44 protein-coding genes and 3 tRNA genes are annotated in these 49095 nt (G+C 70.3%); 20 read left to right on the top strand and 27 right to left on the bottom strand.

Annotated elements, in window-relative coordinates; all coding sequences use genetic code 11:
- Positions 1 to 86 precede the first annotated feature (86 nt).
- Together ACIF9R_RS34215 and ACIF9R_RS34210 are read right to left on the bottom strand one after the other, a co-directional pair.
- A complete protein-coding gene (locus ACIF9R_RS34215; RefSeq protein ID WP_399986341.1) occupies positions 87 to 557 on the bottom strand; it encodes an NUDIX domain-containing protein in 471 nt (156 codons plus the stop codon).
- A 2-nt stretch (positions 558 to 559) separates the two neighbouring features.
- Entirely contained in the window at positions 560 to 1303 is a 744-nt protein-coding gene (locus tag ACIF9R_RS34210) for an XRE family transcriptional regulator (RefSeq protein ID WP_399986339.1), read from the bottom strand.
- A 95-nt stretch (positions 1304 to 1398) separates the two neighbouring features.
- Between ACIF9R_RS34210 and ACIF9R_RS34205 the strand changes: the two genes are divergently transcribed.
- The 3 genes from ACIF9R_RS34205 (at position 1399) to ACIF9R_RS34195 (ending at position 3260) form a co-directional block, all read left to right on the top strand.
- A complete protein-coding gene (locus ACIF9R_RS34205; RefSeq protein WP_114934151.1) occupies positions 1399 to 1653 on the top strand; it encodes a hypothetical protein in 255 nt (84 codons plus the stop codon).
- Positions 1654 to 1904: 251 nt separating this feature from the next.
- The gene (locus ACIF9R_RS34200; protein WP_399986337.1) at positions 1905 to 2348 is read left to right on the top strand and encodes a glycine-rich domain-containing protein; all 444 of its coding nucleotides are present in this window, start codon (positions 1905 to 1907) and stop codon (positions 2346 to 2348) included.
- Between the two features lie 75 nt (positions 2349 to 2423).
- Positions 2424 to 3260 carry a protein kinase gene (locus tag ACIF9R_RS34195; RefSeq protein ID WP_399986335.1) on the top strand — a complete coding sequence of 279 codons (837 nt, stop codon included), beginning with the start codon at positions 2424 to 2426 and terminating at the stop codon, positions 3258 to 3260.
- Between the two features lie 112 nt (positions 3261 to 3372).
- Here the strand turns inward: ACIF9R_RS34195 and ACIF9R_RS34190 are convergent, their stop codons facing one another.
- A complete protein-coding gene (locus ACIF9R_RS34190; RefSeq protein WP_399986333.1) occupies positions 3373 to 6528 on the bottom strand; it encodes a DUF3427 domain-containing protein in 3156 nt (1051 codons plus the stop codon).
- A gap of 161 nt (positions 6529 to 6689) precedes the next feature.
- On the opposite strand from ACIF9R_RS34190, the gene ACIF9R_RS34185 reads away from it, so the two are divergent.
- The 3 genes from ACIF9R_RS34185 (at position 6690) to ACIF9R_RS34175 (ending at position 9588) form a co-directional block, all read left to right on the top strand.
- Positions 6690 to 7685 carry a YDG/SRA domain-containing protein gene (locus ACIF9R_RS34185; RefSeq protein WP_399986331.1) on the top strand — a complete coding sequence of 332 codons (996 nt, stop codon included), beginning with the start codon at positions 6690 to 6692 and terminating at the stop codon, positions 7683 to 7685.
- A gap of 417 nt (positions 7686 to 8102) precedes the next feature.
- Complete coding sequence (locus tag ACIF9R_RS34180; RefSeq protein ID WP_399986330.1) at positions 8103 to 8411, top strand: hypothetical protein; 309 nt, start codon at positions 8103 to 8105, stop codon at positions 8409 to 8411.
- Between the two features lie 343 nt (positions 8412 to 8754).
- A complete protein-coding gene (locus tag ACIF9R_RS34175; protein ID WP_399986345.1) occupies positions 8755 to 9588 on the top strand; it encodes an alpha/beta fold hydrolase in 834 nt (277 codons plus the stop codon).
- Positions 9589 to 9690: 102 nt separating this feature from the next.
- Here the strand turns inward: ACIF9R_RS34175 and ACIF9R_RS34170 are convergent, their stop codons facing one another.
- Both ACIF9R_RS34170 and ACIF9R_RS34165 read right to left on the bottom strand, forming a co-directional pair.
- Entirely contained in the window at positions 9691 to 10431 is a 741-nt protein-coding gene (locus ACIF9R_RS34170; protein ID WP_399986328.1) for a 3-oxoacyl-ACP reductase family protein, read from the bottom strand.
- A gap of 175 nt (positions 10432 to 10606) precedes the next feature.
- Entirely contained in the window at positions 10607 to 11656 is a 1050-nt protein-coding gene (locus tag ACIF9R_RS34165; protein WP_399986326.1) for an SEC-C metal-binding domain-containing protein, read from the bottom strand.
- Positions 11657 to 11860: 204 nt separating this feature from the next.
- On the opposite strand from ACIF9R_RS34165, the gene ACIF9R_RS34160 reads away from it, so the two are divergent.
- The 3 genes from ACIF9R_RS34160 to ACIF9R_RS34150 all read left to right on the top strand — a co-directional run bounded on the left by ACIF9R_RS34160 (position 11861) and on the right by ACIF9R_RS34150 (position 14030).
- A complete protein-coding gene (locus ACIF9R_RS34160; RefSeq protein ID WP_399986324.1) occupies positions 11861 to 12184 on the top strand; it encodes a DUF6412 domain-containing protein in 324 nt (107 codons plus the stop codon).
- A gap of 98 nt (positions 12185 to 12282) precedes the next feature.
- Positions 12283 to 12999: a YidC/Oxa1 family membrane protein insertase gene (locus tag ACIF9R_RS34155; RefSeq protein WP_399986322.1), complete on the top strand. Its 717-nt coding sequence runs from the start codon at positions 12283 to 12285 to the stop codon at positions 12997 to 12999.
- A gap of 173 nt (positions 13000 to 13172) precedes the next feature.
- Positions 13173 to 14030: a fumarylacetoacetate hydrolase family protein gene (locus ACIF9R_RS34150; RefSeq protein WP_399986320.1), complete on the top strand. Its 858-nt coding sequence runs from the start codon at positions 13173 to 13175 to the stop codon at positions 14028 to 14030.
- A 46-nt stretch (positions 14031 to 14076) separates the two neighbouring features.
- On the opposite strand, the gene ACIF9R_RS34145 is transcribed toward ACIF9R_RS34150, so the two are convergent.
- The 3 genes from ACIF9R_RS34145 to ACIF9R_RS34135 form a co-directional block, all read right to left on the bottom strand.
- A complete protein-coding gene (locus ACIF9R_RS34145) occupies positions 14077 to 16764 on the bottom strand; it encodes an erythromycin esterase family protein (RefSeq protein ID WP_399986318.1) in 2688 nt (895 codons plus the stop codon).
- Positions 16765 to 16938: 174 nt separating this feature from the next.
- Positions 16939 to 17430, bottom strand: a complete 492-nt coding sequence (locus ACIF9R_RS34140; RefSeq protein ID WP_399986316.1) for a heme-degrading domain-containing protein — start codon at positions 17428 to 17430, stop codon at positions 16939 to 16941.
- Positions 17427 to 18494, bottom strand: coding sequence for a Gfo/Idh/MocA family oxidoreductase (locus ACIF9R_RS34135; RefSeq protein ID WP_399986314.1), 1068 nt, complete (start codon positions 18492 to 18494; stop codon positions 17427 to 17429). Before ACIF9R_RS34135 ends, ACIF9R_RS34140 begins: the two co-directional genes overlap by 4 nt.
- 56 nt (positions 18495 to 18550) lie before the next feature.
- On the opposite strand from ACIF9R_RS34135, the gene ACIF9R_RS34130 reads away from it, so the two are divergent.
- From ACIF9R_RS34130 to ACIF9R_RS34120, 3 genes are all read left to right on the top strand, one after another.
- Complete coding sequence (locus ACIF9R_RS34130; protein WP_399986312.1) at positions 18551 to 19666, top strand: ROK family protein; 1116 nt, start codon at positions 18551 to 18553, stop codon at positions 19664 to 19666.
- A gap of 216 nt (positions 19667 to 19882) precedes the next feature.
- A complete protein-coding gene (locus ACIF9R_RS34125; protein WP_399986311.1) occupies positions 19883 to 20662 on the top strand; it encodes an HAD-IIA family hydrolase in 780 nt (259 codons plus the stop codon).
- A 90-nt stretch (positions 20663 to 20752) separates the two neighbouring features.
- Positions 20753 to 21496 (top strand): class F sortase, encoded by a 744-nt coding sequence (locus tag ACIF9R_RS34120; RefSeq protein ID WP_399986309.1) that lies wholly within the window; start codon positions 20753 to 20755, stop codon positions 21494 to 21496.
- On the opposite strand, the gene ACIF9R_RS34115 is transcribed toward ACIF9R_RS34120, so the two are convergent.
- Positions 21478 to 21633, bottom strand: coding sequence for a hypothetical protein (locus ACIF9R_RS34115; RefSeq protein WP_399986307.1), 156 nt, complete (start codon positions 21631 to 21633; stop codon positions 21478 to 21480). The genes ACIF9R_RS34120 and ACIF9R_RS34115 overlap by 19 nt on opposite strands.
- Positions 21634 to 21875: 242 nt before the next feature.
- On the opposite strand from ACIF9R_RS34115, the gene ACIF9R_RS34110 reads away from it, so the two are divergent.
- Complete coding sequence (locus ACIF9R_RS34110; RefSeq protein ID WP_399986305.1) at positions 21876 to 22916, top strand: glycoside hydrolase family 6 protein; 1041 nt, start codon at positions 21876 to 21878, stop codon at positions 22914 to 22916.
- 417 nt (positions 22917 to 23333) lie between these two features.
- Here the strand turns inward: ACIF9R_RS34110 and ACIF9R_RS34105 are convergent, their stop codons facing one another.
- From ACIF9R_RS34105 to ACIF9R_RS34095, 3 genes are all read right to left on the bottom strand, one after another.
- Entirely contained in the window at positions 23334 to 25274 is a 1941-nt protein-coding gene (locus tag ACIF9R_RS34105) for a galactose oxidase-like domain-containing protein (protein ID WP_399986303.1), read from the bottom strand.
- Positions 25271 to 27313 carry a glycosyltransferase family 2 protein gene (locus tag ACIF9R_RS34100; RefSeq protein WP_399986301.1) on the bottom strand — a complete coding sequence of 681 codons (2043 nt, stop codon included), beginning with the start codon at positions 27311 to 27313 and terminating at the stop codon, positions 25271 to 25273. Before ACIF9R_RS34100 ends, ACIF9R_RS34105 begins: the two co-directional genes overlap by 4 nt.
- Before the next feature lie 459 nt (positions 27314 to 27772).
- Positions 27773 to 27846, bottom strand: a tRNA-Lys gene (locus ACIF9R_RS34095).
- Positions 27847 to 28920: 1074 nt separating this feature from the next.
- On the opposite strand from ACIF9R_RS34095, the gene ACIF9R_RS34090 reads away from it, so the two are divergent.
- Complete coding sequence (locus ACIF9R_RS34090; protein ID WP_399986299.1) at positions 28921 to 30195, top strand: SPFH domain-containing protein; 1275 nt, start codon at positions 28921 to 28923, stop codon at positions 30193 to 30195.
- Between the two features lie 173 nt (positions 30196 to 30368).
- Positions 30369 to 30977, top strand: coding sequence for a lytic polysaccharide monooxygenase (locus ACIF9R_RS34085; RefSeq protein WP_399986297.1), 609 nt, complete (start codon positions 30369 to 30371; stop codon positions 30975 to 30977).
- 62 nt (positions 30978 to 31039) lie between these two features.
- On the opposite strand, the gene ACIF9R_RS34080 is transcribed toward ACIF9R_RS34085, so the two are convergent.
- The 6 genes from ACIF9R_RS34080 to ehuB all read right to left on the bottom strand — a co-directional run bounded on the left by ACIF9R_RS34080 (position 31040) and on the right by ehuB (position 35329).
- A tRNA-Lys gene (locus ACIF9R_RS34080) sits at positions 31040 to 31113 on the bottom strand.
- A gap of 109 nt (positions 31114 to 31222) precedes the next feature.
- Positions 31223 to 31981, bottom strand: coding sequence for an IclR family transcriptional regulator (locus tag ACIF9R_RS34075; RefSeq protein WP_399986295.1), 759 nt, complete (start codon positions 31979 to 31981; stop codon positions 31223 to 31225).
- A 295-nt stretch (positions 31982 to 32276) separates the two neighbouring features.
- Positions 32277 to 33062 carry an ectoine/hydroxyectoine ABC transporter ATP-binding protein EhuA gene (gene ehuA, locus ACIF9R_RS34070; protein ID WP_399986293.1) on the bottom strand — a complete coding sequence of 262 codons (786 nt, stop codon included), beginning with the start codon at positions 33060 to 33062 and terminating at the stop codon, positions 32277 to 32279.
- On the bottom strand, positions 33052 to 33702 hold the full coding sequence (gene ehuD, locus ACIF9R_RS34065; RefSeq protein ID WP_399986292.1) for an ectoine/hydroxyectoine ABC transporter permease subunit EhuD: 651 nt from the start codon (positions 33700 to 33702) through the stop codon (positions 33052 to 33054). The genes ehuA and ehuD overlap by 11 nt, the downstream gene beginning before the upstream one ends.
- Positions 33699 to 34403, bottom strand: a complete 705-nt coding sequence (gene ehuC, locus ACIF9R_RS34060) for an ectoine/hydroxyectoine ABC transporter permease subunit EhuC (RefSeq protein WP_399986291.1) — start codon at positions 34401 to 34403, stop codon at positions 33699 to 33701. Before ehuC ends, ehuD begins: the two co-directional genes overlap by 4 nt.
- Complete coding sequence (gene ehuB / locus ACIF9R_RS34055; protein WP_399986290.1) at positions 34400 to 35329, bottom strand: ectoine/hydroxyectoine ABC transporter substrate-binding protein EhuB; 930 nt, start codon at positions 35327 to 35329, stop codon at positions 34400 to 34402. The genes ehuC and ehuB overlap by 4 nt, the downstream gene beginning before the upstream one ends.
- 107 nt (positions 35330 to 35436) lie before the next feature.
- Here ehuB and ACIF9R_RS34050 point away from each other — a divergent pair, with 107 nt between their 5' ends.
- Complete coding sequence (locus ACIF9R_RS34050) at positions 35437 to 35931, top strand: DUF3830 family protein (RefSeq protein ID WP_399986289.1); 495 nt, start codon at positions 35437 to 35439, stop codon at positions 35929 to 35931.
- A 138-nt stretch (positions 35932 to 36069) separates the two neighbouring features.
- Here the strand turns inward: ACIF9R_RS34050 and ACIF9R_RS34045 are convergent, their stop codons facing one another.
- Complete coding sequence (locus tag ACIF9R_RS34045; protein WP_399986288.1) at positions 36070 to 37491, bottom strand: amidase; 1422 nt, start codon at positions 37489 to 37491, stop codon at positions 36070 to 36072.
- 17 nt (positions 37492 to 37508) lie between these two features.
- Entirely contained in the window at positions 37509 to 38492 is a 984-nt protein-coding gene (locus ACIF9R_RS34040) for a D-2-hydroxyacid dehydrogenase (protein ID WP_399986287.1), read from the bottom strand.
- Between the two features lie 189 nt (positions 38493 to 38681).
- Here ACIF9R_RS34040 and ACIF9R_RS34035 point away from each other — a divergent pair, with 189 nt between their 5' ends.
- The 3 genes from ACIF9R_RS34035 to ACIF9R_RS34025 all read left to right on the top strand — a co-directional run bounded on the left by ACIF9R_RS34035 (position 38682) and on the right by ACIF9R_RS34025 (position 41866).
- Positions 38682 to 39470, top strand: a complete 789-nt coding sequence (locus ACIF9R_RS34035; protein WP_399986343.1) for a decarboxylase — start codon at positions 38682 to 38684, stop codon at positions 39468 to 39470.
- A complete protein-coding gene (locus ACIF9R_RS34030; RefSeq protein WP_399986286.1) occupies positions 39467 to 40198 on the top strand; it encodes an aspartate/glutamate racemase family protein in 732 nt (243 codons plus the stop codon). The genes ACIF9R_RS34035 and ACIF9R_RS34030 overlap by 4 nt, the downstream gene beginning before the upstream one ends.
- Before the next feature lie 567 nt (positions 40199 to 40765).
- Positions 40766 to 41866: an LLM class flavin-dependent oxidoreductase gene (locus ACIF9R_RS34025; RefSeq protein WP_399986285.1), complete on the top strand. Its 1101-nt coding sequence runs from the start codon at positions 40766 to 40768 to the stop codon at positions 41864 to 41866.
- On the opposite strand, the gene ACIF9R_RS34020 is transcribed toward ACIF9R_RS34025, so the two are convergent.
- Positions 41842 to 43743, bottom strand: coding sequence for a putative bifunctional diguanylate cyclase/phosphodiesterase (locus tag ACIF9R_RS34020; protein WP_399986284.1), 1902 nt, complete (start codon positions 43741 to 43743; stop codon positions 41842 to 41844). The genes ACIF9R_RS34025 and ACIF9R_RS34020 overlap by 25 nt on opposite strands.
- Positions 43744 to 44348: 605 nt before the next feature.
- On the opposite strand from ACIF9R_RS34020, the gene ACIF9R_RS34015 reads away from it, so the two are divergent.
- Positions 44349 to 45572: a M6 family metalloprotease domain-containing protein gene (locus ACIF9R_RS34015; protein ID WP_399986283.1), complete on the top strand. Its 1224-nt coding sequence runs from the start codon at positions 44349 to 44351 to the stop codon at positions 45570 to 45572.
- 53 nt (positions 45573 to 45625) lie between these two features.
- Here ACIF9R_RS34015 and ACIF9R_RS34010 read toward each other — a convergent pair.
- The 6 genes from ACIF9R_RS34010 to ACIF9R_RS33985 form a co-directional block, all read right to left on the bottom strand.
- A tRNA-Lys gene (locus ACIF9R_RS34010) sits at positions 45626 to 45699 on the bottom strand.
- Complete coding sequence (locus tag ACIF9R_RS34005) at positions 45690 to 46262, bottom strand: hypothetical protein (RefSeq protein ID WP_399986282.1); 573 nt, start codon at positions 46260 to 46262, stop codon at positions 45690 to 45692. Before ACIF9R_RS34005 ends, ACIF9R_RS34010 begins: the two co-directional genes overlap by 10 nt.
- 132 nt (positions 46263 to 46394) lie before the next feature.
- Positions 46395 to 46796, bottom strand: coding sequence for a hypothetical protein (locus ACIF9R_RS34000; RefSeq protein ID WP_399986281.1), 402 nt, complete (start codon positions 46794 to 46796; stop codon positions 46395 to 46397).
- 257 nt (positions 46797 to 47053) lie between these two features.
- Positions 47054 to 47242 carry a hypothetical protein gene (locus ACIF9R_RS33995; RefSeq protein ID WP_399986280.1) on the bottom strand — a complete coding sequence of 63 codons (189 nt, stop codon included), beginning with the start codon at positions 47240 to 47242 and terminating at the stop codon, positions 47054 to 47056.
- 178 nt (positions 47243 to 47420) lie between these two features.
- On the bottom strand, positions 47421 to 48101 hold the full coding sequence (locus ACIF9R_RS33990; protein WP_399986279.1) for a DUF2238 domain-containing protein: 681 nt from the start codon (positions 48099 to 48101) through the stop codon (positions 47421 to 47423).
- 186 nt (positions 48102 to 48287) lie between these two features.
- The gene (locus tag ACIF9R_RS33985; protein ID WP_399986278.1) at positions 48288 to 48482 is read right to left on the bottom strand and encodes a hypothetical protein; all 195 of its coding nucleotides are present in this window, start codon (positions 48480 to 48482) and stop codon (positions 48288 to 48290) included.
- Positions 48483 to 49095: the final 613 nt, after the last annotated feature.

Here is a 49095-nt window from a genome sequence, read left to right as displayed (position 1 = left end):
CGACAAATCCCAAACAGGACAGTCGAGACGTCAGTCAGCCGAGGGGTCAGACCCGCCAGCAGCGTCACCACGTCACATCCTCACTGTCAGCCGAGGTAGGGCCGATCACGGTGCTCTAGGAAGTGACGGATCCGAAGCCGCTGCGTGTGGTGCATCGGCAGTTGATCGATTTCCTCCGGTTGAACGAACCGCAGTTCCGTGGACTCGTCCGAGATTGCGAGCTGGCCCCCGACCACACGGGTGGTGAAGCAGACGTTGAACTGTCTGCGCACCTCACCGTCCGAGTAGGCGATGATGTGGCGGGGGTCGGTGTACGTGCCCAGGAGCCCGGTGATCTCTACGTCCAGGCCTGTTTCTTCCTTCACTTCGCGGACGGCGGTTCCCGGGAGTGAGTCGGTCATCTCCATGCCGCCGCCAGGGAGAGCCCAAAGATCGTTATCTCGTCGGCGCTGAAGGAGCACGCGTCCTTCGTCGTCGGTGACCACGGCGGACGCGGCGACCACCAGACTGTTTGGCTCAGGTGCCGCCGGGTCGTCGTAGTACTCGGTCCGTGCCATGATCACCCTTCGGTTACCGGTGTCGCGGTCTCCCAGACCGCATCGAAGCTGCTGGCGTAGGTGTCGAACATGCCGCCCTTTCCGCTGCGCCGCAGATGCCATACGGGAGCGCCGTAGGCGTTCACGCCCCAAACATGGGCATTGACCATCGCCTGGTCATCCGCACGGTAGATCGAGTTGTAGAGCGTGGTGGCATGGGTCCGCACCTCGATGCCAGGTACCCCAGCAAGGGGGCGGTAGTGCATGAGGGCGAGTCGACAACGGGACTCGATCCCGTGGCCGAACCTCTCCTCGTCGCCGCGCTGTTGCACATTTGCACTGTCCGGGTCGCCGATCGCGATACGGACCGCACACCCGTCGGCAGCTCGCTCTTGCAGCAAGTCGTTGAGCCGTGGGTACGCCTCGTGCAGGAAGACGGCCGCGTACACCAACACGTCGATGCGCTTGCGGGCTTGGGTCAGCATGTCCACAAAGGTGGACACGGGGATGTCCGCCCGCTGGTCGTAGAGAGCCACAAGTTCCGGACTGACAGCGCGGGCAGGGCGTGCCTGCCGGAGTGCGGGCCATAGAGCGTGCACGTCTTCTCCTAGTGTTTCCGCTGCCAGCATGGCCGTGGCACGGCGCGGTGTACGCCCCAGATTGACCCATCTTTCAACGGACTTGGGATCGACTTCGACCTTGTCCGCAAGGGCGGCATACGTCCAGCCGCCGGCCGCCATGGCAGCACGTAACCTCTCGTTCGGCATCTCAATCTCTCCTAACATCCGGGGACGGCACTAGGGACGTTCTACCCGACGCGGGACGTCCCGAAGTGGGGTTTGTCGGAGGTTCCGACGTCCTGATGAGCGGCAGGATCCTCGTCCGCATGGCGAGCAATCAGCAGACCAGACCAGGCATCGGTGAATTGGCGAAGGACACCGCCAGGGGACGTATCGGCGTCGTCATGGGCGAGGTCGGCGGCCGTGTGCAGATACGGCCGATCCGCGGCGGCACGGAGTGGGATGCCATGCCGGACAACGTCGTGACGCCGAGTGCGCGGGAGGAACTGAGCGCACGTCTGGCCATCCGGAACGCCAACACCCGGGACGGGCTGTGATGCGCGCCATCGGCCGGTATGCGGGAGTCCTGTTCATCGTCGTGATCAGCGGGTCGTGCGGCCTGGTGATCGGCATCGCTCTCGCCGTCGGCCAGTAGACCGGCCGCCCCGAACGGGTGCCAGTTCCCCGGCTCCCCGTCCCCGTCCGGGGCCGCCCTTCCAAGCCCGCCTTCTGGTCGTCCTTGAGCCGTGGCTCAGCGACCGATGCGGGAGGTAAGTGCCACACACCGCCACACACAAGGAGTAGTCGCATGACGGCAACGGCGAACGATCAGAGGACCGGTCGCGCGGTGGCTGGTGAGGAGTTGTTCGAAAGCCTCGCCCACTTCGTGGTCGTCCACAACGGGCAGTCGCCCGAGCGTGCCCAGCGGATCGCGGACCAGGCCGTGGCCTTCTTGGTCACCGCCGCCACCGCCACCGTTCCCATGGTTCCGTCGGACGACGTGGACCTCGGGCTGCACGCGCTCATCCTGCACACGAAGGAGTACGCGGCCCTGTGCGAGCAGTACGCGGGCCGCTTTCTGCACCACAACCCGGCGCCGGGCGGCGGGGCCCGTGACCCGGAGAAGGTCGCCTCCTCCGCGCATGCCATGAAGGCGGCCGGGTTCATGGTCTTCGACGACCTGTGGACCATGGACGGAACCAACCTCGCGCAGTGCGACTCGGACTGCGGCCGGCCGTACGGTCAGGCGTAGCACACGACAGCAGCGACGCGGCCGACCACGAGTCGTGGCCGGCCGCGTTCGCCGGAACCGGAAGGAGAAGAGACGTTGTCCGGGTCGTCCCCTGAACTGCCGATCGTGGTGCTCGACGCCCTTATGCCTACGGCTCAGCGTCTGGTGGTGGACCGCCGGGGCTCCAGGGTCTGGGACGTGGAGAGCCATCGGGGTCACTACGCCGTGAAGCTCGGTCATCCAATCGAGGCCACGGCCGACTGGCCCGCCCAGCCCTGGACCGCGCTCGCACCCGCGCGCGAGGGGGCCGTGCTGCACCGCCTCGGCTTGGATGACTTGGCGTACGGTGAGTGGGAGCGTGGAACGTGGAACCTCCAGCCGTGGCACGAGGGGCCGGACCTCTACCGACTGTGGGAGCCCTGCCGCGAGAAGGACTCACCCGTCGAACCACACACAAGCGTCGCCCTGGGCTGTGTCGAGGCGCTGGCCGAACTTCACGCTAAGGGCTGGGCACACGGTGACGTACAGCCCGCCCACTTCATCATCGGGCCGGAGCGGACGCACCTCATCGACCTCGCTCTTGCCCGGGGCGGGCACATACCTGAGACGTACGACTTCCCGTTCCGCGGCTGCCTCGTCCACTACGAGGCTCCGGAGATCGCGCGCAGCGTGCTCGCGACCGGAGAGGCCGAACCCACACAGGAAGCCGACGTCTACGGACTCGGCGCGTCTCTCCTCATCTCCGCCACCGGGTGGCGGGCCATGGACTATCCGGATGACGCTCCGCGCCCCGTCCAGAGAGAGGCAGTGGCGAACGGCAAGCGCCGGCCTGTGAAGGCTCCCGGTCCGCTGGGCGAGCTGATCGACGCGATGCTCAGCCACGCTCCGGAGGGCCGGCCAACCATCTACGAGGTGGGCAAAGCCCTGAGCTGACTCCCTACAGCCAGAGACCGGGCCGCCCTCAACCTGAACAGCATGCTGGGCGGCCTGGTTCCGGCATCTTGATCGAACACACTGTTCGGTCTGCTGTGGCCCCTGCGGATGATCACCCCACCGCGACCGCCTTGGCGTACGACAGGACATCCGCCGGGAGTTCGTGCTTCAGCTTCCAGGTGATGGCCATCGGTCGACTGCCCTTGTGGCTCTGGTACTCAGCGGGCCCCAGCAGCATCCACGGCTGAGGACCGCCGATGTCGGTGGTCTTGTAGCGGCGGACGAACAACAACACCTGGCTGCCCCGAATGGCGTGATGTTGGTACCTCAACCCAGTTGGGGATGTCTCCGAGGTCTGGTTCTGAGACTCCCAGTGAAACTGGGTCTCGCTCAGCGCGAAGTCGTGGTAGCGAGTCTGAGGTGAGAAGTCCTTCTCATCCTTCTCCCGGGTGATGAAGAGCGCGTCCGTTGCGATGGACTCACACCACTTCACACCCTCGCGGAAATCCCCGGGCATGAAGCCTCCGATGTCCGCCTGTCCGAGCGCAGGAAGGATCTCTTCGCGACTGTAGGAGGCATGGACGGTTAGCGGGATGCCCCGGTCGCCGGCCACGCCGAGGAGAGGAATGGGTACGTGCTCGGTATGGGCGAGGTTGTACGCCAGCACTTGGCGTAGTTCGCTACGGAACGCCTGGTGCTTTCGGAGAGAGGAGAACCCTGCGTCGTAGCTCGCAAAGCCCTTCCTCGTGACGCCACCCAGCGGCCAGATCTGGAAGAACAGCATGCGGGCGTACGCCTTGCCCTGTTCATCAAGGGTGCTGTAGGGCGCAGCGTCGTCTTCGAGCATGCGTGTGTACGCGGCCACGCGCAGTGGGTCATCGACATGGAGGAAGGCAGGCACTCGTCTGAGGAGGGCGGCCTCCCCTTCAAGTGCTTCGCGGTCACGCAAGCCGGAGCGGCGGAGCAGGCCCGTCCAGGAGTTCCCACTCCCTCGGTACACCTCCTTGATGTCTCGGCCGCTTTCCTCCAGGTATCGGCGGAGGGAAAGCTCCCCATAGTCGGCCACTTCACGCGACAGCGTGGTGACATTGACGCTGAGTTGGTCCTTGATGTTGGAGATGATGGTGTGCTTTGCCTTCTCCTCTAGAACGATCTCGCAGCCGGACGGGAGCTTCGGGAAGTCATGCTCGATGTGGTCCAGCAACCGCTTACGCGTCAGGTTCGTGAGGGCACGGAACTGGTTCTCAAATCGGAACTCTTTACGGTGCTGGCCGATGAAGTCCAACACGGTCAAGACAGCCTTGTTGTCGGAGCGCCGTAGCCCGCGGCCGAACTGCTGAAGGAACACAGTCGCGCTCGATGTCGGGCGGAGGAGAAGCAGGGTGTCCACACCTGGGACGTCAACACCCTCATTGAAGAGGTCAACCGAGAAGACCACCTGGAGCACCCCAGACCTCAAGTCCGCAAGTGCCTGCCGTCGCTGATCGGCGGGCGTCTCCCCGGACACCGCGACGGCGTTGAACCCAGCCGAGCGGAAAGACTCCGCCATGAAGTGCGCATGAGCGACGGAGACGCAGAAGCCCAACGCCCGCATGCGGCTCGGATCGGCGACCTTCTCCTCAACGGCCTTGACGACGAGGGCAGCGCGAACCTTGTTGCCGGTCAGAACGTTGCTGAGTGCGCTGAGGTCGTAGGCTCCGCGCTTCCACTCCACGTCGCTCAAATCGGTGGTGTCACTGATGCCGAAGTAGTGGAAGGGGCACAAAAGCTTGTTGTCCAGTGCTTCCCACAGTCGCATCTCGGCGGCGATACGACCGTCGAAGAACTCATCCTGAACGTTCTTGCCATCCATGCGTTCCGGCGTGGCTGTCAGGCCCAACAGCTCCACCGGTTGAAAGTGATCGATGATCTTCCGGTAGGTCGGTGATGTTCCGTGGTGGAACTCGTCGATCACGATGACGTCGAAGTGGTCGGGGGCGAGACGATCAAGCGCCCGTGCGTTGAGCGATTGAACGCTCGCGAAGACATGAGTCCAGCGCTCCGGGATCTCTCCGCTATGGAGGGACTCCCCGAAGTTCGCATCAAGCAAAATTTCCTGGTATGTCCGCAAAGACTGCTGCAAGATTTCCTTGCGATGAGCGACGAACAGGAGGCGCAAGTCGCGGTCATGTCTCTCGCGGAGCTCCTTGTAGTCCAGCGCAGCTATGACGGTCTTGCCCGTGCCCGTAGCCGCTACCAAGAGGTTCCGGTGACGCCCATGAACCTCACGCTCGACGTTGAGATGTTCAAGCATGTCCCGTTGATAGGGATACGGCCGCACCTCAAAGCCGGACAGCGTGATGGCCGAGCCCGCTGACGGTGCACCGCCAGCCACTGCTAGTGCTTCTTGCAGACGACTGCCGTCAGTGTGAGGGTCATACGTCTCGAAGGACGGATCGTTCCAATACGACTCGAACGTCGCTTCAAATTTCCGCATCACATCGGGCGTGGCCACGGAGGACAAGCGAACGTTCCACTCCAAGCCATCGAGGAGGGCTGCCTTCGATAGATTGGAGCTACCGACGTACGCGGTGTCGTAACCGCTGTCCCGTCGGAACAGCCAAGCCTTGGCGTGGAGCCGCGTTGAGCGAGTCTCGTAGTTGACCTTGACTTCGGCTCCGAAATCTTCGACCAACCGGTCCACCGCTCGCCGCTCAGTGGCGCCGATGTACGTCGTGGTTAGGACCCTTATCGGCACCCCCCGTTCATGCGCCGCTCTCAAGGACCGCTCAATGACCCGCAGCCCGTGCCACTTGACGAAAGCGCACAGGAGATCCACGCGGTCGGCTGTAGCCAGTTCTGCGCGCAGTTCGAATCCGAGGCTAGGGTCCTCGGGCGAGTTGGTGAGGAGCGCGGTCTCCGAGAGGGGAATACCGGGGCGTACGGCGAAGACCCCGGGTGCCTCTTGCCGTGTCATTGCTAGGAGCTGCTGAGGCCCGTTTGCGACGAGATCCACCCACTCTTGGGCGCCCTGCAGTGTGCCGATGGACTCCAGGATGTGGTTGGCCGCGTGTACGCGCTCCTCAGGGGGCAGGTTCTCGAGAACGCGGCGCACGGTGTGCGAGACGTGCCTCGCAAGCACATGAGGAACCGACTCTGCGCCCACCGCTTCGCTCATCGGATGCCAGCCAAGCTGGGAGAGCTGCTGAAGCTTCTGCTCGAAGCGGAGCGTGATCAGTTGCTCATACAGACCCGCGGCAGGTTGGGACAGATCCTCCAGCTCAGACACTCGGACTCCTTCGACCACACCGGACAACTCGGGTCATGTGTAACAGAGAGCTCTGACAATCCGGGCTGGGGACGTCCAGTTCGGATTGCCGACGTGTCTCAACTTGACTGCGATGGAGCGAAGTTGCGTGTAACCGATCGCGTTCGCTCCAGTATGGATCGATGAGAATCGAACGAGTCATCGGACATATCGAAGGTGTGGCCGTAGGCAGAGTCTTCCATCGGCGATTAGACGTGCTCCGTGCGCACCTGCACAGGACGAACCAGCGTGGCATCTCCTGGCTGGTGGACAAGGACGGCCGCAGAGTCGGGGACGCGATCGTCCTGCACGGCGGCTATGTGGATGACGAGGACCACTGGGAGTGGATCCGATACACAGGCGCTTCGGAGGGGAAGGACAAGGATGACTCCACCGGACGGCTCCTGCGTAGCCAGTCGTGGTCCCACACGGACAATGCTGCGCTTCTGCTCAGCTATGAGCGTGCCTATCCCATCCGTGTGATCCGAGGCTACGAGGGAGATCCGCGGTACTCGCCGTCCGACTCCTACCGGTATGACGGCCTGTACGAGATCACGGAGGTACGCACCGCAACCTCCAAGTACCCGGCTCCTGACGGCTCGCCGATTGACATCTGTCAGTTTGACCTGAGGCGCTTACCTGACCGGGAGCAAGTGCAGGCGCCGGTCGAGCGACACGTTTTCGACGTATGGGAAGAACTCGGCGCCGAGCAGTGGGACCCGGAGAAATTTCCCAGCTCGCGCAGCGTGCGGGTGCGCCGACTGATCCGGGATACGGCTGCAGCGCAGCGGATAAAGCAACTCTATGAAGGGGAGTGTCAACTGTGTGGCCTGCGCCTTACGGGCCCGGACGGTAGCTCTTACAGCCAGGGAGCACACATACGGCCGCTGGGTAGGCCTCATCATGGGCCCGATGTTGAGCCCAACATTCTGTGTCTATGCCCTAACTGCCACGTTCGGCTCGATATTGGCGCGGTCACAGTGGACGAAGACGGGTCTGTCATCGTGCGGACAGACCTGTCAGGTGTGAGGCTCTTGCCGAAACTCACAGTGAAGGACGGCCACCGGGTTCACCCGGAGTACCTCCGGTACCACAGGAGGTACTGGGATAACGACTCTGGTGGTAGCTCCCGTTTCTGAGGAGCGAGTGGAAAACGGTAACGGGGGAGACGATGCGCGCGCATCGTCGTCGGCGGAAGCGCTGCGGAGGTCGATCGGCTGACGGCTCTTGAACGCCTGAGTGCGTCTGGCCGCAGTCAGATCCCTGGAAGAAAGCCGTGGAGAGGGGACATTGAGTTGCGGGATCTGTTGAGGGCCGTCGCCGCCGCTCCGGGGCCGGTCTGCTGACGGCACGATTCTCTCCGGCGGATCCGGATGCCGGGGCGATGGCGTGGAGCGAAGGGGCCCGGTGTGCGGGAGGGTACGGCAGTGAGGGTGCGGTGGGGACTGCCTGGTCCCGCCCTGGTCGGGCGCTGTCGGGTGCGGCGAGTATGTGGGCGTCTCGAGCCGGGCGTCCGTCGCGTTCCGGTTCTCGTCCGAGGGAAGTGGAGCGGCTCCATGGCGTGGATAGCGGGGATCGGCGTGATTGTGGGGCTGTCGGCGATCGTGTTGGGGGTCGTCGCGCTCCGGACGGGGTGGGTTCTGCCCGTGGCGCGCCGTCATGTCGTCAGGCCGCAGGTCTATGGCCTCGGCGCCCTGCTCATCGGTGTGTCCAGCCTTCTGCAGGGCCTCCTCGGCTTCCGGGTCCTGCCGGGTGTCCCTGGGGAGGTCCGCTCCGTCGGCGGCTACGCCCTTCTGGCGGCAGGGCTGCTGCTTGTCGCCCTGAGTCAGAGGCTGCCGCGGCGTCGGGAACCGGCCCGGGACTGATGGAGGGCCGGGCGGTCGTGTAGGTCCTCTGGAGGGTGATGCCGGGGGCTTTGCCTGCAACCTCCGACAGAGACGTGATCTCGGCCTGTTGGTGGAGGGCGGGGCCGGTGGGGGCGGGTGGAATGTGGTGGTGCGGCCGGAGGGATCCGGCCGTGCCCCCGGGCGGGGAGGCGTCGGCTCGTCGGTGCGGCGGTTGTGCTGGTGTGCTGGTGTGCTGAGGCTGCCCGGGGTGGGAAGACATGGGCCAAGTGGGTTGTGGGCAATCTAGTTGTGCACAACTCGATTGCGCGCTATGTTTCTTTCAGTGCTCGACACCGACCCCTTACGGAAGGCAGCAACCACCATGCCGTTCATCACTGTTGGCCAGGAGAACTCGACCACCATCGACCTCTACTACGAGGACCACGGCACCGGGCAGCCGGTCGTGCTGATCCACGGGTACCCGCTCGACGGGCAGTCCTGGGAGAAGCAGTCCGCCGCGCTGCTGGAGGCCGGATACCGGGTCATCACGTACGACCGGCGCGGGTTCGGCCGGTCCAGCCGGCCCACCACCGGCTACGACTACGACACCTTCGCCGCCGACCTGAACACGGTCATGGAGACCCTCGACCTGCGCGACGCCGTCCTCGTCGGGTTCTCCATGGGCACCGGCGAAGTCGGCCGCTACCTGGGTACGTACGGCTCCGAGCGGGTCGCCAAGGCCGCGTTCCTTGCCTCCCTGGAGCCCTTCCTGTTGAAGACCGACGACAACCCCACGGGCGTCGACGGGAGCATCTTCGAGGGCATCAAGCAGGCCGTCACCGAAGACCGGTACGCCTACTTCAGCGCCTTCTACCAGGACTTCTACAACCTGGACGAGAATCTCGGCACCCGGATCAGCGAGGAGGCCCTGCGCAACAGCTGGAACGTGGCCGCAGGATCCTCCTGGTACGCCTCGCTGGCCTGCGTCTCGACCTGGACCACCGACTTCCGCGCCGACATCGGGAAGGTCGACGTGCCGGCGCTGATCCTGCACGGCACCGCCGACCGGATCCTGCCGATCGAGGCCACCGGTGAGCCGTTCCACCAGGCGCTGCCGGACGCCGAGTACGTCGTCGTCGAAGGCGCCCCGCACGGCCTGCTGTGGACCCACGCCCAGGAGGTCACCGACGCCCTGCTCGCCTTCCTCGCCAAGTAGGGGCAAGCCGAGGCACGCGTACGCGTACCTGTGCGTCCGTCCGCCGGGACCTGGCGGACGGACGCACAGGCCCTCGGAGCTCAAGCCGAACAGCCTCGCGAGTCAGGCGGTGAAGCCGCCGTCGACGTGGATCGAGGCTCCGGTGATGTACGAGCCGTCCGCACTCGCCAGGTGAGCGACGGTGGCCGCGATCTCGGCCGCTTCCGCATAGCGGCCCACAGCGGTGAAGCCGGCGATCACCTCGGCGTTCGGCCCGTCAGCGGGGTTGGCGTCCGTGTCGGTGGGGCCGGGCACCACCAGATTGACGGTGACTCCACGCGGACCGAGCTCTCGGGCCAGGCCCTTCGTCATCCCGACCAGAGCCGCCTTGCTCATCGAGTACAGCGCCAGTCCCGGGAAGACCGCCCGCTCGGCGACATTGCTGCCGATGCTGATGATGCGGCCGCCCTGGCCCATGTGACGCACTGCCGCCCGGGATGCCGTGAACGGCGCCCGGACGTTCACCGCCAGGGTGCGCTCGGTCTCTGCCGGGCCCAGGTCCTCGAGTGGGCCGACGAGGAAGACGCCGGCGTTGTTGACCAGGATGTCGAGTCTGCCGAACGTCGCGGCGGCCTTGTCCACCGCGGCGGTGAGTGCCTCAGGGATGGCGCTGTCGGCCTGGATGGCCAGTGCCCGGCGCCCTCCGGCCTTGATCCGCTCCACCACCCGGGTGGCGGGTTCCACGCTGTTCTCGTAGGTCAGGACGACATCGGTGCCTTCTTCGGCCAGTCGTAACGCCACGGCGGCACCGATGCCCCGGCTGCCGCCCGTGACCAGGGCCACGTTTCCTTCGAGTCGCTTCATGACGTCGAGCATGGTCGGCGCCTGCGCCGGAAGCTGGCGGGAATCCGACCCGGCGTTCGACCTCCGGCAGGGCGACACCATCCGTCCTGGCCGGACAGGGCCAAGGAGGAGGACCCGGGTGCCCGTCCGCCGGATCCGGCGGACGGGCGGACCGGCAGACCGGCCTGTCAACCCGTCAGGCGTCGCCGTGGCATGTGCCGTACGGGCGTCCCGAACCGCACCAGCACGGCGCCGTCCGCTCCGGCGGCCACGCCACCGCCCGTCCGCGTGCCGCCAGTGTCGTCGCGTACTGGGGGAGCAGGGACGAGTCGTCGGGGGAGCTGAGTTCCGAGGCGGCGAAGGCCTCGTAGGAGGGGACCGTGCCGGTGACGATGCCCAGGTTGGCGGTGCCGGAGGCAGCGAGTTCGCGCAGGGCGGCCTCTATCGTCGCCAGGTGGGTGTCGTAGGACGGGTACTCCTCGGCCAGGGACGGGTACGCCTCGGTCAGCTCCGTCAGTTCGTCCGCCGGCCAGTGCAGGACCGCGACCGGGAACGGGCGGGACAGGGCCTCGCGGTACGCGCCCAGTTCCGCGCGCAGGCGCAGGATCTCCGCCTCCAGCTCCGCCGGGTTCTCCGAGCCGAGGGACCACACGCGCTTGGGGTCGTGGAGTTCGTCCAGGGTGATGGGGAGGGTGTGGACGGTGTCCGCCAGGGCGTCCCACTCGTCGTGCGCGGCGCCGAGCATCCTGCGGACGCGGTGGCGGCCGAAGAGGAGAGGGTGAGAGGTGCGCGGGGGCTTTTCCCCGTCGGCGTTCGTGCCGGTGCCGGGGTCGGTACCTGTGCCGGGCAGGAGGAGGCGTACCGCCTCGGTGAACGTCTCGTGCGCCTGTTCCAGCTCGTCGTGCGACTCCAGGGACTCCGCGACGATCACCCACGGGGCCGGGTCGCGCGGGGCCGCCCTGCGGATGCCGGTGATGATCGCGCGGGCCTCCGCCTCGTGGCCGTACTCCCAGAGGTTCGAGGCCTTCAGGGCGCGGACCAGGAACGGCTGGTCCAGGGCCGTGTCCGAGGCGAGCAGACGGTCGTAGAGGGTGGTCGCGGCGGGGCGGTCACCGGAGAGCTCGCGGTGGGCGGCGGCCCGCAGCAGCAGGGCCTCGGCGTCCTCGGGGTAGAGGTCGGCCGTCCGCTCCAGGCGAGCGGCTTCGGCGGTGTGGTCGACGTTTTCGGCAGGCGTGTCGGGGCGCATGGGTGACACCGTACTGCCGGTGGGTGACAGGCGTGAGAGAGCGGTGGGCCTCGGGGGGCGTGGAACCGTTGAGGCGGGTCGGACGTTGTGCTGGTGCCGGAGCCAGGGCCGAAGGGTCGGAGGGCGGACCCCGCCCGGTGGGACCGCGGTGCGGTATAGGTTCGTACCGGCAGATGTGGTGCGGCGAAGGGGGAGGGGAGGCCCGTGGTACGTCGTCGGGTGACCGAGCGGTCCGTCCTCGCCGTGCTGTTCCCGCTGCTCCAGGTCTTCCTGGTCCTGCTGCCGGCCGCCGGTGCCCTCTCTGTGGTCGATGTCGCGCTCGCCGCGACCACCGCCGCCGGTGCCGCGCTCACCGTCTGCACGCTCCTCGCCGCGCGCTGCGCCCCCGTCGTGCCGCGCACCCGGGTGCGTACGGCCCTGCGCGACCGTGACCGGCGTACCGCCTTCCTGCCCCAGCGCGACCCCGACGCCAGGGGGCGCACCCGGCCCCGAGCGCCCGGACACGCCCTCCTGGCGACCGCCGCGTAGGGCACTTCCTCAGCTCGTTCCTTCAGCACGCCCCGCTGCGGGTCGTCATGCCGCCATCCCGTACTCCCGGCACGACGAGACCCCCGGAGGGCTCACCCATGTCCGTCTTCGCCAGCCTGGTCGAGCAACTGGCCGACCTGCTCCAGCCGCTGTTCGGCGCCTTCGCCGCGGCCGCCGCGATCGTCCTGTTCACCGCGCTCGTACGCCTGCTCGTCCACCCCCTCTCCCGGGCCGCCGCACGCGGCCAGAAGGCCAGGGTCGCGCTCCAGCCCCGCATCGCCGAGCTGCGCCGCAAGCACGCGCGCAACCCCGAGAAGCTCCAGCGGGCCGTGCTGGAACTGCACACCCGGGAGAAGGTGTCGCCCCTGTCCGGATGCCTGCCGAGCCTGCTCCAGCTGCCCGCGTTCTTCCTGCTGTACCACCTCTTCTCCAGCGAGACGATCGGCGGGCGCGCCAACGAACTCCTCGGTCACCGGCTGTTCGACGCGCCGCTCGGCGGACGGTGGGCGGACGCGCTCGGCGACGGCGGGGTGTTCGGCGGGGCCGGGCTCGTGTACGTCGCCCTGTTCGGGGTCGTCGCGGTGGTCGCCTGGTTCGGCTACCGGCTGTCCCGGCGGATGACGGCCGCCCAGGCGCCGGCCTCCGCTGCCGACGACGGGCAGCGGGTGCCGGGACTGACGGCCGTCACCAAGGTCATGCCGTTCATGTCCTTCTTCACGCTCGTCACGGTCGCCGTCATGCCGCTGGCGGCCGCGCTGTACGTGGTGACGAGTACGACGTGGAGTGTGGTGGAGCGGTCGGTGCTGTACCGGTGAGTGCGAGGTCCGTGCTCCACGGGTGAGTGCGGGGAGGGCGCGGTCCAGTAGGTGAACCGGGTCTTGCGGAGTGCTCCGCCCGATTGGAGGATCGACCGGTCCTCCGATGGCCGCGTCCCGCCGCGTCCGGGTCGTTCGGCTCGGGCGGACCCGCGATCGAGGGAGACATGACCATGAAGCTGCTGCGAGTCGGTGCGCCGGGACAGGAGCGGCCCGCGCTGCTCGACGCCGAGGGGACCCTGCGGGACCTGTCGGGGCTCGTCGCCGACATCGACGGGGCGCTGCTCGCCGACGAGGCGGCGCTCGGCCGGGTCCGGGCCGCTGCCGACTCGGGGGAGCTGCCCGCGCTGGACGGGGCGGGGCTGCGGATCGGGCCGCCGCTCGGGCGGATCGGCAAGATCGTGTGCATCGGGCTGAACTACCACGACCACGCCCGCGAGACGGGGTCCGAGCCGCCCGCCGAGCCGGTGATCTTCTTCAAGGCGGCGGACACGGTCGTCGGGCCCGACGACAGGGTGCTGATTCCGCGCGGGTCGGTGAAGACCGACTGGGAGGTCGAACTGGCGGTCGTGATCGGGCGTACGGCGCGGTATCTGGAGTCGGCGGAGGAAGGGCTCGCGCGGGTCGCCGGGTACGCCGTGGCGCACGACGTCTCCGAGCGGGAGTTCCAGATCGAGCGGGGCGGGACCTGGGACAAGGGGAAGAACTGCGAGACGTTCAATCCGCTGGGGCCGTGGCTGGTGACGGCGGACGAGGTGGCCGATCCGCAGGATCTGTCGCTGCGGCTGTGGGTCAACGGGGAGCTGAAGCAGGACGGGACGACGGCCGAGCAGATCTTCCCCGTGGGGGAGGTCGTGCGGTACGTCAGTCGGTTCATGACGCTGTATCCCGGTGACGTGATCAACACGGGGACGCCGGCGGGGGTGGCGCTGGGGCGGGCCGAGCCGAAGCCGTATCTGCGGGCGGGGGACGTGGTCGAGCTGGAGATCGGGGGGTTGGGGCGGCAGCGGCAGGAGTTCGGGCAGGCGTAGGGCTTTCTCCGGGCGTGGGGGCCGTCCTGCCCGGCCAACGCTGGGTTCAGCCGGGCGGGAGCAGACGGCTCGGCCGGATCTCGTTCAGGTACACCACCGCGTCCGCGGCGCGCAGCAGGTTGACCCGGTCGAGGTCCCGGGGCCAGTGCGTGCCGATCTCCCGTTTGGGGCGGGTGGCGTCCAGCCAGGCGCGGACGGCCGGTGGCGCGGTGCGCAGGTCGAGGTGCCAGTCGCGGTGGCTCACCCGGTCCAGGGTGTGCTCGACCGACCCGTCCGCGACCGGTCCCGTACGGAACACCTTCACGTCCTCGTCCCGAGGGTTGGCGACGCCCTTGTCGGTGGCGAGGAAGGAGCCGTGGCCGAAGGCCAGGCCCACGGCCCGGTAGCCGTCCCCGAGCGCGCGGCGCAGCAGGCCGCCCTGGATGACCGGGTAGTCCGGGTCGAAGCCCTCCAGGTACACATGGCCGTTGTGGGCGGCCAGCATCGTCCGGGCGCCGGTCTGCCGCAGCCACCAGAGGGTGTTCTCCGTCATCACGGAGTCGCGGTAGGCCAGGGCCTCGCGTTCCTCGGCCGGGTCGTCGTAGTCGAAGGCGTTCTGGCGCGCGAACTGATGGACGATCTCCGCGTTCCGCACCGCCCGGATGTGGTCGTCCCCGGCCACGGTGCGCCCGGCGAAGCTCCGCGAGCGCAGTAGTTCCACGACGCGTCCGGTGCGTTCGGCCTTCTCCCGCCGGACCGCCCGGGGTTCCTGGAAGGCGGTCAGCATGTGCTCCCCGGCGGGCAGGGTGGGGCGCAGCCCCCGGTACAGCGCGGTGACGGCGGGCAGCAGGTCGGGGTGGGCGCGCCGGACGTGGCCGACGACCCGGTCGTACAGGTCGGGGCCGGCGTAACTGCTGTCGTTCCCGGCGAACCTGAGCGGGTCGCCGGGGTGGGCGACGTTGTACGCGCGCATCCACCGGACCAGGTCCAGCATGTCGCGGGTCCGCATGAAGGCGTAGGCGTTCTGGAACTCCTCCGCCATGATGCGGGCGGGGTCGCCGCGACCGGTGAGCACGTGGTCGTCCAGCCGGAGCCCGGCGCTCCAGGGAGCCTCCAGCACGAAGAGACGGAAGCCCTTCTCCACGGCCAGGTACCGGAACATCCGGTGCTGGAAGGCGAGGAAGTCGCGGCCGCCGTGAACGGCCTGCCCGATGCCTACCAGCCGGGCGTCACCCAGCGCCCGCCCCAAGGGGTGCAGGTCGTCGTAGGGGCCGGTGGGCTCCACGGTGCGCAAGGGGTGGGCGGCTCGTTCGAGGGCGGGCAGCGGGTCGGCGGACCCGTCCGGCGGGCGGGGGGACGGTCCGGTCGTCTCACGGTCGAGTCTCGCGCTCGGCCGGATCTCGTGCAGGTGTATCACCAGGTCCGCCGACGTGAGCAGACGGACGTGGTCCCCGGGCGGGGGATAGTCCGTGCCGATCTCCCGTTTGGGGCGGGCGACGTCCAGCCAGGCGCGGGCGGCCGGTGGCGCGGTGCGCAGGTCGGCGTACCAGTCGCGGTGACTCACCCGGTCCAGCGTGTGCTCGACCGAGCCGGCGCCGGCAGGTGCCACCGCGAACCGCCTGATGTCGTCGTCGGTCGGGTTCTGCAGGCCCTGTGCCGTGGCGTGCACGGCGCCCCGGTCGAAGGAGAGCCCCACCGCCAAGTAGCCGTCCCCCAGCCGCTGCCGAAGCACCGTGCCCTGGGGGAGGGGCAGGTCGGGGGTGGACGTGCTGGTGTACACGTGGCTGTTGTGGCCGCCGAGCACAAGGCGGTGCCCGGTGTGCCGGTGCCACCACAGGGTGTTCTCCGCCATGGCGGTGTCGCGGTAGACCATGGCCTCCCGCACGGCCCGGGGGTCCGAGAAGTCGAAGGCGTACAGCCGCGCCACCTGGTCGACGGCGGTGGCGTGCTGGATCGCCTCGGTGTGGTCGTCGTCCGTCCCGGCGGGTTGGTGGGCGCGAAGCAGTTCGAGGACGCGGCCGGTGCGTTCGGCCCGCGCGCGGCGTTCGTCCAGGGGCGCGCCCATCGCGGCGCGCATCCACTCGCCCACGGGCAGGGTGGGGCGCAGCCCCCGGTACGACTCGGTGACGGCGGGCAGCAGGTCGGGGTGGGCGCGCCGGACGTGGTCGGCGATCCGGTCGTACAGCTCGGGGCCGGCATAGCCGTTGTCGTCCCCGGCGAACCTGAGCGGGTCGCCGGGGTGGCCGACGTTGTACGCGCGCATCCAGCGGATCATGTCCAGGTACTCCTGGCTGTGCAGCAGCAGGTGGGCGCCCTGGAACTCCTCCGCCATGATCCGGGCGGGATCGCCGCGACCGGTGAGCAGGTAGTCGTCGAGGCGTGCGCCGGCGCTCCAGTTGGCCTCCAGGACGAAGGAGCGGAAGCCCTTCTCCTCCACCAGGTGGCGCAGTGCCCGGTGCCGGACGGTGACGAAGTCGTGGGAGCCGTGGGCGGCCTCGCCGATGCCGACCACCACGGCGTCACCGACCGCCTCCCCGAAGAAACGCAGGTCCCCGAGAGGGCCCCCGGGGTCGGTGGTGCGCAGCGGGCGGGCGATCTCCTCGAAGGCCGACACCACACCGCCGGGGGGCGCGGGAGGAGGTCCGTCCGAGGCTCCGGTGTCCCCGCCGGCCGGGGCCGCCGCGACCGTCCCGGGTATGACGGTGAGCCAGACGAGCAGCGCGGCGGCGAGCCGCCGTATGAGGGAGGGGGCCATGCCGTCAGCGTCGCCCCTCGGGCATCGGGGCGCGCCCCGAGTGTCACCCGGCCGGACCAGCCGACGCCGTGGGCGGGGCGGCGGAGGGGGCAGGAGCGGAGTGCTGCCCCTCCGCCGCCGCATCGAAGGGAGCCGAGTGGAGAGCGGGCGGACCAGGAGGGGCCCACGGCCGGTCTACGGGCGGGTCAGGAAGTGCTCCAGGGCCTCCACCACCAGCTGGTGGTCCTGGAGTTGGGGCAGGCCCGAGACCGTCACCGCGCCGATGACGCCCGCGCCCTCGACCGTGATCGGGAAGGAACCGCCGTGGGCCGCGTATGTGTCGGGGTCGAGGCGGGAGGCGTCCTCGAACGTCGTGCCCTTGGCGCGGTGGCGGGCGCCGACCAGGTAGGACGCGGAGCCGTAGCGCTCCACCACGCGGCGCTTGCGGGCGATCCACGCGTCGTTGTCGGGCGCGGAGCCGGGCAGCGCGGCGTGGAAGAGCTGCTGTCCTGAGCGGTGGATGTCGATGGCGACGGGGGCCTGGCGCTCACGCGCCATCTCCACCAGCAGGGAGCCGAGGGCCCAGGCGTCGTCGTACGTGAACCGCCCGAAGACCAGGCGGCGTTCCTGCGCCTCCAACTCCTCCACGGTCGGGGTGAGTTCCGGGGTCTGCCTCGGGGTGGTCACAGGGTCACCGTCGCCTTCTCCAGGGCCGACCGGCGGGCGGCCTCCAGTACGTCGAGGGCGGCGGCCGCCTCGCGCGCGGTCACCGGGTTGGGTGCGCCCTCCCGCAGGGCCTTCGCCACCGCCGCGTAGTAGGCGGGGTAGTCGCCCGGGAGGGTCGGTACGGGGCTGCCGCCGCCCGTCACCGGGGACTCCCCGGCGCCGATACGGCCCCACAGCTCCTCGGGTTCCGTGCCCCAGCTCGCGCCGGGACGCGAGCCGTCGCGCAGGGCGGCCTCCTGGGGGTCGAGGCCGTGCTTGACGTAGCCGGCCCTCGAACCGAGGACGCGGAAGCGCGGGCCGAGCTGGGCCGTGGTCGCGGAGACGTAGAGGTGGGAGCGGACGCCGCTCGCATGCGTGAGCGCGAGGAACGTGTCGTCGTCGGTCTCCGCGCCCTCGCGGCGGATGTCCGTCTCGGCGTACACGGAGCTCACCGGGCCGAAGAGGACCAGCGCCTGGTCGACGACGTGGCTGCCGAGGTCGTAGAGCAGACCTCCGATCTCCGCGGGGTCGCCGGACTCCCGCCAGCCGCCCTTGAGCTGCGGGCGCCAGCGCTCGAAGCGGGATTCGAAGCGGTACACCTCGCCGAGTGCGCCCTCGTCGATCAGCTTCCGCAGGGTGAGGAAGTCGTTGTCCCAGCGGCGGTTCTGGAAGACGGAGAGGAGCAGGCCGCGTTCCTCGGCGAGCGCCGCCAGCTCGCGCGCCCCGGCCGCCGTACCGGCGACGGGCTTGTCCACGACGACCGGCAGGCCGGCCTCCAGCGCGGCGGTGGCGAGCGGGACGTGCGTCCTGTTCGGGGACGCGATGACGATCAGGTCCAGGTCGCCGGCGCGGTCGAACAGCTCGTCCGGGGTCGCGGCGACGCGTACGTCCGGAAACCCGGCGCGGGCCTGCCGCTGCCGCTCGGGGTTCGAGGTGACCACCGTGTCGAGCGCGAGGCCCTCGGTCGCGGCGATCAGCGGGGCGTGGAACACGGAGCCCGCGAGGCCGTAGCCGACGAGGCCGACGCGGAGGGGAGTGCCAGTCATGCTCCCTACTTTGGCAACGCTGTTGCCAAAGTGCAAGCGGTGGGGACAATGGGCGGGTGAAGAGGACGAACGACGGTATCGGCGGGGGCGGGTCGCACCTGGGGGCGAACCTGCTCGCCCTGCGCAGCCACAACACCGCGCTCGTACTGGAGCTGCTGCGGACCGCGGGAGCGGAGGGCATCAGCCGGCTGGAACTCGCCGAGCGGACCGGGCTCACCCCGCAGGCGGTCAGCAAGATCACGGCGAGGCTGCGGGAGGACGGGCTCGCGGCGGAGGCGGGACGCCGGGCGTCCACGGGAGGCAAGCCGCGCACGGTGCTGCGGCTGGTACCGGAGGCGGGGCACGCGGTCGGCGTGCACCTGGACCGTGACGAGACACGGGCGGTGCTGGTCGACCTCGACGGTGCGGTGGTGGCCCGGCGGCGGGCGCCGCTCGATCTGGGCGCGGGGGCGGAGGCCGTACTGGGCGGGGTGGCCGGGGTGGTCGGGGAGCTGCGGGCGGAGGCCGGTGGGGAGCGTCCGCCGCTGGGGGTCGGGGTCGCGCTGCCGGGGCCGCTCGACCACCGGCGGGGTGTGCTGCACCGGGTCACCGGGTTCCCCGAGTGGGACGGCTTTCCGCTGCGGGACGCGCTGGCGGAGCGGCTGGGGCTCGCGGTGGTCGTCGACAAGGACACCAACGCGGCGGCGCTGGCGCTGGCGCTGGCGGTGGGCGGCGAGGGCGGCTCCTTCGCCTACCTGCACCTCGGTACGGGGCTGGGGGCGGGACTGGTGATCGGGGGGAGCGTGCACCGGGGGGCGCGGACGGGGGCGGGGGAGTTCGGGCACCAGGTGGTGCAGCTCGACGGGCCGCCGTGCGGGTGCGGTGACCGGGGGTGCGTGGAGGCGCTGTGCCTGGCGGCGGTGGCGCGCGGTGAGACCGAGGAGGCGGCGCGGGTCCTGGGCGTCGGGGCGGCGAACCTGGTGGGGGTGCTGGACATCGACTGCGTTCTGCTCGGTGGCCGGACGATCGAGGCGGAGCGGGACGTGTTCGTTCGGGGGGTGCGTGCGGTGCTGGACGCTCGGTCCCGGCGCACGGGCGACACGGCGGTCCCGGTACGGAGCACGTCCCGCGCGATAGCGGAGGACGCCGCCCAGTTGGTGCTGGCGCCGGTGTTCGGACGGGGGGACGGCTGAGGGAGGGCGCGGCTCGGCCGGGCCGTCGCGGAGATCGCGGGGGCCGCGGGGGCCGCGAGGGCTGCGGGGCTGCGGGGATCGCGAACGCCGCGGAGGTGCGGCCGCCGTTCGCCGTGTTCCCGTCGCCGTGCCGACCCCGGGCGGCCGTTCCCCCGTGATCCCGGTCTGATTAGGCTGGGGCGCACGCAGGACCGCGTACGGCAGGAGAACCCGCACATGGCAGACCGCAAGCCGATCGCATCGTGGCTCACCGACATGGACGGGGTGCTGATCCACGAGGGCGTACCGATTCCCGGCGCCGACGCCTTCATCAAGAAGCTGCGCGAGTCCGGCAAGCCCTTCCTGGTCCTCACCAACAACTCGATCTACACCCCGCGCGACCTGCACGCCCGGCTGCGCCGCATGGGCCTGGACGTGCCGATCGAGAACATCTGGACCTCCGCGCTCGCCACCGCCCAGTTCCTGGAGAACCAGCGACCCGGCGGCTCGGCGTACGTCATCGGCGAGGCCGGGCTCACCACCGCGCTGCACGACATCGGCTACATCCTCACCGACCACGAACCCGATTACGTGGTGCTGGGGGAGACGCGTACCTACTCGTTCGAGGCGATGACGAAGGCGGTCCGCCTCATCAACGACGGCGCCCGCTTCATCGGCACCAACCCCGACGAGACCGGGCCCTCCGCGGAGGGCCCGCTCCCCGCGACCGGCGCGGTGGCCGCGCTCATCACCAAGGCGACCGGCAAGCAGCCGTACTTCGCGGGCAAGCCGAACCCCCTGATGATGCGCACCGGGCTCAACACCCTCGGGGCCCACTCCGAGAGCAGCGCGATGATCGGTGACCGCATGGACACCGACGTCCTGGCCGGTATGGAGGCCGGGATGCAGACCTTCCTGGTGCTCACCGGCCTGACCCGGCCGGACCAGGTGGAGAACTTCCCGTACCGGCCGTCGCGGGTCGTCGACTCCATCGCGGACCTCGTCGACCTGATCTGACCGCGTTCACCCGTACGGAGTAAGCCTCGCGCGTATGCGCATGCGGGGCCCGACCCCTCGGGGGACCCTCCAGAAGTGTGGAGGTTCACCATGGGTACGTCACGCGTCACACTCCGTGCGGGTGAGGGGGGTCAGGAGCGGCTTCCGTCCGGTACCGGGCGGCTGCTCGCCGGTGTCGCCTGGCTGGTGCTGCTGCTCGGGCTGTGGCTGTGGGGCGGCAGCGGGCCGGACGGCGGCGTGGCCGCCGGGACGGCCGGGCCCGCCACCGGCGACATGGCGGCCGCCGGGCGACCGCCCCGGACCGAGGCGGCCGCCGTGGCCGCGGACGGCGCGGACGGCGCGGCACCCGAGCGCCTCGACATCCCCGGTCTCGGGGTCCGGGCGCCGGTGGTCGCCCGGGGCCTCGACGGGGACGGTGTCCTGAAGCCGGCCGGCCGGGCGGGCTCGGTCGCCTGGTACGCGGTCGGGGCGGCCCCCGGTGCCTCCGGTGTCGCGCTGATGGCGGGGGCGGTCGGTACGGGGGCCACCGGGCTCGCCGTGGGTCAGGAGATCCGGGTGGTCCGTGCGGACGGCGAGGCCGTCGCGTTCACCGTGGAGGACGTACGGGCCGTCGGCCGGGAAGGGGCCGGTGTCCGGGACGGTTTCGACGTCCGGGACGTGTTCGACGTCCGGCGGGTCTCCGCCTCGGCGGCCGGTGAGGGGCGGGCCGGTCAGGGAGGAAGGGCCGGGCTACGGCTGGTCACCTTCGGCGGGACCTCCGGCACGATGTCCGCGCCGACCTCCGGCGCCTGTACGGCCCCCGTGGTCGTCTCCGCTTACGCGAACGGCAGTTGAGCGGCGGGAGCGCCCGGGTACCTGGCCCGGCCGACGATCCGCTCCCCCCGGGGGCCGCCGCCGGGCCAGCCCTCGACCGCGCGGACGGGTGTGCGGGCGGGTGTGCGGACGATCATCGCCCCGGTGTCGGTGCGCACGACTCCGGAACGCGAGCGGGGACCGGCCCAGGGGGTGGTCGACGCCAACTCCCGCGCCGGTCGCGGTCCGTGATCCCGCAGGTGGCCATGGTCGCGGGGCGTCGGCGCGGGGTAGGCGGGCGCGCGGGGGCGTCGCTGTAACAGCTCGCGGACAAGGTGGGCGCATCCGCCTGGCCGTCCCGCGACGTATGTCAGGATTGGGGCTCGGAACACAAGGAACAAGTGCACCCAAGGGGGGTTGGATGTACGGCAGTAGGGGGGTCGGCGCGTTCGCCGGGAGGCGGGCGTCCATAGCGGTGCTGGGGGCGGCACTGCTGATCGCAGGGTGTTCCTCCGGCGACGGCGAGGGCGAGGGGGAGGACGACGGCGAGGCGGCCGGCGCGGTCGTCACGCAGCAGCCGGCGGAGGTGGGCCCCTACTGGGTCAACCCCGACGGCCTGTCCGTCCGCAAGGTCGCCGAACTCCGGGAGGACGGCCGGGAGAAGGAGGCCGAGCAGATCCGGAAGATCGCCGAGCAGCCCGTCGGCGAGTGGATCAGCCCGGAGAACCCGGAAGAGCAGGCCCGCGGTTACACGGAGGGGGCCGAGGCGGCCGACCGCACCGCGCTGCTGGTCCTCTACAACATCCCGCACCGCGACTGCGACCAGTACTCGCGGGGCGGCGCCGCCGACGGCAACGCCTACCGGGACTTCATCGACGGGGTCGCCCGCGGCATCGGGGACCGTCCGGCGACGGTGATACTCGAACCCGACGCGGTGCTCCACCTGGTGGACGGCTGCACCCCGCAGCAGTTCCACGAGGAGCGCTACGACCTGCTCAGCGGCGCCGTCGCCAAGCTCAAGGGCCTGAAGAACACCGCGGTGTACCTGGACGCGGGCAACGCGGGCTGGGGCAACCCGGACCAGATCTTCGACCCGCTCAAGCGGGCGGGCATCGACCAGGCCGACGGCTTCGCGGTGAACGTGTCGAACTTCTACTCCACCGAGGACTCCATCGGCTACGGCAAGCAGCTCTCCGCCAAGGTCGGCAACAAGCCGTTCGTCATCGACACCAGCCGCAACGGCAACGGCCCCTACACCCAGGGTGCGGCGGACGAACGCTGGTGCAATCCGCCCGGCCGGGCCCTCGGTGAGACCCCGACGACGAAGACGGCCGACCCTCTTGTCGACGCCTACCTGTGGATCAAGCGTCCGGGGGAGTCGGACGGTGAGTGCAAGGGGGGCCCAAAGGCGGGCGAGTGGTGGGCGGACTACGCCCTGGAGCTCGCGGAGGGCTCCGCGTAGCGCTCCGCGCTCCTGAGGGGGCGGGGTTCTCGTGGTTCTTCGGCTGGGGGCCGGTTGTGGCTGGGCGCGCAGTTCCCCGCGCCCCTGGGGTGTTGCTCTTCCGGCGTCAGCGGCCGATGCCATGGAGCTGCGGCTTCTCGGGGGCGCGGGTTCTTCGGGTGCGGGCCGGTTGTGGCTGGGCGCGCAGTTCCCCGCGCCCCTGGGGTGTTGCCCTTCCGGCGTCAGCAGCACATGCTACGGACCCGCACCTTCTCAGGGGCGCGGGGAACTGCGCGAAAAACCACGACGGACCCGCGGCTTTTCAGGGGCGCGGGGAACTGCGCGAGGAACCACGACGGGCCCGCGGGCGAAGAATCACGAGGGGCCCCGCGGCCGAAGTAGCCACGAGGCCCCCGTAGGAAGCCGCCCCATGCCCCGCTAAGGGACCTGTACCCACTGCGCCTTGCTGGGCGTCCCGTCCCCGGTGTTGGCGAAGAGCATGTACCAGCCCGCCTGGACCAAGTTCCGGTTCTTCGGAACCGTCACGGTGAGCTTGTCGCCCTCCACCGTGAAGTCCAGCGCGATGGAGCGCTGGTCCACATCCGTGACGTGGGTCGAGGCGCTCGGCCGGATCAGCCGGACGCTCTTGACGGACGCGGCGTCCTTCGAGGTGAAGGTGCCGGACTCACCGCGCTCGATGGTCTCCGGCCCGTCCTTCAGCTCGGGCTGCGCCTCGTCGCCGTACAGGTACGGCGGGGTGTAGATCTCGATGCGCTGCTCGAACTCGCCCGGCTTGGTGTTGGCCTTGTCGGCGTAGAGCGAGTCGGAGCCGAAGAACATCAGGCGTCCGTCGGGCAGCAGGATGGAGCCGGAGTGGTAGTTGCGGCCCACCAGCGGGTCGGCGACCCGGGTGAGTTCGTTCTTCTCCGTGTCGTAGATCCGCGCCTGGAGAATGTTGGAGTCGCCGCGGCCGCGGTAGTCCTCCGAGCCGCCGGAGATCAGCACGTCGTCGTTGGGCAGGATGGAGGCCTGCGGGTAACGGGTGCCCTTCTCCAGTGAGGGACCGTCCACGAACTTCGGGTCGTCGGCCTTGAGGTCGACGATCCGGGTCTTCTCACTGGCCAGCTTGGACTCGCCGACCCCGCCGCCGCCGATCACCATGTACGTCTCGTCCTGGGCGGGCGGCAGCAGTACCGTGCCGGAGGTCTCCAGCCTGTCGGGGTCGCTCAGGCCGGGGAGCTTCGTGAACTTGTTGGTCTCCACGTCCCAGATGCCCGGGTCGCGGCCCACGTCGTCCGGTCCGTAGCCCGCGTTCGAACCCGAGTAGAAGACCTTGCCGTTCTGCATCAGGAACAGCGCCGGGTACGTCGGGAACTGGCGCTCCTTGTCGGTGTAGGTCCACTTCTTGGTCTCGGGGTCGTAGATCTCGTTCTTGCCCGGGACCAGCTGGCCGATGTCGTCGAGGCCGGAGACGCTGAGGATCCTGCCGTCGCTCAGGGTGGTGAGCGTCGGGTACCAGCGGGACTCCTTCATCGGGTCGACCTTGATGTACTTCTCGGCCACCGGGTCGAACTCGAAGGCGTCGTCGATGCCCTGGAAGTCCTTCTTGTCCAGGGCGAGTTTCTCGGCGATGCCGTACGTGTTCCGGGCGTCCTCGCCGGAGAGCCCCCGCACGGTGTAGTTGTCCTGCGTGCCGGTCGCGTACTTGTTGCCGTCCTTCTGCGCCTCGACGTAGGTACGGCCGTAGCCCGGGGTGTTGCCCAGGAACTCACCGGTCTCCGGGTCGAAGTTCTTCTTCGCGCGCGGGACGAGCACGGGGTCCTTCGAGATGAAGGTCTTGCCGTTCTCCTTGCCGGTGAATGTGGTCCCCGCCGGCAGCGTGATCGGCTTGTCCGGGTTCTCGTTGTGGACGACCATCAGGCCGCCCGCCTTCTTCACGTCACCCTTGAGCTTCTCGTACCGCTTCGTGCCGCCCGCGATCAGCAGGTTGCCGTTGGCCAGCTGGGTGTGGCCGGTGCAGAACAGGTCCTCCGGCGTGGGCACCTTCTTGATGGTGCCCTTGACCGGGTCCCAGATCCGGGTGTCGTACCGCTTCGCGTCGAAGTTGTCCTGGTTGTTGCCCGACCCCGCGATGAGCAGCACCTTCCCGGTGCGCAGCAGCGCCGCGTGGATGGTGTTCTGCCGGTACTCCTCGGGAAACTCGACGATCTCCCACTTGCCGTTCGCGGCCTTGTAGTCGGGCTGGTCGATCTTGTACTGGTGGTATTTCTCGGTGCCGACGCGATACAGCCACGGCCCGTTCATCCCGGCCAGCGCCAGCACCACCGCTGTGCCTATCGCGATCCGACGGGCGCGGCGGCGGCCTGCACGGTCAGTCATTCCTTACGTCCCCCAAGTCCACCCAGGGCGATTTGCATGGTCTGGTCGTCTCCGGGGTTGCCGCCCCCGGGCCCTCCCGGCCCTTCGGGGCCCCCTGATCCGCCCGGTGCGCCGTGCGAGCCGGCCCAGCTGGGCCGGTCCTGCGGCTGGTGCGGGGCGTACGGCTGCGGCATCTGCGGCAGCTCCTGCGTCCGGGGCGCCTCGGCGGCGTCCGGCTGCCCGCCCCCCGCGTGGGCACCGGGCTTCTTCCGGTCCTGCCGCATGCCGTGGCGCCAGGCGAACATCGGCGCGGCGGTGATCAGCAGGGCGAAGGTCGCCCAGATGACCATCGCCGGGTGGGAGTGTCCGTAGACGAAGCCCGCGGCGATGGAGCCACCGAAGATCAGGATGAAGTACCAGTGGTACCGGAAGGTTCCGAACCAGGTGTCCGGGCTGGCCGAGTCGCCCTTGGGCGTGACCACGAACTTGCTCTTCTTGCGCAGGACGGAGTCGATCAGCGCCTTCGCGTAGAGCGGGGCCGACAGCGCGGACATCACCATGCCGGCCACACCGCCGGAACCCTCCGGCTCGTGCGGCGAGACGTTGTGGCGGCGGTTCCAGACGTAGAGGCCGATCTGCAGCGCGGAGGCGTTGCCGTAGAGCATCAGCCAGATCGTGGGATCGATGTTCACACCCGAGGCGCCCAGGCCCAGGAACAGCGCGCAGCTGAGCGCGGCGAGGATCCAGTTGAGGGCCGACATCGGGTAGAAGATGATCATCATCGTGTAGTTGAAGAGCTTGCTCGGCGGGAGCGAGTAGAAGCCCTTCCAGTACTGCCCGATGATCGTCTCGTACGTACCGCGCGACCAGCGCATCTGCTGGGTGAAGAAGTCCGTCCACGCGTTGGGGCCCTCACCGACCGCGAGCACGTCCGGGGTGTAGACCGAGCGCCACTTCCTGCCCGTCGCCGGGTTCTTGTGGCGGTGCATCTCGAAGCCGGTCGCCATGTCCTCGGTGATCGAGTCGTACAGACCGCCGATCTGCTTCAGCGCCTTGATGCGTACGGCGTTGGAGGTGCCCACGAACATCGGCGAGCCGTAGCGGTTGCCGGCGCGCTGGATCAGTGCGTGGAAGAGGAACTGCTGGGACTCGGCGGCCTTGGTGACGAAGTTGTCGTAGTTGCCGTAGACCTGGGGGCCGATGACGAAGCCGACGTCCGGGTCACGGAAGAAGCCGAGCATCCGCTCCAGGTAGTTCGGCAGCGGGATGTGGTCGGTGTCGACCGAGGCGAAGTACTCGTAGTCGTCGCCGTGCGCGTCCAGCCAGGCGTTGTAGTTGCCGTGCTTGGTCTTGGCGCGGTGGGCGCCCTTCTTCTGGTTCCACTTCGCCACGCCCTTGCGGGAGAAGTGGCGCACGCCGAGCCGGGCGCAGACCTCCTTGACCTCGGGGTCGTCGCCCTCGTCGAGCAGCCAGACGTGCATGGTGCCCCGGTGGCGGATCCTGACGGCCGCCTCCAGGGTCTTCGTCACCATCTCGATCGGCTCCTTGCCGGGCACGAAGGAGGTGAGGAAGGCCACGCGGGTGCCGGTCTCCGGCACCACGGGGATCGGGTCACGGGCGACCAGGGTGGCGTGCGCGTTCGACAGGACGTTCATGCAGCGGAAGAACTCGATCAGGCCGATCGAGACGAGCATGACGATGTCGAGGGCCGGCAGCCAGGCGAACTCCACGTAGTCCCGCTCGGTCCAGTGCGAGGGCTGGAGCAGCCACACCAGCAGGACCAGTGACAGCACCGGGGCCGCGGCGAGCATCAGCGCGATGCGGATGCGGTGCGGCTCCTGGCCGATCAGCGAGCGGTACTGGACCTTGTAGGGCTTGTTCGGATCGGGCTGGGTGAGGGGACCCGCGAGCCGGCTGTAGTGCTCGTAGTCGTATCTCGGCAGCGTCTTCTTGATCCGGCGGAAGGTTCCGGTGTTCCCTGTCCGGTGGCCAGGCACCCTCAGCTGGGTGGTCTCGGACGGGTCGTCGTCCTTCCGGGCGCCCGTCGGCGTCGAGGTCATGATCATCCCCCCACACGCGCGAACGCGTGTCGTGTCGCTTTCCTCCGTCCGTGCCGGTCCCCCTCGACCTCCACGGACGTGTCAGTGGTTTGACCGCTGTCACCACGTCATCCGCACCCTATAGACATGGCACAGCGCTCTTCCGGTTGCACGATGCCCCCAAGGCATCGGTTCCCGGACGGGACTCCTCGCCCCGTTCCGTCGGCAACCGGCTCCTTACCCCCCAACAGCCGCGAACCCGCAGCATCGTGAAGAGACCAGGTTGTACGGTGTTCATCATGATCGCAAGGCGCGATACGCGGTGTACACCGGACATACGCGGCCATTGTGGCGCCTGGGGGAGGCTGGTGGAGCCCCTGTTACCTACGTGCAACAAGAGGGTTCCGCTCAGCGGCGCGAGGGGATATCCGGCCAAAAGCCGACGGGCCCCTCGTCTGCACGAGGGGCCCGTCCTGTCGGTGCGCCGCCAGGGACTCGAACCCCGGACCCGCTGATTAAGAGTCAGCTGCTCTAACCAACTGAGCTAGCGGCGCGCGCTGACGGGGCAACTCTACAGGACCCCGAGGGGTGCCCCGCACCGCTGCCCGGACCACTGCCCGGCGCCCTCCCCGTGCCTTTTCCCGGCCGCCGCGCCGGGGCCCGTACACCATTCGGACCGTCAACATGCGCGCCCGGCGGACCGTTGTGAGACTGGCCGTCGTGCACCGCCGTGGAGGAATCGACCGGGAGTGTGAGGGGAATCGCATGGGGTCTCCGGTATTCGAGGAATTCGATGCGGCTGGAGACCGCGACTGCCCGGACTGTGTGCACCGGCTCCCCGTTCTGTCGCTTGCCCTGGCCGACCCGCAGCCCGCGGTTACGGGTATCCCCGCAGGTGAGAGCGCGGAAACGCGCCAAGGGCGGAAGGCGCCGCTTGGTCTGTCGCGGCCGCCCGTGATCATCCGTGCGGACAACGTCGAACGGGCCCTGGAAAGGGTCACCCCAAAGGTTCCGTACGGCGTGACGTCGTACGGGTCCGACGGTTATCGGCGGGCCTGTTCGGGATATGTGCCGACGGCCCGGAATCCGCCGGGGAACGAACGGTCCGGAAGACCCGGAGCGTACGCGGGAGAAATCGGCGGGAACGAACTCGGGCCGGGCGACGGGCGGGCCTTTCCGTCATCCCGCCGCCCCCTGCGACGGGTCGCATGCCGTCCCTTTCGGTGGCCGGGCGGACTCCGCACGCCATGTGCCGTGCCGCGGCGAGGGGGTGGCCGACGGCACGAGGCCGCGGGGTGGACGCGCCGGCGTCCCGAACGCCGTTCCCCCGGGTGGCGCATTTCGATCCCCGGGTACACAACGAATCCGTCACGAAGCTCTGTTCGATGCCTGTGCGACGTGGCACCGGGCCGATCCACGGCTCCCCACCGCTCCCACGCCGGACGACCCCGGACGGCGGGGCGACTTGGGCGTTCCAGGGGGCGCGGGGAGGGCGGGACGCCGCCGCGGAGGGTCTGCCGGGGTCCCCGACCCGGGACACCCGCTGGCGTCGGGAGGGAGCCAGGACACCCAACCCGGAGCTTCAGTCCCTCGATGTGACGCATCTGGAGCGGAGGCTGGAGGCACGCTTGACCACGACGACGTCCCACATCCCCGAGCACGTTCCTGAGCCGACCGGATCCACTCCCGAGTCGATCCACGAGTCGATCCCCGAGTCGATCCCGAAGCCTCTCACCGGCTCCGCGGACCCCGCGGACAGCGGCGCGGTGGCGATCCGCCCGGTCCGGCTCATCCACGCCGGGTCCACCACCGAAATCCCCATCCACCTGCTGTTCCGCGAGGACCACGAGGACCGCGAGGACGGCGCCGGCCACGACACCCCCGGCCCCGCCCCCATCCGCCTGCGCCCCGCGGCCGCCGCCCGCCGACCGGGCGCGGGGTCGGGCGCGGGGCAGGGCGCGGGGCCGGGCGCGGCGCCGGACCGGGGCGAGCCGTGCCGCCCGGCCATCCCCCCGGTGGACCCCGAACTGACGGAGCGCCCCGCACGCGTGCTCCCCGGCACCGTGGGCGTGCTCGCCGGCCTGTGCGGAGCGGCAGGGTGCGCGGCCACCTCGTGGTGGGCGGGTGTCGTGCCGCCGCTCGCGGCCGAGGCACTCGGTCTCACCGGGCGGGCCGGCACGGCGTCAGGTCTCGGCCCCGCGCAGTGGGCCGCGTACGCGGGAGCCGGGGCGCTCGCCCTGTTCGGGTTCGGCGGGCTGGCCCGCGGCCGGACCGGGCGGGCCTGGGTGCTCGACCTCTTCGGCCGCTACCGGGGGACGGTGCGGCGGACCGGGCTCCTGTGGGTCAACCCGCTCCTGCTGCGCCGCCGGGTCGATGTGCGGCTGCGGCACTGGCGCGGTGAGCCGATGCGGGTGGCCGACCGCGGCGGGGTCGCGCTGTTGGTGACCGTGCTGGTGGTGTGGCGGGTGCGGGACACGGCGCGGGCCGCGCTGGGCGTGGAGGACCACGAGGCGTATCTGCGCGCATGCGTCGAGGCGGCATTGCCCCGGGTTCCGATGGCCGCGCCGGGCGCGGGGCGGGGCGCGGTGGAGGCGGCGCAGGACGCGCTGACCCGGCTGGTGGCGGAGGACGTCGCGCCGTTGGGGGTGGAGGTGTTCGCGGTGCGGCCGGTGCGGGTGGAGTACGCGCCCGAGGTGGCCGCCGCGGTGCACCGGCGGCGGATCGCCGCGCTGGACGCCCAGTGCCGGGCGAGCGCGCTCGGCTCGGTCGTGGACGCGGTGGAGGACACGGTGACCCGGCTGACGACGCGAGGGCTGGTGGAGCTGGACGACCACGAACGCAAGGTGCTGGTGAAGGACCTGACGCTGGCGTTCTGCGCGGCCCGGGGGGAGCCGGGGCCGTGAACGGCGGGCCACGCGGGCCAGGCAGGCGGGGTTGGCCGGACAGGCCAACGACCCACGCGATTGGTATGGACATGTCCAACGCGCGCCCCTAACCTGAGACTTGGTCTAGACCTACCTGCATGGCTCACCGAAACTCCCCCACGAACTCCCCCACGCATTCCAGGAGCGGCAGCATGCGCACAACACGGACCAAGCTGTACGCAGCCGCGGTGGGACTGGCCACGACCGGAGCGCTCGTGCTCTCCTCCGGCGGTGCCAGCAGCCACGGCTACACCGATCTGCCGATCAGCAGGCAGAAGCTCTGCCAGAACGGCACGGTCACCAACTGCGGATCCATCCAGTGGGAGCCGCAGAGCGTCGAGGGCCCGAAGGGCTTCCCCGCCTCCGGTCCCGCCGACGGGCAGCTCTGCTCGGCCAACAACGCGCGGTTCGGCCAGCTCGACAGCCCGCGTACCCCGTCGGGCGGGGCCTGGCCCACCACCCGTGTCTCCGGCGGCCAGAACTACACCTTCCGGTGGCAGTTCACGGCCATGCACGCCACCACCGACTTCAGGTACTACGTCACCAGGCCGGGCTGGAACCAGAACCACAACCTGTCCCGGTCCGACCTCACCCTCACACCGTTCCTGACGGTGCCCTACAACGGTCAGCGCCCCCCGGCGACCCTCTCGCACAGCGGCCGTCTGCCGTCCGGGCTCAGCGGCCACCACGTGATCCTCGCGGTGTGGACGGTGCATGACACGGGCAACGCGTTCTACGCCTGCTCGGACGTCACGTTCTGACCGGTCCCGCCCCCCCGAAACGCGTCAAAGGGCCTCTCGCTCCCACGAGAGGCCCTTTCAGGTGCGCCGCCAGGGACTCGAACCCCGGACCCGCTGATTAAGAGTCAGCTGCTCTAACCAACTGAGCTAGCGGCGCATGACTCCCGCCGTTCCGCTTGCGCGGGCGGCGACGAGAAAAATAATACCCGCTCCGGAAGGGTGGTTCCGACCACCACCACCCTCCCGTGCCGGGCCCCGGGTGCGCGCTAGATCGTCAGTGAGAGCAGCACCGGGGCCGCGTTGCGGTTGAGGGTCTCGGCGGCCCGGCGCAGCCGGTGGGCGTGCTCGACCGGGAGGGACAGCGCCAGGCAGCCCACCGAGGAACCGGCCGTGATGGGGACGGCCGCGCAGACCGTGCCCACCGCGTACTCCTGGAGGTCCAGGACCGGCGCCGTGGGCGGCTGCGAGGCGAGCCGGGAGAGCAGCAGCCGGTCGCTGGTGATGGTGCGCGAGGTGAGCCGGGCCATCCGGTGCCGGGCGAGGTGGTCGCGCCGGCCGTCGTGGTCGAGCTGGGTGAGCAGGCTCTTGCCCATCGCGGTGGCGTGCGCCGAGGAGCGGAAGTCCACCCACTCGTTGACCTTCGGGGTGGCCGGGCCGTCGGCGTACTGGGTGACCTCGACCTCGCCGTCGATGTACCGGGTGACGTAGACGGCGGCGCCCACCGAGTCGCGGAGCCGGTCCAGGGTGTGCTGGAGCTTGTCGCGCAGCGCCCGCTCGTGTCCCTCGGCGGAAGCGAGGCGGGCGAAGGCCGCTCCGGTGACATACGCGCCGTCGGCGATCTGCTCGACGTAGGCCTCGCGGCGCAGCATCCGCAGGAGGGTGGTCAGCCGCTCCGTGGGGATACCGCTCTCGCGGGCGAGTTCGGTGTCGGTGACTCCTGTGCAGCGCCGCGCCACCGTCTCCAGGACGCGCAGCGCGTCCTGGACCGAGTGGTACGACGCGGTCGGCTCGTGCTTCAGCGCCACGGTTTCCCCCTGCGCTCGCCATTGGGGCCGCAATCCGGTCAGCGAATCCCTTCCACGATAGCCGTCAAACGGCTCCCGGGGAGCGGATGTTGGCGAGATTGCGACCCTCTCAACTGGGACGCCGACCCTCTGGCATATGCCAGAGGGATGACCCATGGCGCGGACCTCGGGCGTTCCCGAGACCCGCGCCGCGGCTACGCCCCGTGGTCACGGGATCGTGCTCCCGTGACCACGGGACCGCGCTCCCGTGGTCACATGACCCCGCTCCCGTGGTCACATGACCCCGCTCCCGCGGTCAAAGGACCGCGCTGAGGAACTCCCGCGTCCGCTCGTGTTCCGGCTCGTTGAAGATCTTCTCCGGCGGGCCCGCCTCGAGGACCCGGCCCGCGTCGAACATCAGCACCTGGTCGGAGATGTCCCGGGCGAAGTTCATCTCGTGGGTCACGCAGAGCATGGTGATGTCGGTGGTCCGGGCGATGTCCCGCAGCAGGTCGAGGACGCCCGCGACCAGTTCGGGGTCCAGCGCCGAGGTCACCTCGTCGAGGAGCAGCACCTTCGGCCGCATCGCCAGCGCCCGGGCGATCGCCACCCGCTGCTGCTGGCCACCGGAGAGCTGCGCCGGACGGGCGTCGCACTTGTCGGCCAGGCCCACCATGTCGAGCAGCCCCTTGGCCCGTTCCGCCGCCTCGTCCTTGGACATGCCCAGCACGGTGACCGGCGCCTCGGTGATGTTGCGCAACACACTCATGTTCGGGAACAGGTTGAACTGCTGGAACACCATCCCGATCTGCTTGCGCACCTCCCGCCGCTCCTTCTCCGTCGCCGGGAAGAGCTTCTGCCCGTCCACGGTGATCGTGCCCTCGTCGGGCTTGAGCAGCGTCATCAGCAGCCGCAGGATCGTCGTCTTGCCCGACCCCGAGGGGCCGATCAGGGTGACGTGCTTGCCGGCGTCGACGGAGAAGTCCAGGTGGTCGAGGACGGTGTTCTCGCCGAACCGCTTGGTGACCTGCTCCAGGCGGATCAGCTCACCGGCGCCGCGTTCGGGACTTTTCTCGGGATGGGGAAGGGTGTCAGTGGGCAAGGCGTCGCTCCAGGGCTCGCAGGGCAAGGGAGGCCAGGTAGGAGATGACGATGAAGGCTATGCCGATCACCGTCAGGGGCTCGGTGAACTGGAAGTTCTGCTGCGAGAACAGCCGTGCCTCGCCGAGCATCTCCAGCACCGTGATCGCCATCAGCAGCGGCGTGTCCTTCAGCATGGAGATCACGTAGTTGCCGAGGGCGGGGACCACGCGGCGGATCGCCTGCGGCAGGATCACCGCCGTCCACGTCCGCTTCAGCGGCAGGTTCAGCGCCGTCGCGGCCTCCCACTGGCCGACCGGCACCGCCTCGATACCGGCCCGGTAGACCTGCATCGTGTACGTCGAGTAGTGCAGCCCGATGGCGACCACACCGGTGGTGAGCGCCGAGAAGGTGATGTCCCACTCGGGCAGCACGTAGAAGAGGAAGAACAGCTGCACCAGCAGCGGGGTGTTGCGGACGAACTCCGTGACCGCCCCGACGGGCCAGGTCACCCAGCGGGTCGGCACCCGCATCAGCAGCGCCCACACCAGGCCGAGGGCGAACGACAGCAGCGACCCCAGGACGAGGATCTGCAGGGTGACCAGCAGACCGTCCCAGAAGTGCGGCATGAAGTCGGAGACCGCGCTCCAGTCCCATGTCATCGGGCACCCCCGATCCCGGCCGGCTCGGGAGCGGCGGCCTCACGCTTCGGTGGCGTCTTCCCCACGCCCGCCTTCAGCTTCTTCTCCAGCCCGCGCATCACCCGCGTCAGCAGGAACGCGATCACGAAGTAGATCAGCAGGATGTACGTGTAGATCTCCGCGCTCTCCTGCAGCGCCAGGCGCACCAGGTTGCCGCTGAACGCCAGATCGCCCATGCCCATGATCGACACCAGCGCGGTGCCCTTGAGCAGCTCGATCAGCAGGTTGGAGAACGGCGGGATCATCTCCGGCACCGCCTGCGGCAGCAGGATCAGCCGCATCCGCTGCCAGGGCGTGAAGCTGAGCGCGATGCCGCCCTCCTTCTGCGCCGGGTCGACCGCGCCGAGCGCGCCGCGCACGATCTCGGAGCCGTACGCCCCGTAGGTCAGGCCCAGTGCCAGCGTGCCCGCCCACATCGGCACCAGCTGCCAGCCGAAGGCCGGCGGCAGCACGAAGAACACCCAGAAGATCATCACCAGCGCGGAGGTGCCGCGGAACACCTCGGTGTAGAAGCCCGCGAGGAAGCGGACGATCCACAGGTGGTGGGTGCGCGCGATACCGATCACGAAGGAGACGCCGGCCGCGAGCAGCGAGCTGAAGACGAGCAGCTGGATCGTGACCCAGACACCCTGGAGTACGAGTTCCCACAGTCCCGTCGTCATCCGCCGCAGAGCTCCTTCGCGGTCAGATCGGTCATCTCGTCCTCGGTGAACCCGAAGGGCTTGAGGATGCGCAGCAGCTCGCCGCTCTTCTTGAGCTTGTGCAGCTCGACGTTGAAGGCGTCCCGCAGGTTGGTCTCGTTCGGGCGGAAGGCGAAACCGCCGCCGTCGGTGTGCGGCTCGCCGTCGACGATCGGCTGGAACGCCTCCGTCGCCTCGGTCCTGGCGGACTTCTTGACCACCTCACGGACGGTCAGCGCCGTACCCGCGAACACGTCCACGCGCCCGGCCTCGACGGCGTTCAGGCCGGCCACCTGGTCGGGCACGATGAGGATGTCGCTCTCCTTGTACCCGGCCTCCACCGCGTAGGCGATCTCCGCGTAGCCGGTACCGGTCGCGAACTTGGCCTTCTTCGCCACGACGTCCTTGTAGTCGCGCAGCCCGAGCGGGTTGCCCTTGCGCACGATGAAGGCGTCGAGCATCTGGTAGTCGGGGTCGGAGAAGATGACCTGCTCGCAGCGTTCGGGGTTGATGTACATCCCGGCCGCCACCACGTCGAACTGCTGCGACGCCAGACCCGGGATCAGGGAGCCGAACTCCGTCGGCACCGGCTGCACCCGGTCCACTCCGAGCCGCTTGAAGATGACCTTCGCCAGCTCCGGGGCCTCGCCGGTCAGCTCACCGTCCTTGTCGATGTACCCGAAGGGGATCTCGCCCGCGATGCCGAGCCGGGCCACCCCCTGTGCCCGGAGCCGTTCGAGAAGATCGCCGCCTTCCACGTCGGACGCGGTGGCCACCCGCGAGCAGCCGGCCGCCCCCAGCGCGCCGAGCGCCGCGACCCCCGCGAGCAGCGACCGGCGAGTGGGTCCGGCTGTTCTGGATTTTCGGTCGGATGTGCCCCTCGGAGGGGTTCTGAGTGGTGGAGCCATGGGCGCGCAGCTACCCGAACCCATGGCGGTTATGCCGACCTTTTTCAGACCGGTACCCCGGCCCGGCGCCCTTGACCGCGGGGCCCCGGGGCACTGCCATGGAGGGCATGGCTGATCGCTACATCGAAGTCTCGCTGGTCAGGCGCAACATCACCTGCACGGCCCGCCTGCTGGACGACCGGGCCCCCCTCACCTGCGCGGCCGTCTGGGACGCGCTCCCCCTCGGCGGCGACGTGTATCACGCCAAATACGCCCGCAACGAGATCTACGCCCTCTTCCCGCCCTTCGCGGCATCCGAGCCACCTCTGGAGAATCCGACCGTCACACCGATTCCGGGTGACCTGTGCTATTTCACCTTCGCGGGGGCCGAGCTGGGCACCACCTCCTACGGCTACGACCGCGAGGTCCGCCCCGGCACCACCCTGGTGGACCTGGCCCTGTTCTACGAGCGCAACAACCTGCTGCTGAACGGCGACGTCGGCTGGGTGCCCGGCATCGTCTGGGGCCAGGTGGTGGACGGTCTCGCGGCCATGGCCGAGGGCTGCAACGACCTGTGGCGCACGGGAGCGGCCAGGGAGACGCTCAGCTTCCGGCGGGCGTGACGCTGCTCGGCTTCCGGCGGGCCCTGGCTGCGCTCGCTTTCGGCGGGCGTGGCTCCGCCCGGCTTCCGGAGCGCCTGACTCCGCCCGGCTTCCGGCGGGTCCTGGCTCCGCTCGGTTTCCGGCGGGCCGTGACTCCGCTCAGCTTCCGGCGGGCCCGACTCCCGTGGCCACCGTGGCCGCCCCCGCCTCGTACAGCGCGTGCGCCGCCCGCAGGACCAGGGCGTCCTGATGCCGGGCGGCCACCAGCTGGAGGCCGACCGGCAACCCGTCGGCGTCGGTCCCGACGGGCACCGTCGCGGCGGGCTGCTGGGTCATGTTGAAGGGGTACGTGAACGGGGTCCAGCCCGTCCACCGGCGGTGACCCGACCCCTTCGGAACCTCCGCGCCCGCCTCGAACGCCGTGACCGGCAGGGTGGGGGTGACCAGCAGGTCGTAGGTGTCGTGGAACCGGCCCATCCGCCGCCCCAGGTCCATCCGCACGTCCACCGCGGCCAGATAGTCCAGCGCCGAGAGCCGGGCACCGAGCCCGCAGATCTCCCGCAGCCCCGGGTCGAGCAGCCCGCGCTGCTCCCCGTTGAGGTGCTGGGTCACCCGCGCCGCGCCGGCGAACCACAGGGAGTGGAAGGCCTCCACCGGATCGGCGAGATCGGGGTCGGTCTCCTCGACGTACGCGCCGAGCCCGGCCAGCCGCTCCACCGCCCGCCGCACCACGGCCGCGACCTGCGGATCCACCCGCACCTGTCCGCCCAGCGACGGCGAGTACGCCACCCGCAGCCCGCGCACCCCGCCCGCGAGCCCCGCCGGGAACGAGCCGGGCGCCGGACCGAGCGCCGACCAGTCCCGGGAGTCCGGCCCGCCGATCACCTCCATCAGCAGCGCCGCGTCCGCCGCGTCCCGGGTCATCGGACCGACGTGCGCCAGCGTGCCGAACGCGCTCGCCGGATACAGCGGCACCCTCCCGTACGTCGGCTTCAGCGCGAAGATCCCGCAGAACGCCGCCGGGATCCGGACACTGCCCCCGCCGTCCGTGCCCAGGGCGAGCGGCCCCGCGCCCAGCGCCACGGCCGCCGCCGCGCCCCCACTGGACCCGCCCGCCGTACGCGCCGGATCGTACGGATGACGGGTGATCCCGGTGAGGGGTGAGTCCGTGACCCCCTTCCAGCCGAACTCGGGGGTCGTCGTCTTGCCCAGGAACACCGCCCCGTGCTCCCGCAGCCGGGCCACCGAGGGTGCGTCCTCGTCCCAGCGGCCCGCCGGGTCGATCGTGCGCGACCCCTTCAGGGTCGGGGCGCCGCGCAGCAGCAGGATGTCCTTCACCGTGACCGGCACCCCGTCGAGCAGTCCGCACGGCTCCCCGCGCCGCCACCGCTCCTCGGACGCGGCGGCCCGCTCCAGCGCGTCCTCGGCGAGCAGCCGCACGAACGCGTTCACCTCCGGCTGCACCGCCTCCGCCCGCTCCAGCGCCGCGCGGGTCACCTCCACGGGACCGAACTCGCCCCTGCGGTAGCCGTCGAGAAGCCTCACGGCGGTCAGCTCGGTGAGTTCGGTGAGCTCGGACATCCGGCCTCCTTCGTACGTCAGTGACCGGGTACATACCCACGCCGCTTGTCGACCACGTTCACCAGCGGCTCGCCCGCCGCCCACAGCTCGAACAACTCCACGAACTGCGAACCGAGTTCGTCCCGCCACCCGACCGTGTCCCCGCTCATGTGCGGCGACACGACCAGCCCCGGCAGCTCCCAGAGCGGACTGTCCGGGGTGAGCGGCTCGGTCTCGAAGACATCCAGCGCGGCGCCCGCGATCCACCGCCGGCGCAGCGCCTCGGCCAGCGCCTCCTCCACGACCAGCTGCCCCCGGCCGATGTTGACGAAGTGCGCGGACGGCCGCATCAGACCGAACCGGCGGGCGTCGAACATGCCCCGCGTCCCGTCGGTCAGCGGGGCAGCGGCGATCACCCAGTCCGCACCGGCCAGCAGCCGGTCCAGGTCCTCCGGTCCGTGCACACCGGACCGCGCCGTCCGCCCGGCCAGCGCGGTGCGCACCCCGAGCGCCTCCAGCGTCCCGGCGACCGCCCGGCCGATCGGCCCGGACCCGACCACCACGGCACGGGTCCCGGCCACCTTCCGCGTCTCCCGGTGCCGCCAGGTCCGCGCCCGCTGGAGCTCCAGCGTCCGCGGCAGATCCTTGGCGAAGGCGAGCACCAGGGCGGCCACGTACTCGGCGATCGGCCGGTCGAAGACGCCGCGCGCGTTGGTGACCACGGTGTCGGAGGCGACGAGTTCCGGACAGAGGAGATGGTCCACGCCCGCGCTCGCCGTGTGCACCCAGCGCGGCCGGGGCCCCTCACCGGGCCACGCCCCGCGCACCGCGTGCGAGGTGAAGTCCCACACCAGCAGCACATCCGCGGACGGCAGCCGGTCGGCGAGCGTCGAGGCGTCGGCGTGCTCGACCCTCACCCGCCCGGTGAGCCGGCCGAGGCGGGGGAGCGGATCGGCGTCCAGGACGAGCAGCGTGGGGATGGAGGCGGTGCTGGACGTGGGGGCTGACGTGGGGGTGGTCATGGACCTCGCCTCCCGGTTCTCCGGAGTGGTGCGGCTCCCCGGCGGCAGCCGGTGACGACGAGTCAACCAGGTTGACCGGTGGGTGACCCAGGCGGATTGACCACGCTCGCACCCGAACCTACCGTCGTCAACACGGGCGTTCCCGCGATGCTTTGTGTGCTCGTCTCCCAGCGTGAGGCCGGTGCTGACATGGACGTCTCCTTTCTCGGCGGACCCGGCCCGCAGCGCGGTGTCGGTGTCGTCGCCCCCTTCGACTTCGCGCTGGACCGCGAGCTGTGGCGCTGGATCCCGGACGACGTGTCGCTGCATCTCACCCGAACGCCGTACGTGCCGGTCGAGGTGAGCCTCGACCTCGCCCGGCTGGTCAGCGAGCACGAGACGCTCGGCGACGCGGTGCGCACCCTCACCGCGGTCACACCCGAGGTCGTGGCGATGAGCCGGGCCGGCGCGGTCCCCTCCATCACCACCTCCGGCGCGCTCCTGGAGGCGCTGGTGGAACTGGACGTACGCCGGGTCGCCCTGGTCACCCCGTACACCGTGTCGGTCACCCGCGCGCTGGAGGACTACGTCGCCCTGGCCGGAGTCACCGTCACCGGCTGCGCGTTCATGGGTCTGACCCGGCACATCTGGAAGGTCACCTACCGCGAGGTGGTGGACATGGCCCGACGGGCGGCGGTCCGCGGACGGCTCGGCGCGGCGGACGCGCTGTTCCTGTCCTGCACCAACCTCCCGACCTACGACGTCATCCCGCAGCTGGAGGCGGAGCTGCGCATACCGGTCATCTCGGCCAACCAGGTGACCATGTGGGCGGCGCTGCGCCGACTGGGTACACGGGCGGTGGGACCGTATCAGGCGCTGATCGACGCGTCGGCGCGCTCCGGGACCGTACTGCCGGGCCAGACATCCGGCTCCGTACTGCCGGTACCGCCGGAACTCCCGGACGTGCCGGAAGAGAAGCAGCAGGAAGGCTGGACATGACCGCACTGGGATTCCTCTATCCGGGCCACTCCGCGGAGGACGACTATCCACGCATCGAGCAGTTGCTGGGCAGCGACGTCCGGGTGGACCTGGTGCACACCGACATCGGAGAGGACGCCCACCGGGTGGACGCGCTGCTCCGGATGGGCGCGCCCGAGCGGCTGGCGGCCGGCCTCCAGCAACTCCGGCTCTCCGGCGCCGAGGCGGTGGTGTGGGCCTGCACCAGCGGCAGCTTCGTGCACGGCTGGGACGGCGCCCACGAGCAGGTGCGCAGCCTCGCCGTGGCGGCCGGCATGCCCGCGTCGTCCACGTCCTTCGCCTTCGTGCACGCGCTGCGCGAGATCGAGGCCCGGCGGGTCGCCGTCGGCGCCACCTACCCGGACGACGTGGCCGAGCTCTTCGCCGCGTTCCTGCGGGCCGGCGGGGTGGAGGTCACCGGGGTGCGCAGCTCCGGGATCGTCACCGCCGCGGAGGTCGGCACCTGGGGCGAGGAGGAGCTGTTCGCCCTGGCCCGCGCGGCCGACACCCCCGACGCCGACGCGCTGCTCCTGCCGGACACCGCCCTGCACACCATCGCCCACATCCCGGCCCTGGAGAAGGAGCTGGGCAAGCCGGTCCTCACCGCCAACCAGGTCACGGCGTGGGAGTGCCTCCGCCTGGCCGACCGCCGCGTGAACGCGCCGCGGCTGGGCGCGCTGTTCACCCGGGAGCCCATCGTCCAGGCCTGACCCTGACCGGGGCGGCACGGCATACGGAAGAACCCCGGCCCCACTGGAGTGGGACCGGGGTTCTCGTCGAGCGCCGGGCAGGCCTTGCACCTGCATCTCCCCACAGGAAGTGGGGCATCTTTCCTTAGACGACCAACGCGAGGCCGGACTCCCGGGGGTCTCCCGCGGACCGGCAGAATGATCATAACCCAGACTGCCCGCGCCCGCATCCGCCACGCCGACGCAGCGGCCCTCGCACGAGTTCCACGGCCCCGCCGGCCGCGCCCCGCCCCGCCGGCCGCGCCCCGCCCCGCCGGCCCCGCCCCGCCCCGCCAGCCGCGCCCCGCCTTGCCGCGCCGCGCTTCGCCGGCCGCGCCGCGCCCCGCCTCGCCTCGCCGGCCCAGCCTCGCCTCGCCTCGCTGGCCCAGCCTCGCTGGCCGCGCCTCGCCTCGCCGGCCTCGCCTCGCCTCGCCGGTCCCGCGCATCCTCGTCCCCGGCTCCCCGCCGCTCCCGCGCCGGGAATAGCCCGGGGCCGTGCCGCTGTTGCCGCCCGGAGGGAACGTCACACTTCACAGGAGGCACCGCACCATGGCCGCTGATGCCGCAGACGAGATCCGGGGCACCGCCCACGGCACCGCACTCGTGCCGCTCTCGGTCCTCGACCTGGTCACCGTCGGTGCCGGAACCACCGCCACCGACGCCCTGCGGACCAGCGTCGGCCTCGCCCGCCTCGCCGAGTCCCGCGGCTTCCACCGCCACTGGGTCGCCGAGCACCACTCCATGCCGGGCGTGGCCTCCTCCTCGCCCGCCGTGATCCTCGCCCACCTCGCCGCGCACACCACCCGTATCCGCCTCGGCTCCGGCGGGGTGATGCTGCCCAACCACGCGCCGCTGGTCATCGCGGAGCAGTTCGGCACGCTGGAGGCGCTGGCCCCGGGCCGGATCGACCTCGGACTCGGCCGCGCCCCCGGCACCGACGGCGCCACCGCGGCCGCCCTGCGCCGTACCGACCGGCTGAACGAGGGCGCCGACGACTTCCCCCAGCAGCTCGCCGAACTCACCCGCTTCCTGGACGACGACTTCCCCGACGGCCACCCCTACGCCCGCATCCACGCCGTGCCCGGCCCGGTGCAGGCGACGTCCCCCGGCGGCGTGCAGTCCCCGCACCGCCCGCCGGTCTGGCTGCTCGGCTCCTCCGGTTTCAGCGCCCGGCTGGCCGGCATGCTCGGCCTGCCCTTCGCCTTCGCCCACCACTTCTCCGCGCAGAACACGATCCCGGCGCTCGACCTCTACCGCGAGTCCTTCCGCCCCAGCGAGGTCCTCGACGCCCCCTACGCCCTGATCGGCGTCTCCGCGCTCGCCACGGACGACGAGAAGGAGGCCCGCCGCCAGGTGCTCGCCGCAGCGCTCAACATGGTCCGGCTGCGCACCGGCCGTCCCGGCCTGGTCCCCACCCCCGAGGAGGCGGAGGCGTACGACTTCAGCCCCATGGAGCGGGAGTTCGTCGACTCCTGGAACGCCAACGTGATCCACGGCACTGCCGACGAGGTCCGCACCGGCCTCGACGAGCTCCACAAGCGCACCGGCGCCGACGAGCTGATGCTCACCGCCAACGCCCACGGCGGCGACGTACGGCTGCGCTCCTACGAGCTGATCGCCGACGCCTACGGATTGCCCACGCCCGCCTGAACCCCCGGCACCCCGGGCGTGCCCAGCAGCTCGGAGATGCGATCCGGCGACACCGGACGTGAGTACAGCCAGCCCTGACCGGTGTCGCAGCCGATCCGGCGCAGCCGCGTCGCCTGCGCCGAGGTCTCCACGCACTCCGCGGTGACGGTCAGACCGAGCCGGTGGGCGAGCTGCACCATCGCCTCGACGATGACCTCGTCCGCCGGGCTGGCCTTGGTGGCCCGGTCCTCGATCTGGAAGCCCCGGACGAAGGAGCCGTCCAGCTTCAGCACCGACACCGGCAGCCGGCTGAGATAGGCCAGGTTCGAGTAGCCGGTGCCGAAGTCGTCGATGGCGATGCGGACGCCCATGTCGCTGAGCGCCTTCAGCGTCTGGATCGGCCGGCCGGAGGAGCCCATCACCGCCGACTCGGTCAGCTCCAGCTGGAGCAGCCGGGGCGCCAGCCCCGTCTCCTCGAGGATGTCGGCGACGTCCGCCACCAGGTCGGAGTCCCACACCTGGCGGACCGCCACGTTCACGCTGACGAAGATCGGCGGCCCGTCCGGGTGTTCCACCTGCCACGCACGGGCCTGGCGGCAGGCGGTGCGCAGCACCCAGCGGCCGAGCGGCACGATCGAGCCGTCCTCCTCCGCGAGCGAGATGAACCGATTCGGCGTCAACGTGCCGAACCGCGGATGGTGCCAGCGGACCAGCGCCTCCACGCCGTGCACCCGGTCGTCCTCCATGCCCACCAGCGGCTGGTACTCCAGAGCGAACTCGCCCCGGTCGATGGCCGGGCGGAGTGTGGAGGCGAGCGCCTGGCGGGTCACCCGGTGGGCGTTGCGCTCCGGGTCGAACAGCGTCCAGCGGGACTTCCCGTCGGCCTTCGCCCAGTACAGCGTGGTGTCGGCGGCCTGCATCAGCGCGGTGGGGGTGGTCCCGGCGGCATGCCGCTCGACCACCCCGATCGACGCGGACACCGACAGCCTGCGGCCGGAGAGGTCGAAGGGGGCCTGGATCGCGTCGAGCAGCGACTCGGCGAGGTCGGCCAGCTGTTCCGTTCCGGTGGAGTCCTCGACCAGCAGCGCGAACTCGTCCCCGCCGAGCCGGGCCACCAGCGGCGTACCGGTCCTGGCCGCGTCCTTCGCGCACCGGCTGAGCCGCTCGGCGACGGCGGTCAGCAGCTCGTCGCCGACGCGGTGGCCGAGGGTGTCGTTGACGGCCTTGAACCCGTCCAGGTCGAGGTAGCACAGCCCGATCCGGCCCGTGCCGCTCTCCTCGTAGGACTCCGCCTCCAGAGCGGCCGTCAGCCGCTCGAAGAACAGGGTGCGGTTGGGCAGCCGGGTCACGGGGTCGTGCATCCGCAGGTGCCGCAGGCGTTCCTGCAGCTCACGCTGGTCGCTGATGTCGGCGACCGACAGCAGGACGCCCCCGTCGTCGGCGGGCAGCGGGGTGACCGTCACCCGCACCCAGAGCGTGTGTCCCTCGGGGTGCTTCAGCCGGCGCGTGCAGCGCAGCCTCGCCCGCCGGCCGCGCAGCATCTCCCGGTAGGCGTGCCAGGTGCGGGCGTCGGAGGTCAGATCCACCAGGTCGGCGGCGACGGCCCCGGCGAGGGTGTCCGGATCGCGGCCCAGCAGCCCGGCCAGGGCAGGGTTGGCACCGGCCACCAGGCCCTCGCGGTCGACCACCGCCATGGCGAGCGGCGCGGCCGCGAAGACGGAGCGGTACGAGGGGGGAGGCAGGGGAGGTGAGGCGGATGGGGAGGGCGGGGGAGACAGGGCCGAGGGGGATCGCAGTGCTGGGGATTCGGTACCGGCAGACGTGATGATCTCACTCTCCGTGACGATCAGTCGGTCGAGTTCAGTCGCGGGCGCCGGCCCTTCGGACGTTCCGCTCACCACTCGCTCCCGCAGTGCACTCGATCGCTGTCCGCCGCTGTCCGTGCAGGAAAGTCTCAGTACCAGGAAGTGTGCCGATCATAGAGGCCCGTGCGGGGGCCTTTCCAGTCACTCTCCGGCCTTCCCTGTCGATCCGCATCTCTGCCCGATCGTTTCTGCTCAGGGGTGGACGGCTTCTGCGGGCCTCCGATCAGTTGTGACGTTCCGTGAGTGCGACCGGGGTGTCGGCCCCGCCCCCTCTCCTCCTGAGCCGCCCCCACCCCTCCGGTCCCGTCCCTCTCACCCGTCCGGTGCAACTCAACAGGGCGCAGTATGACAAATCATCACACTCTGGGCTGCGGTATCCCGCGAACCGTCTCCCGGAGGTCCCCGTGCCGCGTGAGCTCACCCCGAGAGGACTCGGTCGTGAGGCGCTGCGGGACCGGCTCGGCCGATCGGGTGCATGGCTCCGGCTGGACCGATGGGGTGTACGCCGGCGGCCGGCCGGTTCGGATGCACGCCCGCGGCTGAACGATTCGGATGCACGCCCCCGGCTCGGGGAACCTGACGTACGCCCCCGGCCCGGAGGACCGGACGTACGCCCCCGCCTGCGCAGCACCGCGGCGATGTGCACCACCATGTCGGCACTCGCGGCGACCTCCATGGTGAGCGTCCCCTCCGAGATCGAGCCGTTCTCCGCCGCACCCTGCGTCCTCACCCGCACCGACGCCCACCACTCCGAGGGCCTCGACACCTGGAACACCGCCTACCCCCGCCCGTCCCGCACCCTGGACGCGGTCATGGTGTTCCTCTCCTTCCCCGACTCCCACCCACTGACCGCCCCCGCCGACCTCGCCGCCGACCACTTCCCCGCCACCGGCCGCTTCTTCCGGCAGGCCTCCTACGGCAGGTTCACCCTGCGCCCGCACCCCCTGCGCCAGTGGATCCGCATGCCGCGCCCCTCCACCGAGTACGCCATACAGCGCGACTGGACCGTCGAGCACCGCGCCGCCTACCTGCGCGACGCGCTCGCCGTGACCGACCGGCACGTCGACTACGCCCGCTACGACGTCGTCTACTTCGTCGCCGACCCGGACGCGCCCGGCGTGGACTCCGACGCCACCAAGGTCGTCAACCTGGACCGCCCGCTGCGCGCCGACGGCACCGACATCCGCCGGGTCGTCACGGTCTTCGAGAACCACCCCCCGGACCGACTGGTCCTCGCCCACGAGACCGGCCACGTCTTCGACCTGCCCGACCTCTACCATCGCCCGGTGGACGGCAAGGGCGACTGGGACACCCATGTCGGCGACTGGGACCTCATGGGCAGCCAGTTCGCCCTCGCACCGGATCTCTTCGGCTGGCACAAGTGGAAGCTCGGCTGGCTGGAACCCCGCCAGGTGCGGTGCGTACGGGACGCGGGAACGGTACGGCTGACACTGGAGCCGCTGGGGGCGGGACCGGGGACACCGGTGACCGGGGCAGCGGGGGCACCGTCCTTCGGCCTCGGCCGGGGCACCAAGCTCGTGGTCGTCCGCACCGGCTCCGACACCGCGCTCGCCTTCGAGGTGCGTGACCAGGTCGGCAACGACGCGGCGGCCTGCCAGCCGGGGGTGCTGGTCTACCGGGTGAGCGGCGACACCCGCTCCGGACGCGGCCCCATCGAGGTGATCGACGCACACCCGCACACCGAGGCGTGCTGGGAGGACTCCGTCTACCCCCCACTGGCCGACGCGCCGGTCGCGGCCGGGGAGAGCTTCACGGTGCCGGGGGAGTCCGTACGGGTGGAGGTGGAGGGCCGTACGGCGTCGGGCGCGTGGACGGTGAAGATCACCACAGGACAGCGGTGATGGCTGGATATGACTGAGGCCCCCCGCTTCCACGAAGGGCCTCACTCATGTCGTGCGCCGCCAGGGACTCGAACCCCGGACCCGCTGATTAAGAGTCAGCTGCTCTAACCAACTGAGCTAGCGGCGCCTGCTGACGTCGTAGACATTAGCATCACGATCCGCGGGAGGAAAAATCGATATCCGTACGGCCGCGCGGGCCGCCCGTACGGCCGCCCACAGCAGCACCTCCGGGCCCGGCAGCCAGGGACGACGGGTGTCGGGGGCCACCAGCCAGCGGGCGGCGGGCGGGGGCTCGGCGGGGTCCGCCGATACGGGCGCCGGGAGCGTCACCGCGTCACCGGCGCCGTGACACAGCAACGGCGGAACCCCGTCCGTCCGCGCCCCGCGCGCGCCCCACTCCTCCCACTCCATGAGGACCGGTAACCGCTGTGCTGTACCGGGCGCGGCGAAGAGCAGGATCCGCCGGCGGAACTCGGCCACGGGACCGGACCCCGGCCCCTCCTCCCACATCCGGTCCAGCATCCGCCGCCCGAAGACCGCGGGCGCGCTCACCACGTCGAAGACCACACCGCAGGGCAGCACGGGCGGGGCGTCCGGCGTGCCGCGCGGATACGGTCCGGCCGAGGCGAGCCAGGCGGCACCGTCCGCGGTAACACCGCTGACGTCGGAGGCCTTCCCTCTGCTGCTCATGACACACACATCTACCGTCGGTGAGGGAACGGTTCCGCAGAGTCCCCGAAAGTGCCGACGCGAAGCCGACCGACCGCGTATCCTGCCCGCCCGGCATATGCCACGCCCGTTCGAGCAGAACCGCTCCTCAGCTCACGTGATGTCGATGTGCCCCGGCCCGCCCGAACTGCCCGAACCGCCCGATCCGCCCGGCCCTTCCCCGCCCCGCATCAGACCCCGCCCGAACTCGACCATCTTCTTCGCGTAGTCCTCGGTCCACTCGGCGCGCTCGGCGATGTCCGCCGTCGTCAGCCGGTCGAAGCGCCGGGGATCGGCCAGCTGGGCCGCCGCCATCGCCTGGAACTCGGTCGCCCGGTCCGCCGCGGCCCGGAACGCCAGCGTCAGCTCGGTCGCCCGCTCCAGCAGCGCGCGCGGGTCCTCGATCGACTCCAGATCGAAGAAGTGCTCGGGATCCGAGGCCGCCTCCGCGGGCTCGAACAGCAGGGGCGCGGGGCGTAGCCGCGGCTTCTCCCGACGCGGCGCGTGCTCCGCCATGAGGTCTCCTCCACTTACATCGCGATCGACCCCCGGTAGGCGGGCCACCGTCCATTGTCCCGCGCCCGCGCAAGAGGGCGTCGACGCTCACGATGAGAGCCCCCGGCTCGCTACGGCAGCAGGGTCAAGGCAGCCACGTCGGTGGGCCGGACGATGTTGAAGTGGCGACGGTCCAGCGTCGCGATGGTGGCCGCCGCGACCACGGGGCCAGTGTCGATCACGATCACGCGCTGCGCTGCTCCTGACCGCCCCATGCCTCATGAACGATGTCCTTCGCGCGCGCCGAGGTTCGGGTCGCCGTCGAAGGAAGCGGTGGTACGAAAGCGCCGACGAGGGCGCTCACCGCGCTCCACCTCGGCCCATTCGCGCAACAGCTCTATGGCATCCATCAGCCGGTCCTCCGGCAACGCATCCAGAAGGCAGTGTGCTTCCTCGCGAACGGTCATACCGGACAATCTACGGTCCGCAGGGCGCTTCAGTCCCCGGTGTCCGCAGAGGCAGCGGTGCCACCGGGCCATCCGGCTTCTGTTGCCGCATGCGGCTGCTGCCGCACTTGACACTCCGTGTGCCCAGGGAGCGCGACGTGCAAGAGCTTTGCGAAGCGATGATGCGCCACCGCATCGTTCAGGCCTTCGCTGAAACCCGCAGGCGGGCAACGCTGCGGTCGTGCGGTCGGCTGAGGAGCAGCAGCGAGGCGATGGCGCCGATCAGCGCGCAGAACATGTCCCACTGGGTGTCCCAGACATCGCCCTGCGTCCCCAGGAACGCGTCGGCCGCCTGTCCTCCGATCACGGCCGCCAGCCACTCCAGCATCTCGAAGGTGGCGCTGAAGGCGAGGCAGGCGCAGACCGCCAGCGGGGCGAGCCAGCGGCTGCCGCGCAGGGGCGAGGTCCGGATGAGAAGTTCCCGGACCAGGATCGCCGGGACGAAGCCCTGCATGAGGTGCCCGAAGCGGTCGTAGGGGTTGCGCTCCAGGTCGAACAGGTCGCGCACCCAGTCACCGGCCGGAACCTCCGCGTACGTGTAGTGCCCGCCGACGATGAGGACGAGGGCGTGGACAGCCAGGAGGCCACAGAGCAGACCGCTCAGCGGGAACCGCCGGCGCAGCAGGACCGCCATCGGCAGGCCCAGCATCACCCACACCGTTTCCAGCACCCAGGTCGTCGGGTCCTTGGCGCCGAACGCCGACACCGTGAGCGCCGCCGCGACGAGGGCCGCGAGCACGGCGGGCAGCCGCCGGCCGCCACGGCCCGGTACCGACAGTGTGCTGTCCGCTGTTCCGACGGACGCGGGGAAGGACGGCATCAGAGACTCCTCATGTCCAAGGTCCCCGACTGACCGGCGATCCAGCCGTCCGGGGCGTACGGCCATCCTCAACGCGCCCCGACACCCCGGCATGAGTACGCCTACTCAACTACTGTGCTGGAAAGGGTCGTTGCCGCCCTGAGCCAAGAAGCCGTACCTCGACCGTTCAAGAAGCGTGCGGCCCCCTCAGCTGCCGATGCCCCCCAGGTCCAGCACCTTGTCTTCGTCCGGCGCATCTATCCTCAAGGGCTTCTCGAAGGCGCTGAACGTGGTTGTGGTCCGGAGGTCGGTGCCCTCGTAGTCGACCCTGAGCAGGTAGGGCTTGTCCTCTGTGGCGACGTGGAATGTGTAGGTACCGCCCTTGTCCTCCGCGTCGGTCACCACCACCGCGACGGCCGGGCGGGCCGTCGACCTCTGTCGGCCCGCCCCTCTTCGCTTTGCCGAACGTGTCGAACGGCCAAGTGCAGTCGGAAAGCCCGTCGCCGGGCACTGACCCACTGGACGGAGTCTTGATCCAGTGGTCCTGCTCCGCCGCACTCGGTGTCTCCCGCCCCGCCCACTGATCGAGGTAGGCGCGGTTCGGCCGGACGTAGTCCGTCTCTCCGATCCGTATCTGTTCGAGTCTGGCACCCGACTCCCAGGACGACCTGAATCTGCAGGTGCTCTTGAGGTCGGTTGCCAGAACGCCGGTGATGCGCTCCCCGTCCGCGCGGGTGGTTTCCGTTTCGGTGATCACTGAAGTAAGCGACTTCATGGTCTTGTTTGCGTCCTTGAGTGACGGCTCGGCGGAGCGTTCGTTCGTTGCGGCGCCACCCGAACAGCCGGTCACGGTGGCGCCGAGCGTCAGGCAGGCCGCCGTGGCCGTGACAACGGTCGAGATCTTTCCCATGAAGCCCCCAGGATGCTCCTATGCTTGTCAAGCCACTGGAGCAAGGTCGGTTTGGGTGATTCGTTCCGTTGGTGTGGTGGTCAGGGCGCGGTAGACCTCGCGGGC

Source organism: Streptomyces sp. NPDC086080, from assembly GCF_044540255.1.
Taxonomy (GTDB): Bacteria; Actinomycetota; Actinomycetes; order Streptomycetales; family Streptomycetaceae; genus Streptomyces.
The sequence above is the reverse complement of the archived record's forward strand: the minus strand, read 5'-3'. Positions and strand labels throughout refer to the sequence as shown.

Coding starts and splice junctions, on each gene's coding strand:
- ACIF9R_RS34215 (WP_399986341.1), bottom strand. CDS start 557: ATGGCACGGACCGAGTACTACGACGACCCGGCGGCACCTGAGCCAAAC.
- ACIF9R_RS34210 (WP_399986339.1), bottom strand. CDS start 1,303: ATGCCGAACGAGAGGTTACGTGCTGCCATGGCGGCCGGCGGCTGGACG.
- ACIF9R_RS34205 (WP_114934151.1), top strand. CDS start 1,399: ATGAGCGGCAGGATCCTCGTCCGCATGGCGAGCAATCAGCAGACCAGA.
- ACIF9R_RS34200 (WP_399986337.1), top strand. CDS start 1,905: ATGACGGCAACGGCGAACGATCAGAGGACCGGTCGCGCGGTGGCTGGT.
- ACIF9R_RS34185 (WP_399986331.1), top strand. CDS start 6,690: ATGAGAATCGAACGAGTCATCGGACATATCGAAGGTGTGGCCGTAGGC.
- ACIF9R_RS34180 (WP_399986330.1), top strand. CDS start 8,103: ATGGCGTGGATAGCGGGGATCGGCGTGATTGTGGGGCTGTCGGCGATC.
- ACIF9R_RS34175 (WP_399986345.1), top strand. CDS start 8,755: ATGCCGTTCATCACTGTTGGCCAGGAGAACTCGACCACCATCGACCTC.
- ACIF9R_RS34170 (WP_399986328.1), bottom strand. CDS start 10,431: ATGAAGCGACTCGAAGGAAACGTGGCCCTGGTCACGGGCGGCAGCCGG.
- ACIF9R_RS34165 (WP_399986326.1), bottom strand. CDS start 11,656: ATGCGCCCCGACACGCCTGCCGAAAACGTCGACCACACCGCCGAAGCC.
- ACIF9R_RS34155 (WP_399986322.1), top strand. CDS start 12,283: ATGTCCGTCTTCGCCAGCCTGGTCGAGCAACTGGCCGACCTGCTCCAG.
- ACIF9R_RS34150 (WP_399986320.1), top strand. CDS start 13,173: ATGAAGCTGCTGCGAGTCGGTGCGCCGGGACAGGAGCGGCCCGCGCTG.
- ACIF9R_RS34145 (WP_399986318.1), bottom strand. CDS start 16,764: ATGGCCCCCTCCCTCATACGGCGGCTCGCCGCCGCGCTGCTCGTCTGG.
- ACIF9R_RS34135 (WP_399986314.1), bottom strand. CDS start 18,494: ATGACTGGCACTCCCCTCCGCGTCGGCCTCGTCGGCTACGGCCTCGCG.
- ACIF9R_RS34125 (WP_399986311.1), top strand. CDS start 19,883: ATGGCAGACCGCAAGCCGATCGCATCGTGGCTCACCGACATGGACGGG.
- ACIF9R_RS34120 (WP_399986309.1), top strand. CDS start 20,753: ATGGGTACGTCACGCGTCACACTCCGTGCGGGTGAGGGGGGTCAGGAG.
- ACIF9R_RS34110 (WP_399986305.1), top strand. CDS start 21,876: ATGTACGGCAGTAGGGGGGTCGGCGCGTTCGCCGGGAGGCGGGCGTCC.
- ACIF9R_RS34105 (WP_399986303.1), bottom strand. CDS start 25,274: ATGACTGACCGTGCAGGCCGCCGCCGCGCCCGTCGGATCGCGATAGGC.
- ACIF9R_RS34100 (WP_399986301.1), bottom strand. CDS start 27,313: ATGACCTCGACGCCGACGGGCGCCCGGAAGGACGACGACCCGTCCGAG.
- ACIF9R_RS34085 (WP_399986297.1), top strand. CDS start 30,369: ATGCGCACAACACGGACCAAGCTGTACGCAGCCGCGGTGGGACTGGCC.
- ehuD (WP_399986292.1), bottom strand. CDS start 33,702: ATGACATGGGACTGGAGCGCGGTCTCCGACTTCATGCCGCACTTCTGG.
- ehuC (WP_399986291.1), bottom strand. CDS start 34,403: ATGACGACGGGACTGTGGGAACTCGTACTCCAGGGTGTCTGGGTCACG.
- ehuB (WP_399986290.1), bottom strand. CDS start 35,329: ATGGCTCCACCACTCAGAACCCCTCCGAGGGGCACATCCGACCGAAAA.
- ACIF9R_RS34050 (WP_399986289.1), top strand. CDS start 35,437: ATGGCTGATCGCTACATCGAAGTCTCGCTGGTCAGGCGCAACATCACC.
- ACIF9R_RS34045 (WP_399986288.1), bottom strand. CDS start 37,491: ATGTCCGAGCTCACCGAACTCACCGAGCTGACCGCCGTGAGGCTTCTC.
- ACIF9R_RS34040 (WP_399986287.1), bottom strand. CDS start 38,492: ATGACCACCCCCACGTCAGCCCCCACGTCCAGCACCGCCTCCATCCCC.
- ACIF9R_RS34035 (WP_399986343.1), top strand. CDS start 38,682: ATGGACGTCTCCTTTCTCGGCGGACCCGGCCCGCAGCGCGGTGTCGGT.
- ACIF9R_RS34030 (WP_399986286.1), top strand. CDS start 39,467: ATGACCGCACTGGGATTCCTCTATCCGGGCCACTCCGCGGAGGACGAC.
- ACIF9R_RS34025 (WP_399986285.1), top strand. CDS start 40,766: ATGGCCGCTGATGCCGCAGACGAGATCCGGGGCACCGCCCACGGCACC.
- ACIF9R_RS34015 (WP_399986283.1), top strand. CDS start 44,349: ATGTGCACCACCATGTCGGCACTCGCGGCGACCTCCATGGTGAGCGTC.
- ACIF9R_RS34005 (WP_399986282.1), bottom strand. CDS start 46,262: ATGAGCAGCAGAGGGAAGGCCTCCGACGTCAGCGGTGTTACCGCGGAC.
- ACIF9R_RS34000 (WP_399986281.1), bottom strand. CDS start 46,796: ATGGCGGAGCACGCGCCGCGTCGGGAGAAGCCGCGGCTACGCCCCGCG.
- ACIF9R_RS33995 (WP_399986280.1), bottom strand. CDS start 47,242: ATGACCGTTCGCGAGGAAGCACACTGCCTTCTGGATGCGTTGCCGGAG.
- ACIF9R_RS33990 (WP_399986279.1), bottom strand. CDS start 48,101: ATGCCGTCCTTCCCCGCGTCCGTCGGAACAGCGGACAGCACACTGTCG.